Source organism: Pseudomonas sp. OTU750018 (genome assembly GCF_011636575.1).
Taxonomy (GTDB): Bacteria; Pseudomonadota; Gammaproteobacteria; order Pseudomonadales; family Pseudomonadaceae; genus Aquipseudomonas; species Aquipseudomonas peli.
In genome coordinates this window covers 673,318-728,614 of the sequence record NZ_JAAPAU010000001.1, presented here as the reverse complement: position 1 = coordinate 728,614, position 55,297 = coordinate 673,318, and the positions used below count along the sequence as shown (strand labels likewise).

Annotated in this window: 56 protein-coding genes and 1 pseudogene (1 of these 57 cut by a window edge); 47 read left to right on the top strand and 10 right to left on the bottom strand. The window is 59.8% G+C overall.

Going from position 1 to position 55,297, the window contains the following annotated elements; all coding sequences use genetic code 11:
- The 3 genes from purL to HCI85_RS03595 all read left to right on the top strand — a co-directional run.
- Window positions 1–788, top strand: partial view of a phosphoribosylformylglycinamidine synthase gene (gene purL / locus HCI85_RS03605; RefSeq protein WP_167142012.1) — the final stretch only. Its footprint begins 3,109 nt before the window's first position; only the last 788 of its 3,897 coding nucleotides appear in the window; its start codon lies off the left edge, out of view; it ends in the stop codon at window positions 786–788.
- Between the two features lie 18 nt (window positions 789–806).
- Window positions 807–1,076, top strand: a complete 270-nt coding sequence (locus HCI85_RS03600) for a CDGSH iron-sulfur domain-containing protein (protein ID WP_090248590.1) — start codon at window positions 807–809, stop codon at window positions 1,074–1,076.
- 158 nt (window positions 1,077–1,234) lie between these two features.
- Window positions 1,235–1,552 carry a Nif3-like dinuclear metal center hexameric protein gene (locus HCI85_RS03595; RefSeq protein WP_167142008.1) on the top strand — a complete coding sequence of 106 codons (318 nt, stop codon included), beginning with the start codon at window positions 1,235–1,237 and terminating at the stop codon, window positions 1,550–1,552.
- Window positions 1,553–1,597: 45 nt separating this feature from the next.
- Here the strand turns inward: HCI85_RS03595 and HCI85_RS03590 are convergent, their stop codons facing one another.
- Both HCI85_RS03590 and HCI85_RS03585 read right to left on the bottom strand, forming a co-directional pair.
- A complete protein-coding gene (locus HCI85_RS03590; RefSeq protein ID WP_090248586.1) occupies window positions 1,598–2,101 on the bottom strand; it encodes a L,D-transpeptidase family protein in 504 nt (167 codons plus the stop codon).
- A gap of 15 nt (window positions 2,102–2,116) precedes the next feature.
- Entirely contained in the window at window positions 2,117–2,674 is a 558-nt protein-coding gene (locus HCI85_RS03585; RefSeq protein ID WP_167142005.1) for an NUDIX hydrolase, read from the bottom strand.
- A 173-nt stretch (window positions 2,675–2,847) separates the two neighbouring features.
- Between HCI85_RS03585 and HCI85_RS03580 the strand changes: the two genes are divergently transcribed.
- The 5 genes from HCI85_RS03580 to HCI85_RS03560 all read left to right on the top strand — a co-directional run bounded on the left by HCI85_RS03580 (window position 2,848) and on the right by HCI85_RS03560 (window position 6,277).
- A complete protein-coding gene (locus HCI85_RS03580; protein ID WP_090248583.1) occupies window positions 2,848–3,453 on the top strand; it encodes a CoA pyrophosphatase in 606 nt (201 codons plus the stop codon).
- Between the two features lie 19 nt (window positions 3,454–3,472).
- A complete protein-coding gene (locus HCI85_RS03575) occupies window positions 3,473–3,997 on the top strand; it encodes a gamma carbonic anhydrase family protein (RefSeq protein ID WP_090248580.1) in 525 nt (174 codons plus the stop codon).
- A complete protein-coding gene (locus HCI85_RS03570; RefSeq protein WP_167142001.1) occupies window positions 3,997–4,188 on the top strand; it encodes a DUF1289 domain-containing protein in 192 nt (63 codons plus the stop codon). Before HCI85_RS03575 ends, HCI85_RS03570 begins: the two co-directional genes overlap by 1 nt.
- Window positions 4,189–4,358: 170 nt before the next feature.
- Window positions 4,359–5,540 (top strand): formate-dependent phosphoribosylglycinamide formyltransferase, encoded by a 1,182-nt coding sequence (gene purT, locus HCI85_RS03565; RefSeq protein ID WP_167141998.1) that lies wholly within the window; start codon window positions 4,359–4,361, stop codon window positions 5,538–5,540.
- Window positions 5,537–6,277, top strand: coding sequence for an SGNH/GDSL hydrolase family protein (locus tag HCI85_RS03560; protein WP_241693727.1), 741 nt, complete (start codon window positions 5,537–5,539; stop codon window positions 6,275–6,277). Before purT ends, HCI85_RS03560 begins: the two co-directional genes overlap by 4 nt.
- On the opposite strand, the gene HCI85_RS03555 is transcribed toward HCI85_RS03560, so the two are convergent.
- Window positions 6,243–7,532 carry an HlyC/CorC family transporter gene (locus tag HCI85_RS03555; protein WP_167141995.1) on the bottom strand — a complete coding sequence of 430 codons (1,290 nt, stop codon included), beginning with the start codon at window positions 7,530–7,532 and terminating at the stop codon, window positions 6,243–6,245. The two genes, HCI85_RS03560 and HCI85_RS03555, sit on opposite strands and share 35 nt — an antisense overlap.
- A 10-nt stretch (window positions 7,533–7,542) precedes the next feature.
- Window positions 7,543–8,343: a cytochrome C assembly family protein gene (locus tag HCI85_RS03550; protein WP_090248574.1), complete on the bottom strand. Its 801-nt coding sequence runs from the start codon at window positions 8,341–8,343 to the stop codon at window positions 7,543–7,545.
- Between the two features lie 156 nt (window positions 8,344–8,499).
- On the opposite strand from HCI85_RS03550, the gene ffh reads away from it, so the two are divergent.
- The 6 genes from ffh (at window position 8,500) to HCI85_RS03520 (ending at window position 12,646) form a co-directional block, all read left to right on the top strand.
- Window positions 8,500–9,873, top strand: coding sequence for a signal recognition particle protein (gene ffh, locus HCI85_RS03545; RefSeq protein WP_090248572.1), 1,374 nt, complete (start codon window positions 8,500–8,502; stop codon window positions 9,871–9,873).
- A gap of 253 nt (window positions 9,874–10,126) precedes the next feature.
- Entirely contained in the window at window positions 10,127–10,378 is a 252-nt protein-coding gene (gene rpsP, locus HCI85_RS03540; protein WP_090239277.1) for a 30S ribosomal protein S16, read from the top strand.
- Window positions 10,379–10,383: 5 nt separating this feature from the next.
- Complete coding sequence (gene rimM, locus HCI85_RS03535) at window positions 10,384–10,920, top strand: ribosome maturation factor RimM (protein ID WP_167141992.1); 537 nt, start codon at window positions 10,384–10,386, stop codon at window positions 10,918–10,920.
- Between the two features lie 5 nt (window positions 10,921–10,925).
- The gene (gene trmD, locus HCI85_RS03530) at window positions 10,926–11,678 is read left to right on the top strand and encodes a tRNA (guanosine(37)-N1)-methyltransferase TrmD (protein ID WP_090248569.1); all 753 of its coding nucleotides are present in this window, start codon (window positions 10,926–10,928) and stop codon (window positions 11,676–11,678) included.
- A 40-nt stretch (window positions 11,679–11,718) separates the two neighbouring features.
- On the top strand, window positions 11,719–12,069 hold the full coding sequence (gene rplS / locus HCI85_RS03525) for a 50S ribosomal protein L19 (RefSeq protein ID WP_090248568.1): 351 nt from the start codon (window positions 11,719–11,721) through the stop codon (window positions 12,067–12,069).
- A 172-nt stretch (window positions 12,070–12,241) separates the two neighbouring features.
- Window positions 12,242–12,646 carry an acyl-CoA thioesterase gene (locus HCI85_RS03520; RefSeq protein ID WP_167141988.1) on the top strand — a complete coding sequence of 135 codons (405 nt, stop codon included), beginning with the start codon at window positions 12,242–12,244 and terminating at the stop codon, window positions 12,644–12,646.
- A gap of 22 nt (window positions 12,647–12,668) precedes the next feature.
- Here the strand turns inward: HCI85_RS03520 and HCI85_RS03515 are convergent, their stop codons facing one another.
- Entirely contained in the window at window positions 12,669–13,346 is a 678-nt protein-coding gene (locus tag HCI85_RS03515; protein WP_167141986.1) for a hypothetical protein, read from the bottom strand.
- Between the two features lie 223 nt (window positions 13,347–13,569).
- Here HCI85_RS03515 and xerD point away from each other — a divergent pair, with 223 nt between their 5' ends.
- From xerD to HCI85_RS03485, 6 genes are all read left to right on the top strand, one after another.
- Window positions 13,570–14,466 carry a site-specific tyrosine recombinase XerD gene (xerD, locus tag HCI85_RS03510; RefSeq protein WP_167141982.1) on the top strand — a complete coding sequence of 299 codons (897 nt, stop codon included), beginning with the start codon at window positions 13,570–13,572 and terminating at the stop codon, window positions 14,464–14,466.
- Window positions 14,467–14,559: 93 nt separating this feature from the next.
- Entirely contained in the window at window positions 14,560–15,285 is a 726-nt protein-coding gene (dsbC, locus tag HCI85_RS03505) for a bifunctional protein-disulfide isomerase/oxidoreductase DsbC (protein ID WP_167141979.1), read from the top strand.
- A 112-nt stretch (window positions 15,286–15,397) separates the two neighbouring features.
- On the top strand, window positions 15,398–16,702 hold the full coding sequence (locus HCI85_RS03500) for a homoserine dehydrogenase (protein WP_090248560.1): 1,305 nt from the start codon (window positions 15,398–15,400) through the stop codon (window positions 16,700–16,702).
- 65 nt (window positions 16,703–16,767) lie between these two features.
- Entirely contained in the window at window positions 16,768–18,177 is a 1,410-nt protein-coding gene (gene thrC / locus HCI85_RS03495; RefSeq protein WP_167141976.1) for a threonine synthase, read from the top strand.
- 89 nt (window positions 18,178–18,266) lie between these two features.
- Window positions 18,267–18,527 (top strand): ribosomal protein L7/L12, encoded by a 261-nt coding sequence (locus HCI85_RS03490; RefSeq protein ID WP_241693726.1) that lies wholly within the window; start codon window positions 18,267–18,269, stop codon window positions 18,525–18,527.
- A 31-nt stretch (window positions 18,528–18,558) separates the two neighbouring features.
- A complete protein-coding gene (locus HCI85_RS03485; RefSeq protein WP_167141973.1) occupies window positions 18,559–19,293 on the top strand; it encodes a substrate-binding periplasmic protein in 735 nt (244 codons plus the stop codon).
- A gap of 23 nt (window positions 19,294–19,316) precedes the next feature.
- Here HCI85_RS03485 and HCI85_RS03480 read toward each other — a convergent pair.
- A pseudogene (locus tag HCI85_RS03480) lies at window positions 19,317–20,547 on the bottom strand (CaiB/BaiF CoA transferase family protein).
- A 303-nt stretch (window positions 20,548–20,850) separates the two neighbouring features.
- Here HCI85_RS03480 and bacA point away from each other — a divergent pair.
- The 10 genes from bacA (at window position 20,851) to recJ (ending at window position 34,325) form a co-directional block, all read left to right on the top strand.
- Window positions 20,851–21,480, top strand: a complete 630-nt coding sequence (gene bacA, locus HCI85_RS03475; RefSeq protein WP_167141965.1) for a biofilm formation regulator BacA — start codon at window positions 20,851–20,853, stop codon at window positions 21,478–21,480.
- Between the two features lie 4 nt (window positions 21,481–21,484).
- A complete protein-coding gene (locus HCI85_RS03470; protein WP_167141962.1) occupies window positions 21,485–22,186 on the top strand; it encodes a PspA/IM30 family protein in 702 nt (233 codons plus the stop codon).
- A gap of 56 nt (window positions 22,187–22,242) precedes the next feature.
- Complete coding sequence (locus HCI85_RS03465) at window positions 22,243–22,887, top strand: OB-fold-containig protein (RefSeq protein ID WP_167141959.1); 645 nt, start codon at window positions 22,243–22,245, stop codon at window positions 22,885–22,887.
- 27 nt (window positions 22,888–22,914) lie between these two features.
- Complete coding sequence (locus HCI85_RS03460) at window positions 22,915–24,960, top strand: flotillin family protein (protein WP_167141955.1); 2,046 nt, start codon at window positions 22,915–22,917, stop codon at window positions 24,958–24,960.
- Window positions 24,961–25,073: 113 nt separating this feature from the next.
- A complete protein-coding gene (locus HCI85_RS03455; protein WP_167141952.1) occupies window positions 25,074–25,313 on the top strand; it encodes a hypothetical protein in 240 nt (79 codons plus the stop codon).
- Window positions 25,314–25,413: 100 nt separating this feature from the next.
- Window positions 25,414–30,669: a DNA repair ATPase gene (locus HCI85_RS03450; protein WP_167141949.1), complete on the top strand. Its 5,256-nt coding sequence runs from the start codon at window positions 25,414–25,416 to the stop codon at window positions 30,667–30,669.
- Window positions 30,666–31,226, top strand: coding sequence for a rhomboid family intramembrane serine protease (locus tag HCI85_RS03445; protein ID WP_167141945.1), 561 nt, complete (start codon window positions 30,666–30,668; stop codon window positions 31,224–31,226). The genes HCI85_RS03450 and HCI85_RS03445 overlap by 4 nt, the downstream gene beginning before the upstream one ends.
- Window positions 31,227–31,916: a phospholipase D-like domain-containing protein gene (locus HCI85_RS03440; protein WP_167141942.1), complete on the top strand. Its 690-nt coding sequence runs from the start codon at window positions 31,227–31,229 to the stop codon at window positions 31,914–31,916. It abuts the gene before it with no gap.
- Window positions 31,917–31,990: 74 nt separating this feature from the next.
- Window positions 31,991–32,530 (top strand): YaeQ family protein, encoded by a 540-nt coding sequence (locus HCI85_RS03435; RefSeq protein ID WP_160085224.1) that lies wholly within the window; start codon window positions 31,991–31,993, stop codon window positions 32,528–32,530.
- An 82-nt stretch (window positions 32,531–32,612) separates the two neighbouring features.
- Complete coding sequence (recJ, locus tag HCI85_RS03430; RefSeq protein WP_167141939.1) at window positions 32,613–34,325, top strand: single-stranded-DNA-specific exonuclease RecJ; 1,713 nt, start codon at window positions 32,613–32,615, stop codon at window positions 34,323–34,325.
- Between the two features lie 4 nt (window positions 34,326–34,329).
- On the opposite strand, the gene HCI85_RS03425 is transcribed toward recJ, so the two are convergent.
- Entirely contained in the window at window positions 34,330–35,001 is a 672-nt protein-coding gene (locus HCI85_RS03425) for a transglutaminase-like cysteine peptidase (RefSeq protein ID WP_167141936.1), read from the bottom strand.
- Window positions 35,002–35,365: 364 nt separating this feature from the next.
- On the opposite strand from HCI85_RS03425, the gene HCI85_RS03420 reads away from it, so the two are divergent.
- Entirely contained in the window at window positions 35,366–36,112 is a 747-nt protein-coding gene (locus HCI85_RS03420; RefSeq protein ID WP_167141933.1) for a tellurite resistance TerB family protein, read from the top strand.
- Window positions 36,113–36,203: 91 nt separating this feature from the next.
- Window positions 36,204–36,998, top strand: a complete 795-nt coding sequence (locus tag HCI85_RS03415; RefSeq protein WP_167141930.1) for a hypothetical protein — start codon at window positions 36,204–36,206, stop codon at window positions 36,996–36,998.
- A gap of 3 nt (window positions 36,999–37,001) precedes the next feature.
- Here HCI85_RS03415 and HCI85_RS03410 read toward each other — a convergent pair whose 3' ends face one another.
- Entirely contained in the window at window positions 37,002–38,639 is a 1,638-nt protein-coding gene (locus HCI85_RS03410; RefSeq protein WP_167141927.1) for a diguanylate cyclase domain-containing protein, read from the bottom strand.
- Between the two features lie 170 nt (window positions 38,640–38,809).
- Here HCI85_RS03410 and prfB point away from each other — a divergent pair.
- From prfB to HCI85_RS03375, 7 genes are all read left to right on the top strand, one after another.
- A protein-coding gene (gene prfB, locus HCI85_RS03405) for a peptide chain release factor 2 (RefSeq protein WP_160085219.1) occupies window positions 38,810–39,905 on the top strand; the annotation gives its coding sequence in 2 pieces (ribosomal slippage) (window positions 38,810–38,881 and window positions 38,883–39,905; 1,095 coding nt in all).
- A 61-nt stretch (window positions 39,906–39,966) separates the two neighbouring features.
- Window positions 39,967–41,469, top strand: a complete 1,503-nt coding sequence (lysS, locus tag HCI85_RS03400; protein WP_090251173.1) for a lysine--tRNA ligase — start codon at window positions 39,967–39,969, stop codon at window positions 41,467–41,469.
- 127 nt (window positions 41,470–41,596) lie between these two features.
- Window positions 41,597–42,310: a TetR/AcrR family transcriptional regulator gene (locus HCI85_RS03395; RefSeq protein ID WP_167141924.1), complete on the top strand. Its 714-nt coding sequence runs from the start codon at window positions 41,597–41,599 to the stop codon at window positions 42,308–42,310.
- 30 nt (window positions 42,311–42,340) lie between these two features.
- Window positions 42,341–42,892 (top strand): hypothetical protein, encoded by a 552-nt coding sequence (locus HCI85_RS03390; RefSeq protein ID WP_090248542.1) that lies wholly within the window; start codon window positions 42,341–42,343, stop codon window positions 42,890–42,892.
- A gap of 20 nt (window positions 42,893–42,912) precedes the next feature.
- A complete protein-coding gene (locus HCI85_RS03385; protein WP_167141921.1) occupies window positions 42,913–44,208 on the top strand; it encodes a flavohemoglobin expression-modulating QEGLA motif protein in 1,296 nt (431 codons plus the stop codon).
- 117 nt (window positions 44,209–44,325) lie between these two features.
- Complete coding sequence (locus HCI85_RS03380; RefSeq protein ID WP_167141917.1) at window positions 44,326–45,072, top strand: TIGR00266 family protein; 747 nt, start codon at window positions 44,326–44,328, stop codon at window positions 45,070–45,072.
- Window positions 45,073–45,164: 92 nt separating this feature from the next.
- Entirely contained in the window at window positions 45,165–45,470 is a 306-nt protein-coding gene (locus HCI85_RS03375) for a hypothetical protein (protein WP_090248537.1), read from the top strand.
- Window positions 45,471–45,472: 2 nt separating this feature from the next.
- On the opposite strand, the gene HCI85_RS03370 is transcribed toward HCI85_RS03375, so the two are convergent.
- Window positions 45,473–45,814, bottom strand: coding sequence for a pilin assembly protein (locus HCI85_RS03370; protein ID WP_167141914.1), 342 nt, complete (start codon window positions 45,812–45,814; stop codon window positions 45,473–45,475).
- 160 nt (window positions 45,815–45,974) lie between these two features.
- On the opposite strand from HCI85_RS03370, the gene ppc reads away from it, so the two are divergent.
- The 7 genes from ppc to HCI85_RS03335 all read left to right on the top strand — a co-directional run bounded on the left by ppc (window position 45,975) and on the right by HCI85_RS03335 (window position 53,504).
- Window positions 45,975–48,611 (top strand): phosphoenolpyruvate carboxylase, encoded by a 2,637-nt coding sequence (ppc, locus tag HCI85_RS03365; protein ID WP_167141911.1) that lies wholly within the window; start codon window positions 45,975–45,977, stop codon window positions 48,609–48,611.
- Window positions 48,612–48,857: 246 nt separating this feature from the next.
- Window positions 48,858–49,505 carry an adenylate kinase gene (gene adk, locus HCI85_RS03360; RefSeq protein WP_167141908.1) on the top strand — a complete coding sequence of 216 codons (648 nt, stop codon included), beginning with the start codon at window positions 48,858–48,860 and terminating at the stop codon, window positions 49,503–49,505.
- 259 nt (window positions 49,506–49,764) lie between these two features.
- A complete protein-coding gene (locus tag HCI85_RS03355) occupies window positions 49,765–50,484 on the top strand; it encodes a 5'-nucleotidase, lipoprotein e(P4) family (RefSeq protein WP_241693725.1) in 720 nt (239 codons plus the stop codon).
- Between the two features lie 161 nt (window positions 50,485–50,645).
- On the top strand, window positions 50,646–51,326 hold the full coding sequence (gene tsaB / locus HCI85_RS03350; RefSeq protein WP_160085212.1) for a tRNA (adenosine(37)-N6)-threonylcarbamoyltransferase complex dimerization subunit type 1 TsaB: 681 nt from the start codon (window positions 50,646–50,648) through the stop codon (window positions 51,324–51,326).
- A 134-nt stretch (window positions 51,327–51,460) separates the two neighbouring features.
- The gene (locus HCI85_RS03345) at window positions 51,461–51,802 is read left to right on the top strand and encodes a hypothetical protein (protein WP_090248529.1); all 342 of its coding nucleotides are present in this window, start codon (window positions 51,461–51,463) and stop codon (window positions 51,800–51,802) included.
- 135 nt (window positions 51,803–51,937) lie between these two features.
- Window positions 51,938–52,798: a DUF72 domain-containing protein gene (locus tag HCI85_RS03340; protein ID WP_167144244.1), complete on the top strand. Its 861-nt coding sequence runs from the start codon at window positions 51,938–51,940 to the stop codon at window positions 52,796–52,798.
- A 13-nt stretch (window positions 52,799–52,811) separates the two neighbouring features.
- Entirely contained in the window at window positions 52,812–53,504 is a 693-nt protein-coding gene (locus HCI85_RS03335; RefSeq protein WP_167141902.1) for an extensin-like domain-containing protein, read from the top strand.
- A gap of 8 nt (window positions 53,505–53,512) precedes the next feature.
- Here HCI85_RS03335 and HCI85_RS03330 read toward each other — a convergent pair whose 3' ends face one another.
- Window positions 53,513–54,277 carry a hypothetical protein gene (locus tag HCI85_RS03330; protein ID WP_241693724.1) on the bottom strand — a complete coding sequence of 255 codons (765 nt, stop codon included), beginning with the start codon at window positions 54,275–54,277 and terminating at the stop codon, window positions 53,513–53,515.
- Window positions 54,278–54,383: 106 nt separating this feature from the next.
- Here HCI85_RS03330 and HCI85_RS03325 point away from each other — a divergent pair, with 106 nt between their 5' ends.
- Window positions 54,384–55,172, top strand: coding sequence for a class I SAM-dependent methyltransferase (locus HCI85_RS03325; protein ID WP_167141899.1), 789 nt, complete (start codon window positions 54,384–54,386; stop codon window positions 55,170–55,172).
- The last annotated feature ends 125 nt before the right edge of the window (window positions 55,173–55,297 follow it).

The following is a 55,297-nucleotide window of genomic DNA, read 5'->3' as shown; positions in this document are numbered from 1 at the left end:
TCCGTAAAGGTGTACGTCCGCAGATCGCCGTGCTGCGTGAGCAGGGCGTCAATGGTCAGGTGGAAATGGCTGCGGCCTTTGATCGCGCCGGTTTCAACGCGATCGACGTACATATGAGCGATATCCTCAGCGGCCGCGTCAGCCTGGACGAGTTCAAGGGCCTGGTCGCCTGCGGCGGCTTCTCCTACGGTGACGTGCTCGGTGCTGGCGAAGGCTGGGCCAAGTCTATCCTGTTCAACAGCCGCGCCCGTGATGGCTTCCAGGCGTTCTTCGAGCGCAAGGACAGCTTCAGCCTTGGCGTGTGTAACGGCTGCCAGATGATGAGCAACCTGCACGAGCTGATCCCTGGCACTGAGTTCTGGCCGCACTTCGTGCGCAACCGTTCCGAGCAGTTCGAGGCGCGCGTGGCGATGGTCCAGGTGCAGGAGTCGGCGTCGATCTTCCTACGAGGCATGGCCGGTTCGCGCATGCCAATCGCCATCGCGCACGGTGAGGGGCATGCCGAGTTCGAGAACGAGGAAGCTCTGCTCGAAGCCGATCTGTCCGGCTGCGTGGCCATGCGCTTTATCGACAATCACGGCAAGGTCACCGAAACCTACCCGGCCAATCCGAATGGTTCGCCGCGCGGGATCACCGGTCTGACCAGTCGCGACGGCCGCGTGACTATCATGATGCCGCACCCGGAGCGGGTGTTCCGCGCTGTGCAGAACTCCTGGAAACCGGATGACTGGCAGGAAGATGCCGGCTGGATGCGCATGTTCCGCAACGCCCGCGTGTGGGTGGATTGATCCGGTTGGCGCGGGCTTATGTCGAGTAAGCCTGCGCCGATTCTGCCTGAGGTGCGCCAGGTCAAACCTGGCGATACTTTATTGCTGTGCCGCTGCGGGCGTTCGTCCCAGCTTCCCGATTGTGTTTCTGCCTGCCCTGATGCGCTTGAACTGCAGCCTGAACGTGAGCAGTTTCTGCTGCTTTGCCGTTGCGCTCGCTCGCAACGTCTACCTTACTGTGATGGTAGCCATAACCAGCCGGTAAGCGGCTTCAAGGCCCGCTGGCGGCGATTCTGGCGTGGTTTGTAGCCTGGGCTTATTAAGCTAATACGTTGAACACACTACACATTATCCGGTCATAGGGTGCAAGTGTGATGGGCTGCGCGAATACCCGATAAGGCAAAATGCCATTATTGTGTGGCATCATTATCGAACTGTTTTTATCAGTCTTGCCGGCGGAGACTTCGATGTACAAGCTGTGTTTTTATGTGCCTGAAACTCATCTGGATGCCGTGAAAAGCGCGGTGTTCAGCGCCGGCGGCGGACGTATTGGTCATTATGATCAGTGTTGTTGGCAGACCCTGGGGCAGGGCCAGTTCCGCGCTCTGGAAGGCAGTCAGCCATTTCTCGGTCAGCCTGGCCAGGTCGAGCAGGTAGCAGAGTGGAAAGTCGAGATGGTCGTGGTCGATGAGCTGATCCATGATGCCGTTAAGGCCATGAAGAAGCAGCATCCCTATGAAACGCCAGCTTTTGAGGTGTGGCGGCTGTCAGATATCCAGTTCTAATTCATAAAAAAGGCGCCATGAAGGCGCCTTTTTTATGTCTATTGATCAGGGTCTGATTTCGATCAGGGTGCCGTCCTTGACCACTGCCCAGACCTCGCGCATATCAATGTTGCGCATGGCGATGCAGCCTTCGGTCCAGTCTAGGGTGTGGAACATCCACTCCGGGTATTCCTCATCCAGCGGCGTGCCGTGAATCATGATCATGCCGCCGGCCGGTACCCCCTTGGCGCGGGCTTGCGCCTGGTCGCGGGCGTTGGGGTAGGAGATGTGCATGGACAGGTTGTACTTGTCGCTGGTCTTGCGCCAGTCGATCCAATAGAAACCTTCCGGGGTGCGCAGGTCGCCTTCGCGCTGTTTGGCCCCTTTAGGCTTTTTGCCCAGAGAGATGCGATAGGATTTGAGGGTGTCGCCACGGCTGATCAGGTGCAATTTGCGTTCAGATTTGATCACCAACACCTTGTCGATGGTTTTGCCATTAAGGGTCGGTGTGGTGCTGGCGGGAGCAGCCAGGGTAACGGTCAGGCAGAGTAGGGCGAACAACCAGCGCATCGTATTTCCCGTGAATCAAAAGGCTTTCTTGTAATGTGCGCGCAAGGCTTCGAGCGGCTCGTTGCGGACCGGGTAGTGCTGCTCGCGGCGGTCCGCGAAGTAGCATTCTAAGGTACGCCCGATGGTCGGGAAAGCCAGCTCTGACCAGGGGATGTCCTGTTCGTGAAATAGCTGAACCTCCAGGCTTTCTTCACCGGGGGCAAAGTCCAGGTCGACCAGCTCGGCGCGAAACAGCATATACACCTGATTGATGTGCGGCAGATCGAACAGGGTATAGAGGCTCAGGCTGCGTACCCTCGCGCAGGCTTCTTCATGGGTTTCGCGGGCGGCGGCCTGTTCCAGGGTTTCGCCGTTCTCCATAAAACCGGCCGGCAGGGTCCAGTAACCGTGCCGTGGCTCGATGGCGCGGCGGCACAGCAGCACCTGTTCGCCCCACACCGGCAAGCAGCCAGCGATGATGCGCGGGTTCTGGTAATGCACGGTCTGGCACTGCGTGCAGACGTGGCGTAGGCGGTTGTCCCCCTGCGGGATGATGTGGCTGATCGCGCCGCCACAGTTGCTACAGAACTTCATGCCAGATCCTCGCTGCGTGTTGGCTATCTTGGCGCGCATATCAGCTGCTCGGCAAGCGGCCTGACAGGGCAAATTATCCAGCGCCTGAATGATTGCCGCTGCTGGCGCAGGGCTTGGGCCGTGCGCTGCTTTCGTGCCATGATCGAACGCAGAATAAAAGACTGAGAATCCTCATGCTGGACGAGTTGCTCCATCGCATGCGTGGCTATAGCCCGCACATTCTGCAGACTGACAAGCGCTACCCTGAGGCCGCAGTGCTGGTGCCCATCACCCGCAGCGATGAGCCGGAAGTGGTACTGACCTTGCGCGCCAGCGGTTTGTCTACCCATGGTGGTGAAGTGGCGTTTCCCGGTGGTCGGCGTGATCCGGAAGATGCCGATCTGGTCGAGACCGCTTTGCGCGAGGCTGAAGAGGAAATCGGCTTGCCGCCGGGTTTGGTCGAGGTGGTAGGTCCGCTCAGTACCCTGGTGTCGCGCCACGGTATTAAGGTCACCCCTTATGTCGGCCTGGTGCCGGACTTTGTCGAGTACAAGCCCAACGACGGTGAGATTGCCGCCGTATTTGCCGTGCCGCTGGCGTTCTTTCGCGACGACCCGCGGGAAACCACCCACCGTATCGATTACCTTGGGCGCAGCTGGTATGTGCCGAGTTACCGGTATGGCGAATATAAAATCTGGGGGCTGACGGCGATCATGCTGGTCGAGTTGGTCAACCTGGTGTTCGACGATGTGCATATCGATATGCATCAGCCGCCCGAGCACTTTATCAAGCTCACCTGAGCCTATTGAGGAAGCATCCATGAAATACCGCCTGGGTTCGTCCCACGTCGAGGCCCATGCCGACAGCTGGGTTGCACCGAATGCCACCCTGGTCGGCAAGGTCAAACTGGAGCCGGGTGCCAGCGTGTGGTTCAACGCCGTGCTGCGTGGTGACAACGAGCTGATTCATATCGGTGAGAACAGTAATGTGCAGGACGGTACCGTGATGCACACCGACATGGGCTTTCCACTGAATATCGGCACTGGGGTGACCATTGGCCACAACGCCATGCTGCACGGTTGCACGGTGGGCGATTACAGCCTGATCGGCATCAATGCGGTGATCCTCAATGGCGCCAAAATCGGTAAGTACTGCATCATCGGCGCCAACAGCCTGATCGGTGAGGGCAAGGAAATTCCCGACGGCTCGCTGGTTATGGGCTCGCCCGGCAAGGTGGTGCGCGAGCTGTCCGAACCGCAGAAGAAGATGCTCGAAGCCAGCGCTGCCCATTACGTGCATAACGCCCAGCGCTATGCCCGTGATCTGCAGGAGCAGGACGACTGATGCAATCGCAGGAACGTCCCGTTGCCTCGCCCTGCGTGCATGTATGCGCGCTGGACGATGAAGATATCTGTATCGGTTGCCAGCGCTCGGTCGCTGAAATCACCCGCTGGAGCCTGATGGATAACTCTGAGCGCCGTGAGGTGTTGGTTCAGTGTCATGAGCGGGCGAAGGCTAAAGGCATTCTGTTGTAAGAACCGGATCACGATCTGCTGCGCGTCGGCCCTGCTGCGTTAAAAATAGGCTCGGAATGCTCATTTACAGCTCGTAAACTCCGCTTCCTCGCCTGTTTTTGCCTTGCAGTGCTCTAGCTCGCGAGATCGTGAGCAGGTTCTAACTTTCTTGATCAGCTTGAGGATTCACCATGCCCCGTATCGGAACCCCTTTGTCGCCGAGCGCGACCCGTGTGCTGTTGTGTGGCTCTGGCGAGCTGGGCAAGGAAGTGGTGATCGAACTGCAGCGCCTTGGTGTCGAGGTGATTGCCGTTGACCGTTACGCGAACGCGCCGGCCATGCAGGTGGCGCATCGCAGCCACGTGATCAATATGCTCGATGGCGCAGCCCTGCGCGCGGTGATCGAGCTGGAGCAGCCGCACTATATCGTTCCGGAAATCGAGGCCATTGCCACCGCGACCCTGGTCGAGCTGGAGAATGAAGGTTTTACCGTTATCCCCAGTGCCCGCGCTGCGCAGCTGACCATGAACCGTGAAGGCATTCGCCGCCTGGCCGCCGAAGAGCTGGGCCTGCCGACCTCGCCCTATCAGTTTGCCGACTCCTTCGAGCAGTGCCGCGCCGCAGTCGAGAGCATCGGCTTTCCCTGCCTGATCAAACCGATCATGAGCTCTTCCGGCAAGGGCCAGTCGGTGCTGAAAAGCCTGGATGATCTGCAAGCTGCCTGGGATTACGCCCAGGCCGGTGGCCGTGCAGGTAAAGGGCGCGTCATCGTCGAAGGCTTTATCGATTTTGATTACGAAATCGCGCTGCTTACCGTGCGCCACAGCGGCGGTACCACCTTCTGCGCGCCGGTAGGGCATCGCCAGGTTAAGGGCGACTACCAGGAATCCTGGCAGCCACAGCCTATGAGCGCCAAGGCTCAGGCTGAAGCCGAGCGCATCGCTCTGGCGGTTACCGGTTCACTGGGTGGGCGCGGGCTGTTCGGCGTTGAGCTGTTCGTCAAAGGTGATCAGGTGTGGTTCTGCGAAATCTCGCCGCGCCCGCACGACACCGGTTTGGTCACCCTGATTTCCCAGGATCTGTCCGAGTTTGCCCTGCATGCGCGGGCGATTCTCGGTTTGCCGATTCCAGCGATTCGTCAGTTCGGCCCATCGGCTTCAGCGGTGATATTGGTCGAGGGCGAGTCACAGCAGGTCAGCTTCGGCAATCTGGCGGCAGCTCTAGCTGAACCGGATACCGCTTTGCGCCTGTTCGGCAAGCCGGAAGTTAGCGGCCAGCGTCGTATGGGTGTGGCGCTTGCGCGGGATGAATCATTGCAAGCGGCGCGGGCCAAGGCCACGCGTGCGGCGCAGGCGGTTAAGGTCGAGCTGTGAATGCGCTGCGCGCCTATGCCTGGTGGCTAGGCTTGGCGTTGCTGGCGCCGATTGCCTTGCCGCTGGCAGTACGCACGCGGCGCAACTCGCTGCGTTTACCTCCAGCCGCAGGGTTGTTGAGCGGCGTGGCAGGCGCGGATTTACCGGGCGAGCCATTGCGCCTTTTAGTGCTGGGCGAGTCGACCGTGGTTGGCGTCGGCGTGGATGAGCTGGACGCCGCGCTGGTCGGGCAGCTGGCTACTGCTCTGGCTGCGCGTTGCGGCCATCCGGTTGCCTGGCGGGCGTGCGGCGAAAACGGCATTACTGCCGCGCAGGCCCATGAGAGGTTGCTTCCGCAGGTGCTGGATCAACCCTTTGATCTGGCGTTATTGGTATTCGGCGTCAATGACACCACTCATCTGACTTCACTGCCGCGTTGGGAGGCTGCGCTGGGCGGTATGGCTGAGGCGTTGGCTGCTCGCGGCGCTCGCGTGGCCTTTAGCAGTGTGCCGCCGCTGCAGCATTTCAGCGCCTTGCCCTGGCTGCTGCGGCGTTTACTCGGGATGCGCGCAGGCTTGCTGGATGTGTGCTTGCGCCAGTTGGCAGATCGCTTGGGAGCGGGGCATCACGCGGTTGCGCTGGAGTTTTCCGCCGAGTACCTGGCGCGTGATGGTTATCACCCGTCAGACCTAGGCTATCGCGTGTGGGCGCAGGGGCTGGCCGTCAGCCTTGTGCCGGCGGCTCGGTGTGCGCCTTAGGCTTGGTTTGCCAGGCGCGCACGCTTTTTACCCGGTTATCTGACGACTGCAGAATCTCCAGGCGATAAGGGCCGATCTTCAGGCACACGGCACTGTCGGGGATGCTTTCCAGCGCCTCGGTAACCAGGCCGTTGAGGGTTTTTGGGCCATCGCAGGGTAGGTGCCAGTCCAGCGCTTTGTTGATTTCGCGGATATAAGCGGCGCCATCGATTACCTGGGTGCCGTCTTCCTGAGGGTGGATATCCGGGCTGCGCAGGGTGTCTTGGTTGCTGAAGTCGCCGACGATTTCTTCGAGGATATCTTCCAGGGTAACGATGCCGATCACATCGCCGTATTCATCGACGACGATACCGATCCGGCGTTTCTGTTTCTGAAAATTGATCAGCTGAGTCGACAGCGGCGTGCCTTCGGGTACGAAGTACGGCTCGTTGCAGGCCGCCAGTAGCGCCTCTTTACTCAGCTCGTTGTGCGTCAGCAGCCGGGCAATCTGGCGCATATGCACGATGCCTTCGATCTGATTGATGTCCGTGCGAAACACCGGCAGGCGCGTGTGGGTGGTGTTGGTCAGCAGGCTGATGATGCTTTCGAGGTCGTCATCGAGGTTGATGCCGGTGACTTCGTTGCGCGGAATCATGATGTCATCCACCGTCACCCGCTCAAGGTCAAGAATGCCAAGCAGCATGTTCTGGCGGTTCTTTGGCATACCGGCGCCGGACTCGCGCACCACGCTGCGCAGCTCTTCGGTGGACAGGCTGTCGCTGGCGCGTTGCGACGGGTCGATGCCGAGCAGGCGCAGCAGCACGTTGCTGATGGTGCTGGTGGTCCACACAACGGGGTAAAGCAGGCGTTGCAGCAACAGCAGCACGCGGCTGGCGGGAAAGGCCACCAGTTCCGGGCGCAGTGCGGCCAGGGTCTTTGGGGTTATTTCGCCGAAAATCAGCACAACGATGGTCAGGCCGGCGGTAGCAATCGCGATCCCGGCTTCGCCCCAGATATCCACGGCCAGCACGGTGGCGATCGAAGCGGCGAGGATATTGACTACGTTGTTGCCAACCAGAATGGTGCCGAGCAGGCGGTCTGGGCGGCTGAGTAGGGTGGTGACGCGTTTGGCGCCCTTATGCCCTTCCTTGGCCATGTGTTTGAGGCGATAGCGGTTGAGGCTGAGCATGCCGGTCTCCGAGCTGGAGAAGAATGCCGAGCACAGAATCAGAAAAATCAGCAGCCCAAGCAGGTAGCCGGAGTGAAGGTCGTCCACGGAAGGGGTCTCAGATATGCAGGATAAATTCGCGAACCAGCTTGCTGCCGAAGTAGGCCAGCATCAGCAGGCAGAAGCCCGCCAGGGTCCAGCGAATGGCTTTGTGGCCGCGCCAGCCGAGTTGGTGGCGGCCCCACAACAGCACGGCAAACACCACCCAGGCAAAGCACGAGAGGATGGTTTTATGCGCTAGGTGCTGGGCAAACAGGTCGCTGATAAACAGCGCGCCAGACAGCAGAGAGAGTGACAGCAATCCCCAGCCAGCCCAGAGAAAGCCGAACAGCAGGCTTTCCATGGTTTGTAGGGGTGGGAAGTTCTTGATCAGCCCGGACGGGTGCTTGTGCTTGAGCTGATGGTCCTGCAGCAACAGCAGCAGTGACTGGAACACGGCAATGGTCAGCATGCCGTAAGCGGTGATCGACAGCAGGATGTGCGCCAGGATGCCGGGTGCTTCATCAATGGCCTGGGTGGTGCCGCTGGGCATAAATTGCGCGAGCAGCACCGTGACAAAGCCCAGGGGGAATAGCAGCAATAGCAGGTTTTCCACCGGGATTCGCATGCAGGCCAGTAGCGTCAGCAGAATAACGGCGGCGGCAATCAGGCTGGCGGCCTTGAAGAAGTCCAGCGACAGACCACTGGCATCGAACATCTGCAGAAACAGGCTGCTGCCGTGCAGTAGCAACGCCAGTGTGCCGAGTGCAACCAGCAGGCGCTTGTTGGATGTGCTGCGCTGTTGCAGGCGCAGGCCTTGATAGAGTGCGGCTCCGGCATAGAGGCAGGCAGCGGCGAGGCTGGGTAGCAGAGGGTGCATAAATCCTTGTCAGGCAAACCCGAAAGGCGGCCAGTGTGGCATACAACCCGTGCGCCACGAAAGCGTCTGGCGGTGTCGGTGCATTGCAGTCTTCGCTATAATCCGCGACCTGTTGCAAGCCCACCCTCGGCTCGACTGAGCCTGAAAGGAACGCGCATGTTCGAAAATCTGACTGACCGCCTCTCGCAGACCCTGCGAAATGTCACCGGCAAAGCCAAGCTGAGCGAAGACAACATCAAGGACACCTTGCGTGAAGTGCGCATGGCGTTGCTCGAGGCTGACGTTGCCTTGCCGGTAGTCAAGGACTTCGTTAATAAGGTCAAAGATCGTGCGGTCGGCACCGAGGTGTCGAAGAGCCTGACGCCGGGCCAGGCGTTCGTGAAGATCGTTCGCGCCGAGCTTGAAGAACTGATGGGTGCGGCCAACGAAGACCTGGCGCTAAATGCCGTACCGCCAGCCGTGGTGCTGATGGCAGGTCTGCAGGGTGCGGGTAAGACCACCACTGTCGGTAAGCTGGCGCGCTTCCTTAAAGAGCGCAAGAAAAAGACCGTGATGGTGGTGTCTGCCGACGTTTACCGTCCGGCGGCGATAAAGCAGCTGGAAACCCTGGCCACTGATATTGGCGTGACTTTCTTCCCCTCCGATCTCAGCCAGAAGCCGGTGGATATCGCTGAAGCGGCGATTAAGGAAGCCAAACTCAAGTTTATTGATGTAGTGATCGTCGATACCGCCGGTCGTCTGGCCATTGATGCCGAGATGATGGCGGAGATCCAGGCGCTGCATGCGGCGATCAAGCCGGTCGAGACTCTGTTCGTGGTCGATGCCATGACCGGTCAGGACGCCGCCAACACCGCCAAAGCCTTTAATGATGCGCTGCCGCTGACCGGTGTGGTGCTGACCAAGGTCGACGGTGATGCGCGCGGCGGTGCGGCATTGTCGGTGCGTGCGATTACCGGCAAGCCGATCAAGTTTATCGGTATGGGTGAGAAGACCGAGGCGCTTGAGCCCTTCCATCCGGATCGGATTGCCTCGCGCATTCTTGGTATGGGCGACGTACTTAGCCTGATCGAGCAGGCCGAGCAGACCCTGGATCGCGAGAAGGCCGAGAAACTCACCAAGAAGCTGAAGAAGGGCAAGGGCTTCGACCTCGAAGACTTCCGCGATCAGCTGCAGCAAATGAAGAACATGGGTGGCCTTGGCGGTCTGATGGACAAGCTGCCACAGATGGGCGGCGTCAATCTGGCTCAGATGGGCAACGCCCAGGGCGCTGCCGAGAAGCAGTTCAAGCAGATGGAGGCGATCATCAACTCGATGACCCCTCAGGAGCGCCGCGATCCGGAAATCATCAGCGGTTCTCGCAAGCGCCGCATCGCCATGGGTTCTGGCACCCAGGTGCAGGATATTGGTCGTCTGATCAAACAGCACAAGCAGATGCAGAAGATGATGAAGAAATTCACTGCCAAGGGCGGTATGGCCAAGATGATGCGTGGTATGGGCGGGATGATGCCGGGCGGTCTGCCAAAAATGTAAGGAATCCGCGGCGGCAGCGATGTCGGCGCAAACCCCGCTGAGTTGGCGGGTGTTTACAGTAAACCCGCCTTTCGCGGGAGCTGATTGGCCGGTTTGGATAGCGGCCCTCTGGCAAATCTTGCTTGCACGGCCTCATGCGCCTGAAAAAGCCATTTGCAAAAATCCGGATATTCCTTAGAATATGCGGCCTTTCGGGCACCTATGCCCGCTGTGCATTTAGATTTGCAGCACCGACTACAGGAACTATGTTCACATGCTAACGATTCGTCTTGCCCTTGGCGGCTCCAAAAAGCGCCCGTTCTACAAAATCAACGTGACCGACAGCCGTAACCCACGCGACGGTTCGCACAAAGAAGAAATCGGGTTCTTCAATCCGATTGCTCGCGGTCAGGAAGTTCGTCTGTCCGTCAAACAAGATCGCCTGGCTCATTGGCTGAGCGTCGGCGCACAGCCGTCTGATCGTGTTGCTCAGCTGTTGAAGGATGCTGCTAAGGCTGCGGCCTAAGCAATATGAACGCGACGCCTGCTTCTACCGATGACTTGATCGTTATCGGCAAGATCTACTCCGTACATGGCGTTCGCGGTGAAGTGAAGGTGTATTCCTTTACTGATCCTGTTGCAAACCTGTTGGAGTACAAGACCTGGACGCTTAGGCGCGATGGCAGTGTCAAACAGGTAGAGCTGGTCAGTGGGCGCGGGAGTGATAAATTCCTGGTCGCGAAGCTTAAGGGTCTTGATGACCGTGATGAAGCACGTCTTCTCGCGGGTTATGAGATCTGTGTTCCGCGCAGCCTATTCCCTGATTTGGCCGACGGTGATTACTACTGGTACCAGCTGGAAGGTCTTAAGGTTATTGATCAAGCAGGGCAATTGCTCGGCAAGATTGATCATCTGTTTGAGACGGGTGCCAATGATGTGATGGTGGTCAAACCCTGCACCGACAGCCTGGATGGTCGTGAGCGCCTGTTGCCCTACATTGAGCAATGCGTGCTGTCGATTGACCTAAGTGCTGGCGAAATACGGGTCGACTGGGATGCGGACTTCTAAGCCTGATGCCAAATCTGCGCGTTGAAGTCATTACGCTGTTCCCGGAAATGTTTGCCGCAATCAGTGAATACGGCATTACCAGCCGAGCGGTGAAGCAGGGTTTGTTGCAATTGACCTGCTGGAATCCGCGTAGCTACACCACAGACCGTCACCACACCGTGGATGATCGGCCTTTTGGTGGTGGCCCAGGCATGGTGATGAAGATCAAGCCGCTTGAAGATGCTTTGCTTGAGGCGAAGCGCGCTGCAGGTGGTGCGGCCAAGGTGATTTACCTGTCGCCGCAAGGTCGCCAGCTGACGCAGTCAGCAGTACGCGAACTGGCAAATGAGGATGCATTGATCCTGATTGCCGGCCGCTACGAAGGCATTGATGAGCGCTTTATTGAGGCGCATGTCGATGAAGAATGGTCGATTGGGGACTACGTCCTGTCTGGCGGTGAGCTGCCGGCCATGGTGCTGATCGATGCGGTGACGCGCCTTTTGCCTGGTGCATTGGGTCATGCAAATTCGGCCGAAGAAGACTCCTTTACGGATGGCTTACTCGACTGCCCGCACTACACCCGCCCGGAGGTGTATGCGGATAAACGTGTTCCTGACGTGTTGCTTAGTGGCAACCACGAACACATCCGGCGCTGGCGTTTGCAGCAGTCCCTTGGTCGGACCTACGAACGACGCGCCGATCTTCTGGAAAGCCGCTCGCTTTCTGGAGAAGAGAAAAAGCTGCTGGAGGAATACGTCCGCCAGCGGGACGATAGTTAATGTATCGATGACCGGCCGAGGCCTGTCTTAGGAGCGCAGCATGACCAACAAGATTATTCAGCAACTTGAAGCTGAGCAGATGGGCAAAGAGATCCCAACTTTTGCACCAGGCGACACCATTGTTGTCCAGGTTAAAGTGAAAGAAGGTGACCGTCAGCGTCTGCAGGCGTTTGAAGGCGTTGTTATTGCCAAGCGTAACCGTGGTCTGAACAGTGCGTTCACTGTTCGTAAGATCTCCAACGGTGTTGGTGTAGAGCGTACTTTCCAGACTTACAGCCCGCTGGTTGATAGCCTGGCTGTTAAGCGTCGCGGTGACGTGCGCAAAGCCAAGCTTTACTACCTGCGTGACCTGTCGGGTAAAGCAGCACGCATCAAGGAAAAACTGGGCTAAGTCTCAGCTTCCTTGTAAAAAAGCAGCCTTCGGGCTGCTTTTTTCGTTTCTGGGCCGGTGACTGGTAAGTTTTACCCGCCTTAGCTCTGCCCATTTGGCAGCGTGAAAATAATCATAAGAACCTCCCGCAGCACAGTTGCAGCCACATCCGATTGATTCAGGTAGTAGTGGTATGACCCCGAGAGAGCAAGAAATCCTGCGGCGCATCGAGCTATCGGAAACCCGTGTGACAAAGGCGGTATTCCCGCCGACCACCAACCATCACAACACGCTTTTTGGCGGTACGGCGCTAGCCTGGATGGATGAAGTGTCGTTTATCGCCGCCACGCGCTTTTGTCGCTTGCCCTTGGTGACGGTGTCGTCTGATCGCATCGACTTCAAGCACGCGATTCCCGCCGGCTCGATCGTCGAGCTGATTGGGCGAGTGATCAAGGTCGGCAATACCAGCCTTAAAGTCGAGGTCGAGGTATTTGTCGAAAGCATGTGCAACGATGCCCGCGAGCGGGCAATCAGCGGCGTTTTTAGCTTTGTCGCGATTGACGAGCAGAAGAAGCCGGTGCCTGTGTTGCCAGTCTGAAAGCTGGTGTCGGCTGTCGGTTCTATTTGTGCAGGCTGATTCGCAGTGAGGCCTGCGACAGGTCGATATCGTGCAAGCTCAGGCTGCCGAAGCTTTGACCTGGTGAGGCGCCGGCAACGCGGATGTTGTCGAAACGCAGCTCACCAATCGAACTCGGCAGGCGCACATTGACTGAGCCATCGGCATTGATCGCAGAGGTCAGTTTGCTGGTGTCGTACTGCACATCCTTCATCGAGGTTTCCGCCTCAAGGCTGCTCAGTACCGGCATCACCAGTTTGCTTAACTGGCCAACGGTGCCCAAACCGTCACCGCTACCGGCTTGTAGAAACAGGCCTTGCAGCACGTCGTCTAGGCCCTGGGCGCTGACATTGCTCATTTCCATATCGCTCAGCGGGCGCAGGCCGCGCGGGGTTTCTTCCTGGCTGATGGCGCTGGGCAGGTTGCGTGGTGCATCCGCGCTGGCAATCTGGAAGGGGCTGAGCAGGGCGGCGACCAGAGTGGCGGCCAGGCGCAGGTTGTTCTGTTTGCTGAGGGCTTTTTTCAGCTGGCGTTCAGTTAGCCAGCCTTGCTCGATCAGCGTCTCACCAAGGCGTTTCTGGTTGGTGAGTTGCAGTTGAATGGCCGCATCCAGCTGGCCGCGGTTGATCAGTCCTTTGTTGATCAGAACCTGACCAAGGCGTGAGTTCTGTTGGCTGGACATGCGTGGGCACCATTGTGCTGTAGTGGCGTGATGCAATCATGGTCTGCAAATGGGCATCTGTCACCCTCCCAAAGATAGGGTGACGACGGCTTTTTCCATTGGTCTCGCCACCGCTGGTCGGTTCTCTATCGACCTTCCGGTGCGGTCTTGTGTGCGTGTGCTTAACGCTGGCCCATGGCGCTGCGCTCGTGGACACTAGGGAGATATCGTTTGAGGTTTTTTGATGCCTGCTATTGATCACCCGTTGATTGACCGTTTTCTTGAGTCGCTCTGGCTCGAAAAGGGCTTGTCTGTCCATACACGCGCCGCCTATCGCAGCGATTTGGCGCTGTTCAATGGCTGGTTGCAGGCGCGTGATGTGCAGCTGGCTGACGCGGGGCGTGAGCTGATTCTCGATCACCTGGCCTGGCGCCTGAATGAGGGCTACAAGGCGCGCTCTACCGCGCGCCTGCTCTCGGGGTTACGCGGTTTCTACCGGTTTCTCTTGCGTGAACAATCAATCAGCCGTGATCCGACCCTGCAGGTGGAGTTGCCGCAACTGGGGCGGCCCCTGCCGAAGTCGTTGTCCGAGGCCGATGTCGAGGCTCTATTGGCCGCTCCTGAGTTGGATGATCCGATTGGTTTGCGCGACCGCGCGATGCTTGAGGTGCTCTATGCCTGTGGCTTGCGCGTGAGCGAGTTGATTGGCTTGACGTTGGAACAGGTCAATCTGCGTCAGGGCGTGTTGCGGGTGTTTGGTAAGGGCAGCAAGGAGCGCCTGGTGCCGTTGGGTGAGGAGGCGATTGCCTGGATCGAGCGTTACAGCAAAGAGGCGCGACCGTTTCTGCTGGATGGCAAACCCAGCGATGTGCTGTTTCCCAGTCTGCGCGGCGAGCAGATGACCCGCCAGACCTTCTGGTACCGCATCAAGCACCAGGCCAAAGTGGCAGGGATCAGTAAAAGCCTGTCGCCCCATACGCTGCGTCATGCCTTTGCCACGCACCTGCTCAATCACGGCGCCGATTTGCGCGTGGTGCAGATGTTGCTGGGGCACAGCGATCTGTCGACCACGCAGATCTACACCCATGTTGCCCGCGCGCGGCTGCAGGAGTTGCATGCGCAGCACCATCCGCGAGGCTGAGAACGCCGTCCGGCCTGCGATGGTCGGCCTCTGTGGGCTTCTATGGTAGGCTGCGTGCATCCATTGTTAGGTCGTCTTCTGCCGGGAGTTTGTATGCGTTTTAACCGCATTGTTGTTGCATTTGCCTTGGGTCTGGCCAGCAGCGTGGGCGTTGCCGCCGATGCCGATCAGGCCATTCGCAACAGCCTCAAAGCTATCGATCCGGCTCTGCCGATTGAGGCAATTGCCGAAAGTCCGATGCCCGGCGTTTATCAGGTCGAGCTGGCCGGTGGCCGGCAGCTGTACACCAGCGCCGACGGCCAGTTTCTGCTGCAGGGTTACCTGTTTCAGGTTAAGGACGGTAAGCCGGTCAACTTGACCGAAGCCGCTGAGAGCAAGGGCGTGGTCAAGCTGCTGGATTCCATCCCTGCTTCGGAAATGGTGGTGTTTGCGCCTAAACAACCGAAAACCCATATCACCGTATTTACCGACACCGATTGCGGCTATTGCCAAAAGCTGCACAGTGAAGTGCCTGAGCTCAATCGTTTGGGCGTTGAAGTTCGCTACCTGGCCTTCCCGCGCCAAGGCTTGGAAAGTGAAGCGGCAAAAGAATTGTCCAATGTCTGGTGCGCTAAGGACCAGCAAGAGGCTATGAACCGTGCGAAGAGCCGTCAGGGCGTTGCGGATGCTCAGTGCGACAGCCCGGTTGCCAAGCAGTATGCCCTTGGGCAAATGATCGGGGTCAGCGGTACACCCGCCATCGTTCTGGCCAATGGCAAGATCATTCCGGGCTATCAACCAGCTCCGCAGCTGGCGAAAATTGCCCTGGAATCCAAATGATCTGAGGCATGCGCCTGATTGACTAATAAACAGCCGCTTCGTATGGTGCGGCTCTTTTCTACGGCCGGGGCTTGCTCCGGCCGTTTTACGCAGTGCAGATGGGGAGTTCAGTGTGAAACCGGTGAAAGTAGGCATCTGTGGGCTGGGTACCGTCGGTGGCGGTACGTTGAATGTACTCAAGCGAAATGCCGAGGAAATTACCCGGCGCGCAGGGCGCGGTATTGAAGTTGCCCAAATTGCCATTCGCTCGCCCAAGCCGCAGTACGACACGACCGGTATTAGCATCACCAACGATGTGTTTGAGCTGGTGAACAACCCTGAGATCGATATCGTTATCGAGCTGATCGGCGGTTATACCTTGGCCAAGGATCTGGTGCTCAAAGCCATCGAAAATGGCAAGCATGTGGTTACCGCCAACAAGGCGCTGATCGCTGTGCACGGCAATGAAATCTTTGCCAAAGCGCGTGAAAAGGGCGTGATTGTCGCGTTCGAAGCGGCCGTTGCCGGTGGTATCCCGGTGATCAAGGCTATTCGCGAAGGCCTGGCAGCCAACCGTATCAACTGGCTGGCCGGCATCATCAACGGTACTGGCAACTTTATCCTCAGCGAAATGCGCGAGAAGGGTCGCACCTTTGACGACGTGCTGGCTGAGGCGCAAGCGCTGGGTTATGCCGAAGCTGATCCGACCTTCGACGTTGAAGGCATCGATGCTGCACACAAGCTGACCATCCTGGCTTCCATCGCCTTTGGTATCCCGCTGCAGTTCGACAAGGCCTACACCGAAGGCATCACCAAGCTGACCACCGCTGACGTGAACTACGCCGAAGCGCTGGGCTATCGCATCAAGCACCTCGGCGTTGCCCGTCGTACCGACGCTGGTATCGAGTTGCGCGTACACCCGACATTGATCCCGGCGGATCGTCTGATCGCCAACGTCAACGGCGTGATGAACGCCGTAATGGTCAATGGTGATGCCGCCGGCAGCACACTGTTCTACGGCGCGGGTGCTGGTATGGAACCGACTGCGTCTTCGGTGATCGCTGATCTGGTTGACGTAGTCCGTGCGCTGACCGCCGATCCAACCAACCGCGTGCCGCACTTGGCCTTCCAGCCCGACTCGCTGTCCGATCACCCGATACTGCCGATTGAGGCTTGCGAGAGCGCTTATTACCTGCGCATTCAGGCCAAGGATCATCCGGGTGTGCTGGCCCAAGTGGCGAGCATCCTGTCGGCACGCGGGATCAATATCGAGTCGATCATGCAGAAGGAAGTCGAGGAGCAGGACGGTCTGGTGCCGATGATCCTGGTCACCCATCGCGTGCTCGAGGCACAAATCAATGAGGCGATCAGCGCCCTTGAAGCCTTGACTGATGTGGTCGGCAGCGTTGTGCGTATCCGCGTCGAGCAGCTGAACTAATCCGCTTTTGGCCGCCGCAGCCGGGCTGCGGTGGCTCTCGAAGATTTAACCGAAGGTTTGCCCCTATGCGCTATATCAGTACCCGTGGCCAGGCACCGGCCCTGAATTTCGAAGATGTGCTGCTCGCCGGCCTGGCCAGCGATGGCGGCCTGTACGTACCGGAAAATCTGCCGCGTTTCACCCAGGAAGAAATTGCCTCCTGGGCCGGCCTGCCTTACCACGAGCTGGCTTTCCGGGTGATGCGCCCGTTCGTCACTGGCAGCATTCCGGATGCCGACTTTAAAAAGATCCTCGAAGAAACCTACGGCGTGTTTGCCCATGGCGCTGTCGCGCCGCTGCGTCAGCTGAACGGTAACGAGTGGGTGCTTGAACTGTTCCACGGTCCGACCCTGGCCTTCAAGGATTTTGCCCTGCAGTTGCTCGGCCGTTTGCTTGATTACGTGCTGGCCAAGCGCAATGAGCGCGTAGTGATCATGGGCGCCACTTCCGGTGATACCGGCTCGGCGGCCATCGAAGGCTGCAAGGCCTGCGATAACGTCGACATCTTCATCATGCACCCGTACAACCGTGTATCCGAGGTGCAGCGCCGGCAGATGACCACCATCCTCGGCGACAACATCCATAACATCGCTATCGAAGGCAACTTCGATGACTGCCAGGAAATGGTCAAGGACAGCTTCGCTGATCAGGGTTTCCTCAAAGGCACCCGTCTGGTCGCGGTGAACTCGATCAACTGGGCGCGGATCATGGCCCAGATCGTTTACTACTTCCACGCAGCCCTGCAGCTCGGTGGTCCGGCGCGTTCCATCGCGTTCTCGGTACCGACTGGTAACTTCGGTGACATCTTCGCCGGCTACCTGGCGCGCAACATGGGCCTGCCGATCAGCCAGCTGATCGTCGCGACCAACCGTAACGACATCCTGCACCGCTTTATGAGCGGCAATCAGTATGTGAAAGACACCTTGCATCCGACCCTGTCGCCGTCCATGGATATCATGGTGTCGTCGAACTTCGAGCGTCTGTTGTTTGACCTGCACGGCCGTAACGGTGCGGCAATCGCCGAGTTGATGGCCAACTTCAAACAGGGCGGCGGTTTCAGTGTTGATCAGGATCGCTGGACCGAAGCACGCAAGCTGTTCGACTCCCTCGCGGTGGATGATGCGCAGACCTGCGAAACCATCACCGAGGTGTTTAACGAGTGTGGCGAGCTGCTTGATCCGCACACGGCCATTGGCGTGCGTGCTGCACGTGAGTGCCGTCGCAGCCTGGCGACGCCGATGGTCATCCTCGGTACCGCGCACCCGGTGAAATTCCCGGAAGCCGTTGAGAAGGCTGGTGTCGGTCAGGCGCCTGCCTTGCCGGCGCACCTGGCGGATCTGTTCGAGCGTGAAGAGCGTTGCACGGTTCTGGCCAATGACCTGAAAACCGTACAGGGCTTTGTGGCCCAGCACGGTAATCGCGGCAAGCCGCTGTAAGCCCGGCGCTGGTCAATAAAGCCGGTACCCGTAAGGGGCCGGCTTTTTTTGTGGCTATGCTCTGGCTACTTACCGGAGAGGGGTGTGCGATGGCTGAGTCTGATCAGGATTTACCCGCGCAGGTGCTGGCCGCGCTTGAGCGTGGGCAGAAGATCGAGGCGATCAAACTGCTGCGCGAACTCAGGGGGCTGGGCTTGAAAGAGGCCAAGGATTTAGTCGAGGGCTGCGGAACGGATCGACAGATGGCAGGTGTATCAGTGGTGCAGTTGGGCGGGCATGCCGGTATCTTCTGGCTGTTGGGTTTGCTCTTACTGGCTGCTGCAGTGGCCTGGTGGTTTGGTTTGTTTTAGCCGCAGTGTGCAGTACAGCAGAGGTAGTCGGGTGAAGGGGTTGATCAAGGCGGTTGTGCTGCTGTGCGGTTTCTCTCTTCTGGCTGGTGTCCATGCCGCCAGTTTTGATGTTGGTTTTTATAACTACCCGCCGATGATGATCGAGCAGGATAAGACCGGCATCTATCAGGATATTTTCGATGAGTTGGGCAAGCTGACGGGCGATACCTTCAACGTGCAGTACTACCCCTATCCGCGCCTTGGCCTGTTGTTTAATGGCGGGCAACTGGATATTGAGCCGGGTGTTTATCCGGGGTGGGTGCAGGGGCAGTCGACGCCTGGGGTATTTTCGGTACCGTTTGGCAAAGTGGTCGATGTCATAGTATTTGCCCCAGGCAAGGCCTTCCCGGTGGCGCGGCCTGAGGATTTGCGCGGTAAGTCAGTTGGGTTAGTGCGTGGCTATGCCTACCCAGACCTGCGAACGTTGATTGATGAGGGGCTGCTGGATCGGCGCAATGCACTGAATGAAGCGCAATTGCTGGAGATGCTAGCCAAATCGCGCTTCGATCAAATTGTGGTCAATAAGGCGATTGCGCAATACAGCCTGGCAAACATCCCTGAGTACCGGGATCTCGAGATTGGCGATGTGATGAGTTCTTTTGATATCAGCATGCGTGTTCAGCCGCGTCATGAAGACTGGCTGGATAAGCTTGATGCGGCCATTCTGACGCTCAAGCGGCGCGGTGTAATTGACGCGATCTATGCCAGGTATGGCATTCATCTCTAACTGCGTGCTCATGAAATGGCTGATTAGATGACACCGTCGCGGCGTAAACCCGCAATCTGCTCCCCGCTGTAACCTAACCGACTCAGCACCTGTTCATTGTGCTCGCCCAGTTCCGGGCCGACCCAGTTCACCTCGCCTGGTGTGTCGCTCAGTTTGGGTACGATGCCGGGCATTTTGAAGGCTTTGCCGTCTGGCAGCTTGGCTGACAGGAGCATTTCTCGGGCGAGAAACTGCGGGTCGTGGAACATGTCCTCAGCGCTGAAAATGCGGCTGGCCGGCACTTCGGCTTGGTTCAGCGTGGTCAGCACCTGCTCAAGCGGCAGCGAGCCGACCCAGCGGTCGATCACGCCATAAATCTCGTCGCGTCGCGCATCGCGGCCGTCATTGCTGGCCAGCGTTACGTCGTCTGCCAGGTCCTGGCGGCCGATGGCCTGCATAAAGCGCTTGAAGATCGCATCGCCGTTGGCGCCTATCTGAATATGTTTGCCGTCGCTGCTGGTATGGATGGAGGAGGGCGTGATGCCGGGCATGATGTTGCCGGTGCGCTCGCGGATAAAACCGAACACATCGAACTCCGGCACCATGGACTCCATCATGGCGAAGATCGCCTCATACAGCGCCACGTCCACCACCTGGCCGCTGCCACCGTTCACTTCGCGGTGTCGCAGCGCCATCAATGCGCCGATCACGCCCCACAGCGCAGCAATTGAGTCACCAATGCTGATGCCAGTGCGCACTGGCGGGCGGTCCTTGAAGCCGGTGATGTAGCGCAGCCCGCCCATGGACTCACCCACTGCGCCGAAACCCGGTTGATCTTTCATGGGCCCGGTTTGACCGAAGCCGGACAAGCGCACCATCACCAGCTTCGGGTTCAGTGCATGCAGCACGTCCCAGCCCAGGCCCAGTTTCTCCAGCACGCCGGGGCGAAAGTTCTCAATCAGAATATCCGCTTCAGCAAGCAGCTTCTTAAGTACCTCACGTCCGGCCTCGTGTTTGAGGTTGAGGGTGATTGACTGCTTGTTGCGCGCCTGCACAAACCACCACAGCGACGTGCCCTCGTACAGCTTGCGCCACTTGCGCAGCGGGTCACCGCCATCGGGTGATTCCACCTTGGTCACCTCGGCACCAAACTCGGCGCAAATGCGCGAAGCAAAAGGGCCGGCGATCAGGGTGCCGAGCTCAATCACTTTCAGGTTGGCGAGGGGGCTGTTGGCTGTGCTCATAAGAGGTTCCGTTGGGTGGTGGGCCGGCCAAGGCTATTCGATTGTGAGTGCTGCGTCATATTTCAATGTCCGCTGTCAGGCGTTGCGGCTGCGATGGGGTTGGCAGATTTAGCTGTTTAGTTGGCGGGGATATGGCGTTAAATTGCCGTCACGAATGGATGCTCGGCATTGCTAACCTTGGATGGTTTACCTCCTGCGACTTTCCCTTGTGTTTTTTATGCGGCGCTGCTTTTGAGTGGCTCGTCTTTGCACGCCTGAAAATCAATAAACATGCGCTTTAAAATATTACATGTGATGTGTTGATTCATTACATGTGTGAGGCTAGTCTGCGTTCATGGAAAGCAAATCATCAGCCCACTATCAGCGTCTTTTTCGTCAGCGCCTGCGCGAGCAGGGGTTGGTAAAAAAAGAGGTCTGGATACTGCCAGAGCATGCCCCGCTGCTTATGGCATTCGAGCGGAAACTTCGCCAGCCGCACTCATTAAAGCTGGCTTCAATGGAAAAGGAGGAGGGTATGAGCATGCCGCAGGTTTGGACTGCACAGGCTTTATACGATGCGCTATCGGCCGCTGAGCTATTCAAGGGCGGGCAGGCGAGCATCGAGCTGATTCAAAGCTCGGATGCCAGCTTGCACGTGACCATGCACGACTATGGCGACCTGCCTTTGTTTATCGCCGTATTTGGTGAGCAAATCGTGGTCGAGGGCCTGCTTTGGCCTGCCGCCGATGTGCGCGACAGTGCGGCGTTCAATGAGCAGGTGCTGCGCACGCACAAGCTGTTTCCGCTGTCTTCTATCGGCCTGGAAACCCTGCCGGACGGTCAGCCTTGCTACACCATGTTTGGTGCGCTGAGCTCAGCGTCGACATTGACCGACGTGGTATTCGAGATTGAATTGCTGGCCGACAACGTGATCAAGGCGACCGAAGCCTATGAAGGCTTCCTCAAGGCTGACGCTAAGGAGTGATGCTATGAACGTCTGGAGCAAATTGCTGACGGCGCTGCGTGGTGGCGCCAATGAAGTGGGTGAGGCCGTGGTTGACGGTCAGGCGCTGCGTATTCTCGATCAGGAGATACGCGATGCCGATCTAGAACTGCGCAAGTCCAAGGAAGCCTTGGCCGAAATCATGGCCAAACAGAAACTGGCCAGTGATCGACTGGGCAAAAGTACGGCGAAGATCGCCGAGTACGAGCAGTACGCGCTCAAGGCTCTGGATGCCGGTAATGAAACCCTGGCCAAGGAAGTCGCCGAGAAGATCGCCAATCTGGAAGCCGAACAGGCCAGCGACCGTGAGCAGGCCGATGGTTTTGCGGCCAGCGTGGCGCAGTTGCGCAAAGCCGTGACCCAGGCAGAAGGGCATATCAAACGCCTGAAGCAGCAGGTCGATACGGTCAAGGCCACGGAAAGCGTGCAGAAAGCGCAGATGGCAGTGGCGCAGCGCTATGGTGGCTCGCAGGCCAAGTTGCATACCGCCGTCGAATCGCTGGAGCGCATCAAGCTCAAGCAGGCCGAGCGTGCAGCCATGATGGAAGCCAGTGCGGAATTGGCCGCAACCAGCGCGCCGGATGACGCCTTGGAGGTCAAACTGCGTGCTGCCGGCATCGTGCCGGACAACGCCAGTGCTGACAGCGTGCTGGCACGTCTGAAGAGTAAGGCCAAACCAGAAGCCTAAACGGCCAATGCGGGGGCTGCGGCTCCCGCTTCTTCGACTAGCAGGATGTAAAAAAGATGGAGCTATTCATACAGACCGCGCTGTCGTTCCCCGTGGTGGTGCTCAGTTTTGCACTCTGCGTGGCGATTCTGTATTGGTTGGTCGCCGCCATGGGGATTCTCGATGTCGATCTGCTGGATATCGAAGTCGATTCAGCACTGGAAAACCATTCGTTGCAACCTGAAGGCTTGGCCGGCCTGCTACTCAAGCTGGGCCTGAACGGCGTGCCGGTGACGCTGGTTCTCACCTTATTGTTCTTTTTCGCCTGGTTCCTCTGCTATTTCGCCGAGCTGTTTTTGTTGCGCTTTCTGCCTTTGGGCATTTTGCGTTACCCCCTGGGTTTGCTGGTGATCGCGGCTGCGTTGATCGCCGTGGTGCCCGTGGTGAGCCTGTTGGTGCGGCCGTTGCGTCCGCTGTTTCTCAAGCTGGAAACCACCACCAGCAAGTCCGTGCTCGGGCAGGTAGCCATCGTGCGCAGTGGGCGAGTAACTGCCGCTCAGGGTGAGGCGACGCTTGAGGATGGTGGCGCTGGGCTGATTCTGCGTGTACGTGCCGATGAGGCACATGGATTCAAACGTGGCGACCGCGTGGTTTTGCTGGAGTACCTGGAGGCCGAACACGCCTATCGGGTGATTACCGAAGACGAGTTCAAGGGCATCTAGCCCGTTTATCAAAGGAGATTGATTGTAATGAGCCTCGAGCTGCTAATGCCTTTTCTGACCGGTTTAGGTCTGTTCTTTCTGGTTATTTTTGGCTTTTTCGTCCTGTTCAAAGCCTTCTATATCAAGGTGCCGCAGGGTACCGCGTTGATCGTCAACGACATGTCTTCGACGCCCAAGGTGCATTTCACCGGTGCTCTGGTGTACCCGGTGATCAACCTCAAGGAGTTCATGAAGATCTCCCTGATCACCCTAGAAGTGGACCGTCGCGCCAAGGACGGGTTGATCTGCAAGGACAACATGCGTGCCGACATCACCGTGGCCTTCTATTTGCGCGTCAATGAAACCCAGCAGGACGTGCTCAAGGTGGCCAAGGCCATCGGGGTGGAGCGCGCTTCTGACCGCAGTGCGGTCAACGAGTTGTTCAACGCTAAGTTCTCCGAAGCGCTGAAAACCGTCGGCAAGCAGTTCGACTTCGTTCAGCTGTTCGAGAACCGCCAGGAATTTCGCGATCGTATCGTTGAGGTGATCGGCAACGATCTCAACGGCTATGTGCTGGAAGACGTGGCCATCGACTACCTGGAGCAGACCTCCAAGGCATCGCTCGACCCGAGCAATATTCTCGATGCCGAGGGTATCCGCAAGATCACTCAGCTGACTGCTGCGCAGAACGTCATTACCAATGACCTGGAGCGCAACGAAGAGCTGGCGATCAAGAAGAAGAACGTGGAAACCCGCGAGGCGACTCTGGCTCTCGAGCGTCAGCAAGCCGATGCCGAGGCGCGGCAGAAGCGCGAGATCGAAACCATCCGTGCCCGCGAAGAAGCCGAGACCCTCAAGGTCAAGGAAGAAGAGCGCTTGAAGGCCGAACAGGCGCGCATCACTACCCAGCAAGAGCTGGATATCCGCGCTGAGAACCATCAGCGCGAGGTTGAGGTGGCGCAGCAGAACCGCCAGCGTGCGGTGGTTATCGAGGTTGAAAAAGTCACCCGCGCCAAGGACCTGGAAATCGTCTCCCGCGAACGCGAAGTCGAGCTGCAGCGCATCGAGAAAGAAAAAGCCCTGGAAGTCGAGCGCAAGAATATCGCCGGGGTGATCCGCGAGCGCGTCGCGGTCGAGAAGACCGTGGCCCAGGAAGAAGAGCGCATCAAGGAAGTGCGTGAAGTGTCCGAAGCGGATCGGAACAAGCAGGTCATGGTGCTCAACGCCCAGGCCGAAGCCGAGCAGGAGCTGGTGCGCCAGGTCAAGCAGGCCGAAGCCGACGAAACCCGTTCCCAGCACAAAGCCGTAGAAATCAACAACATCGCTCAGGCCGAGTTGGAAGCCGCGGCCAAGCAGGCCGAAGCCAAGAAGAAAATGGCCGAAGGTATCGAGGCCGAGCGCGCTGCGCCTGGTCTGGCCGATGCGCGGGTGCGTGAAGTCACCGCCGCCGCCAAGGAGAAGGAAGGCCTGGCCGAAGCTCGTGTGCATGCTGAGCAACTGATCGCCGAAGCCAAGGGTGACCAGGAGAAAGGCCTGGCCGAGGCGCGGGTGACCGAAGCCAAGGCTGCCGCCAAGGAAAAAGACGGCCTGGCCGACGCCAAGGTGCTGGAAGAGAAACTCGGCGCTCAAGCGCGCGGCGAAGAACAGCTCGGCGCAGCCAAGGCCAAAGCCACCCAGGATCTGGGTATGGCCGAAGCCCATGTGTTGCTGGAGCGTCTGAATGCCGAGGCCGAAGGCCTGGGCAAGAAGTTCGGTGCTCTCGATGCACTCAGCGACAACGCGCGTCAGCACGAGGAGTTCCGCATGCAGTTGGAGGCGAACTTCGACGAAGCCATGGCTGCCATCGCCGCCAACAAGGAAATCGCCAAAGATCAGGCCGAAGTGCTCTCTGCGGCGCTGTCCAAGGCGAAGATCGAGATCGTCGGCGGCGAAGGCGACTTCTTCAACTCCTTCGCCAAGTCGCTGTCGGTGGGCAAAGCCATCGAAGGTGTGGTCGGCAAGAGCCCGGTGGTGCAGGACGTGTTGGCCCGTCTGCTGAATGGTCGTGTCAGCGAAAGTAAAACGCCGGCGGCAGTGGATAGCCGCGAGAGCTAAGTACTTGCCGGTAACGGCTGAAACTAGCGTCTTACCCATAAGTTGGACGTTCTCTTGGGGTTGGCGAAAGCCAACTCCTTGAATGACCCGTTTATCTCTAATTAGGAAGCCTTATGTCAGAACCACGGGATTATCTGGAAATGTCGTTTCGCTCGATTCAGTGCTTTGCCAATGACGGCCGCCTGGACGTGCAGGAGCTGGGTGCTCTGTTGGGTGTTGCCGAGCGCGACGGAGTGATTGATGACAATGAAGTTCGCGTGCTGAAGAAGATCATCGCTCATATCAAACCCGAAGAACTCGATCAGGCGATGCGCGACAAACTTGCCGAAATAGCCCAAAAGATTGGTGCATAAAAAAGGTACAGCCATGTGCTTCGCCTTTGGGGCTGGCTGAAGCCGGCCTCTAGTCTCATCCCACCTTGCTAGCAGACAGCGCAGATTCAGGAAGACCACGATGTCGGATGCTCCAGCCGTAGCCCAACCACAGGATGTATTGGACAAGGCCGTCGCCGAAGGCGGTGCCTACGAGGTGCTGCACAAGCGCCTGCAGGAGCAAGGCCTGCGCCTGCGCCAGAGCGCCGAGGCGCTGAACGCTCAGCGTTTGCAGGAGTTTGGCAGCAGCCAGATGGAAGTGGTCGGGCGGGTACGCATCCGCACCGAGAACAACTGCACGGCCCGCGATATTGTCCAGGTCGGCGAGAATCTGCTTTTCGGCTACAACGTGTTCCTCGGCCTGAAAAAGGAAACACGCGTCGAGGACGTGTTTTCCCTGTATCGCCTGAGCGAGCAGGACGAAGGCTATGAAGCCGAGAGCGTAGCGCTGGCCGACAGCTTTCTCGGCCAGAGCAGCTTCGTTAACGACTTCAACGAGCTCTACACCTATTACAAGAACACCCGCCTGCTGCAGCTGCTGGTGCGCGACGGCAAGCTGCTGGCCAGCTTCCAGATCGGCGAGCGGATCAGCGATATCCGGGTGTTCCGCTGGTCGATCGCCGACGGCGGCAAAGAAGTTCGCTATATCGACAACCGTGGCGAGCGCGACATAGCGCTGCCGGCGCCGTTCGATTTTGAGTGGCAGAAAACCTCCCGCGAGATGGTGGTCAATGGCCGCCACCCGCATATGAATATCCTCGACACCCTCTTTGTTGAAACCATCGGCGGCGACCTCACGGTCAAGGTCGAGAACAATACCGAAGACGGCCTGGGCATCTACCGCGAAGCTGTGCTGGACAAGACTCAGTCGCTGGACGACGCGCAGATCGAGTACGCCAAACTCGGCAGCCTGATCCTGTTGAAAGTCCTGCCGTACCGCGAAGAGCAGTGGCGCTACCTGGTGTTCAACAGCCTGACGCGCAAGGTCGAGCGCATCGACGCCATCGGCCAGGCCTGCGTGCAGCTACCGGAAGACCACGGCATCATCTTTCCCGGTGGCTACTACCTGCAGAATGGCGAGTCCAAGGCCTTCGAGCAGCCCATGGCCGGCATGCGCTTCAAGCGCGCGGTGCGTTCGCCCAATGGCGAGGACGTGCAGTACATCTTCTACCACCCGGAAGAAGGCCGTTCGGCGCTGTTCACCTACAACATGATCAACCGCCAGCTGCACAACCCGATCTTCGGCCATGGATTCGCGCGCCTGGAAGACGGGCGCATGGTGATCTTCGCCGCCGAAGGCACAGAACCGACCCGTATCCACCCGATGCAGATCTGGCAGACGCCGTTCTGCAGCGATGATTTCGCCGCTCGCCAACCGGTTCGCAGCGGCTTCTTCGGGCGCATCGGCAATGCTGAGCTGGTGCGCGGTGTCTCCGACCTGCTGGGCCTTAGCCGCGAGATCGAGACGCCGGAAGTCTCGGTGCAGCGTTATACCCAGCTGTGCCAGAACACCCGCCGCTTGTTTGACGTCTACCACTGGTTGGGTGATGCCCAGTGCCAAGGCATGGCGCCGCTGCTGCGCGAGATCGCCGCCACCGGCGAACTGGTGCTCGACGAATTCGAGAAAGTCGAGAGCATTCGTCAGCAATCGGCTCGCGCGATGGCTGAGGCCGAAACCCGGCAGCAGGCGCTGCTCTCCGGTCTGCTGATCGATAGCTGGGACGAGGTGCAGCACTTCGTCGATGCGCTCAACGGCATCAATGCCCAGCGTGGCCAGCTACTGACTATTCGCGATTACCGCTATATCGATGTGGCGCGTATCGACGCCATGGAAACCGAACTGCTGACGGCCCAGGAGCAGGTCGCGGCCGCCACCTCGGGGTTTTTGGCCAGCAAGGCCGCGCTGGAACCCTATGTGCTGCAGCTGGCCCAGCTCGACGCCCAGGCGCAGAAGGCCGAGAGCGTCAGCCAACTCAACGAACCGCTGGTGGCGTTGCAGGCCATGGCCGGCAACCTGGATATGTTGTCCAGCCTGATGGCCTCGCTGCCGATCGACGATGCTACCCAGCGCACCGCGATCGTCGAGTCGATTTCCGAAGTCTATGCCCGTCTCAACCAAACCAAGGCCCGCGCCGAACAGCGGCGCAAGGGCCTGGGCTCGGCGGAAACCGTGGCGCAGTTCGGCGCCCAGTTCAAACTGTTCAGTCAGGGCATCACCAATGCCCTGGCCATGGCTCAGGACCCGGAGCGCTGCGACGAACAGCTGTCGCGCCTGCTGGTACAGCTGGAAGAGCTGGAGAGTCAGTTCGGCGACCAGGAGCAGTTCCTCGGCGATATTCTGGCCAAGCGCGAGGAGCTGCTGGAAACCTTCGAGGCGCACAAACAGGCACTGCTCGATGAGCGTCAACGCAAGGCCCAGGGCCTGCTCGACGCCGCCCGGCGGATTCTGGAAAGCCTTGGCCGGCGCACCGCACGTCTGACTCAAGCCGATGAGCTGAATGCCTTCTTTGCTTCTGATCCGTTGATTCTCAAGCTGCGCGAGCTGGCCGAACGCCTGCGCGAGCTGAAGGACAGCGTCAAGGCCGAGGACGTCGAGTCGCGCCTCAAGGCCGCCCGCGATCAGGCGGTGCGCAGCCTGCGCGACAAGAGCGAGTTGTTCGAGGAAGGCGGCAACGTCATCAAGCTCGGCCCGCGTCATCGCTTCAGCGTCAACACCCAGGAGCTGGACCTGACCCTGATGCCGCGTGGCGATCAGCTCTACCTGCACCTGACCGGTACCGAATTCCTCGAACCGCTGCAAAATGCCGAGCTGGAAGCGCTGCGCGACTATTGGCAGGTGTCTCTGGAGTCTGAATCCGCCACGCTGTACCGCGCCGAATACCTGGCCGGCGAAGTGCTGGCAGCCGCCGACGCCGGGCGCGATGGCCTTAGTCTGGATCTGCTCAAGCAACAGCTGGCGCAGCCGGACGCGCTGATCAAGAGCATTCGCGACTTCGCCGCGCCGCGTTACAAGGAAGGCTACGAGAAGGGCATCCACGACCATGATGCGGCGTTGATCCTCACCCAGCTGTTGCCGTTGCGCGACAGTGCCGGGTTGCTGAGTTACGGCGCCTTGCCGCGCGGCTTCGCCAGCTTTTTCTGGGGCCAGACGCTGCGTCGTGACGATGCCAAGCAATGGCCGCAGCGCGCGCGTAGTGCCCGGCATATCCAGCAGTTGTTCGGTCAACGCGACAGCCTGTTGCAACTGCAGGCGGAAATTGCCGAAGCCATGCTCGGCTATAGCGCCCAACAGGGCATAAGCCTGACTCCGGCGACGCTGGCAGAGGCGGCGGAATACCTGGTGCAGGAACTGGCCGCTGAGCGTATCGAGTTCGTGTTCAGCAAATATGCCCGCGAGTTGCTGGCCGGTTTGCAGGCGCGTCTGCAGACGGCGCATATGTGGGATGTGTATCAGCAGACCTTGGCACAACTGCAGGATCGCCCGGCGGCGCAATGGGCGCTGGTGGAGAACTGGCTGCGCGGCCTGTGCGCGGCAGAAGAATTCGCCGCGCTCAGCGCCTATGTGCCCGAGGCCGTGGCCTTGAGCCTGCTCGCCGAGGGCGTGCCCAAACGTATCACCGAGGTGGACCTGCGTTTTACCGTCAAGGAGCTGATGGGTGAGCACCCGCGTATCAGCGAACGGCAACTGGTGCTGGCGGTGGACGATTTCTTCGCTCGCCTGCGCGTGCACCGCGAGCAGTTCCTGCCTGGCTTGCAGCGCTACCAGGCGCTTCGCCAGGAGGTGGTGGCGCGCGAGCGTGAGGCGCTGCGCCTAAATGAATTCAAGCCCAAGCCGCTCAGTTCCTTCGTGCGTAACAAGCTGATCAACGATGTCTACCTGGGCGTGATCGGCGACAACCTGGCCAAACAGATGGGCACCGCCGGGGAGAACCGCCGTTCGGACCTGTCCGGTTTGCTGATGCTGATTTCGCCGCCGGGTTACGGCAAAACCACGCTGATGGAGTATGTCGCTCACCGCCTCGGCCTGATCTTTATGAAGATCAACGGCCCGGCGCTGGGGCACGAAGTGCGCTCGCTGGACCCGGCCCAGGCGCCGGACGCCACTTCCCGCCAGGAGCTGGAAAAGCTCAACCTGGCGCTGGAGATGGGCAACAACGTGATGCTCTATCTCGACGATATCCAGCACACTCACCCGGAATTTCTGCAGAAATTTATCTCGCTGTGTGACGGCACGCGACGTATCGAAGGCGTGTGGAAGGGGCGCACCCGCACCTACGACATGCGTGGGCGCAAGTTCTGCGTGATCATGTCGGGCAACCCCTATACCGAGTCCGGTGACGTATTCAAAATCCCGGATATGCTGGCCAACCGCGCCGACATCTATAACCTCGGCGACACCCTGGGCGGCATGCAGGAAGCCTTTGCGCTGTCCTATATCGAGAACGGCCTGACCTCCAACCCGGTGCTGGCGCCGCTGGCCACTCGCGATATGGCCGATGTCTATCGCTTCGTCGCCAAGGCCGAGGGCAAGCCGTTTTCCAGCAATGAGTTGAGCCACAGCTACAGCGCCGCCGAGGTCAACGAGATTGTCACCACCTTGCAGCGCCTGATGCAGGTGCGCGATGTGGTTGGCCGGGTCAATCAGCAGTACATCGCCAGTGCCGCCCAGGCCGATCAGTACCGCACCGAACCGCCGTTCAAGTTGCAGGGCAGCTACCGCAACATGAACAAGATGGCAGAGAAAATCAGCGCGGTGATGAACGACACCGAGGTGCTACAGCTGATCGCCGATCACTACCAGGGCGAATCCCAGTTGCTCACCACAGGCGCCGAGGAAAACCTGCTCAAGCTCGCCGAGTTGCGCGGCAATATGACCGACGTACAGGCCGAGCGCTGGGCGCAGATCAAACGCGACTTTATGCGTAACAAGGCCATGGGCGGCAGCGATACGGATGTCGGTGGCCGGGTGGTGGCCCAGCTCAATGATCTGGTCGAGGGGGTGCGTGGCCTGGCCAAGCTGGCACCGGGCGAGCAAGCCGCCGCACAGACGATTCCCTGGGCCGAGCTGCTCGCCGGGTTGGATAATCTGGGCAAGCTGCGTCCGCAGGTGGAAGTGATTACGCCGCCGCAGCCAGCCGTGCAGAAAGTCCTAGAAAGCCTGGCCGACAGTCTGCAGAACAGCTTTCTGCCTTTGATCCACGCGATGGACAAGAAGATCGATATCGACCTGCGTACCCACAATCGCATGCTGGAAATATCCACCCAACTGCGTGATCTCGGTGAGCAACTGGGCCATGAATCGCGCCTGAGTGGCGACAGCGAAAGCGAAACGCCATGAAGGCCGGGCTGTTGCCACGCGTGCAGTTGTTGTTGGGCATCGCCGTACTGATGCTGGTGCTGCAGCTGGGCAACAGCCTGAGTGCTTACAGCCTGAATATCTGGGGGGTAATACCGCGGCGGCTTGAGTCATTGCCGGGCGTGCTGTTTGCGCCTTGGCTGCATGGCGGCTGGATGCACCTGCTGAGCAACCTCAGCGGTCTGCTGGTGCTGGGGCTGCTGGCCTTGCTCGAGTCGCGTCGCGACTTTATCCAGGCCAGCCTGTTTATCATCCTCGGCAGTGGGTTGTTGGTCTGGCTATTCGGCCGCGAGGGTATCCATGTCGGTGCCAGCGGCTGGTTGTTCGGGCTGTGGGCGCTGCTGCTGGCGCGGGCCTGGTTTCGCCGTAGCTGGCTCGACCTGCTGCTGGCGGTGCTGGTGTTCTTTCTGCATGGCGGCTGGGTCTTCGGTTTGCTGCCGCAGCAAGGCGTTTCATTTGAATATCATCTGGCCGGCGCGCTCTGCGGTGGGCTCTATGCGGCCTGGCGCTATACGCCGCGCGCACGACAAGGAGGTTAAATGGATTTCAATCGTCTCGATCAGCAGCTGCGCGACAGCCTAGCCGATCTGCGCCTGAGCAATGAAGAGCGTGATGAGCTGCGCCAGCTGGGCAGCGACCTGGGCCAGGATCAGGTGCGCTACCTGCGTAACCGCGCCTTTGCCCTGGTGCGTGAGTTGGTGCAGGCCGATTTGAACAATAGCGAGCCAGCGCTGAAATGGCTGGAGCAGGTGGTCAAGACCCTCGATGCTAGCAGTGCCCCACCGCGTCCGGCTCTCGCCAGCGCGCACTTCAGCCCCGGCGATGATTGCCTGCGCAAGATTCGCGAACTTTGTCGGCAGGTGCGTACATCGCTGGATATCTGCGTGTACACCATCTCCGATGACCGCCTTAGCGAAGAAATTATCGCCTGCCATCGCCGCGGCATTGCCGTGCGGGTGGTCAGCGACAATGAAAAGCAGTTCGACGAGGGTAGTGATATCCAACATCTGATCGCCCAGGGCGTGCCGCTGCGCATCGACGACAGCCCGTATCACATGCACCACAAGTTCGCGTTATTCGACGGTAACCTGTTGCTCAACGGCAGCTTCAACTGGACCCGCAGTGCCACCACCAGTAACGAGGAAAATCTGCTGGTGACCGATCATGCGCTGCTGGTCGCCAGTTACCGCAGCGAGTTCGACAAGCTCTGGACTCGCTACGCCCGCTGAGCGTTCCGGTTCGTGATGGCGCAGCCTTTGCGGTAGACTTGCCGGCTTATTCGACCAGTCAAGAAGCCCCGTCCATGGCCCTGCCGTCTACCACTTACAAAATTGAGCTGAACCTCACTGACATGGACCGCAGCGTCTATGAAAACCTGCGTTTCACCGTTGCCAAGCACCCTTCGGAAACCGAAGAACGCCTGGCAGCGCGGCTCGTGGCCTATTGCCTGTTCTATCACGAGCAGCTGGCGTTCGGTCGCGGCCTGTCGGATGTGGATGAGCCGGCGTTGTGGGAAAAGAGCCTGGATGACCGTGTGCTGCACTGGATCGAAGTCGGCCAGCCAGACAGCGACCGCATCACCTGGTGCTCGCGGCGTACCGAAAAATTCAGCCTGGTGGCCTACGGCAACCTGCGCGTTTGGCAGACCAAGGCGCTCGATCCGGTGCGCAGCCTGAAAAATATCAACGTCGTCGCCCTCGACCAGGAAGCCTTGGCCAAGCTGGCGCTGGATATGCCGCGCTCGCTGAACTGGAGCGTGATGATCAGCGACGGTGAGCTGTTCGTCACCGATGAGCGTGGCCAGCATGAGCTGCCCATTGAGTGGTTGGCTGGCGAGCGCTAGAGCGTTTCCGTCTTCTGAATGAAGGTGGGCGTGGACTTGGTCGCGCCTGCCAATGTTTCGCACCGTTTGTATCGGAAATCTGATGCGTATCGAGTCCCGCCCGCTGCCCGCAACCCTGCCTGATCTGGGCGCTCTACCGCCGTTGTTGACCCGCCTCTATGCCGCTCGCGGCGTTCAGTCTGTCGCCGAACTGGATAAAGGCCTGGCGCGGTTGATTCCCTACCAGCAGCTTAAAGGCATGGACACGGCAGTCGATTTGCTGGTGCTAGGGCTGCAGCAAGGCCAGCGCATGCTGATCGTCGGCGACTTCGATGCCGATGGTGCCACTGCCAGCACCGTCGGTGTGCTGGGGCTGCGCATGCTCGGCGCAGCGCATGTCGATTACCTGGTGCCCAATCGCTTTGAGTACGGCTACGGACTTACGCCGGAAATCGTCGCGGTCGCACTCGAACGCGAGCCGCAATTGCTGATTACCGTGGATAACGGTATTTCCAGCGTCGAAGGCGTGGCCGCAGCTAAGGCCGCGGGGCTGACCGTGCTCGTTACCGATCACCACCTGCCCGGTGCCGAGTTGCCGGCGGCGGATGCCATCGTCAATCCCAACCAGCCGGGCTGTGCGTTCCCCAGCAAGGCACTGGCCGGCGTTGGCGTGATGTTCTATGTGCTGCTAGCGCTGCGTGCGCAGCTGCGAGAAACAGGTTGGTTCACTGCTCAGCGTCCAGAGCCGAACCTGGGCGAGCTGCTTGATCTGGTGGCTCTGGGTAGCGTCGCCGACGTGGTGCCGCTGGATGCCAATAATCGCATTCTGGTGCATCAGGGCCTCGCACGGATTCGTGCCGGCCGTGCGCGGCCGGGCTTGCGTGCGATTCTCGAAGTGGCGGGGCGTGATCATCGGCGCATCACCTCCACGGACCTGGGTTTTATCCTTGGCCCACGGCTGAATGCGGCCGGGCGGTTGGATGATATGGCGCTGGGCATCGAATGCCTGCTCTGTGAAGACGAAGCACTGGCCCGCGATATGGCCGTGCAGCTCGATCAGCTCAATCAGGACCGCAAGGCCATTGAGCAGGGCATGCAGCGCGAGGCTTTGGCCCAGCTCAAGGACTTGCCGTTGGAAGACATGCCCTTTGGTTTGTGCCTGTTCGAGGCGGATTGGCATCAGGGGGTAATCGGCATCCTCGCCTCGCGGATGAAAGAGCGATATCACCGCCCGACCATCGCTTTTGCCGATGCGGGTGACGGCGTGCTTAAAGGCTCGGCGCGTTCGGTGCCGGGCTTTCATATCCGTGATGCGCTGGATGCCGTGGCCGCCAAACACCCTGAGCTGATCAGCAAGTTTGGCGGGCACGCCATGGCGGCCGGGTTGTCACTGCCGCATGAGAATTTCGCCGCTTTCGCTGCCGCCTTCGATGCTGAAGTGCGCCGCCAGCTGTGTGAAGACGATCTGACCGGGCGTTTGCTGTCCGATGGCGCCTTGTCCATTGAAGAGTTCCACCTACCGCTGGCCAAGGAGCTGCGCAATGCCGGGCCCTGGGGCCAGCATTTCCCTGAGCCGCTGTTTCATGGCGTATTTCAGCTGGTGCAGCAGCGCGTGGTGGGTGAGCGGCACCTCAAAGTGGTGCTGAAAAGCGAATGCGGCAGCGTGCAGCTCGATGGCATCGCCTTTGGTGTGGATCGCGAAATCTGGCCGAACCCGACCGTGCGCTGGGTCGAGTTGGCCTACAAGCTGGACGTCAATGAGTACCGTGGGCAAGAAAGTGTGCAGTTGCTGATCGCCCATATCAGCCCGCGCTGATTGGCTAGCTCTGCGGTGAGGGCGCGGCTGAGCCATCGGCCAGCGCGCGTTCGCTCAGCTCATTCCAGCGGGCGAGAAACTCCGGAGGCTGGCTGACGCGCTGCGGCGACTTGGCCAGAAACACCCCGTGGTTATTGAAGGAATACACCGGCAACAGATCGCCACGCTCACTGGCCGGGCGGATGCGTGGGTCGAGGTTGTCGAGAATCAGCGGTTGTTCGCTGGCGCTGGGGTAATAGGCCAGCACCATATGCGCCTGGTTCTGCTTGAGCGCCTTGACGAAAGTCAGGCGCAGTTTCTCGCTCCGTACACCCATGCGCACCAGGCTGAAGTATTTGGCGATGGCGAAATCTTCGCAGTCACCTTGGCCCAGGCGGAGTGTTTGCGCCGGCGTGGCCCAGTAATCGTCGGCTCCCCAGGCCTGTTGGTCGCTGACAAAACTCACTGAACGGTTGATGAAGTGGTTGACCCGCTCCAGTTGGGCGCGCTCGTCGTCGCCGGTTGAGTTGTCGAGCAGGTTGAGCCAGCTGGCCAGACGCGTATCGCTGAGTACCATAGCCAGGGCGCTGTGCTGGGTAGTCGGCGCATCGGCCACCAGCACCGGGCTGAATAGCCAGCAACTGGCAAGCAAGCTGCGCAGCAAGCGGTGGGCGGGGCGATTGGCGCGTGGGTGCATGGCGCGAAGTCTCCGGCGTAGGCTCTTGATAGCCTTTTGCCGTTGCGAGGTTTGTGTGCCCGCCATCCTTGGCGGGCACCCTACGGGCCGTCGCTGTGCGACGTCAAAAATTGCTCTCGGCAATTTTTTGTAGCGCCATCCTATCGGCGTCAAATATAGATCGACCATCGGCAGAATGTGATGGTGACCACTATTTGACATATTTGCAGTCCTGTAACCGGCAGAAAGCCGACGAATAGCCGTTTTTCATGGCTTTCACGTCCGTTGGCAATCTTTCGAAGCACTCTGGCGTTAGGTGGCGAGAAACCTCCGTCTCTAGAATCGGTCTGTGTGCTTGCACAACCATTTTTAGGGAGAGCGCTTGATGATTACCCGTGGCTTGCTTGATCAGTTGTTGAAATCCGGCCAGGACCTGATGCAACAGAAATCCGCCGGCAGCAAAGGCGGTTCAGCGGGTGGCCTGGGCGGCGCTTTGGGCGGTTTGCTCGGCGGCGCCGGTAAAAGTGGCCAGGGCGGTGATCTCGGCACTCTGCTCAAAGGCGCGGGCGGTGGCGCGTTGGCCGCTGGCGCGCTTGGCATGCTGCTGGGCAACAAGAGTGCGCGCAAAATGGGCGGCAAGGCGCTGACCTATGGTGGTCTGGCCGCGCTTGGTGTGGTTGCCTACAAGGCCTACAGCAACTGGCAGGCGCAGCAAGCCAGTGCGCCACAGGCTGAGCCGCAAACCCTGGACCGCTTGCCGGCACCACAGGCCGAGATTCACAGCCAGGCCATTCTCAAGGCGCTGGTGGGCGCTGCCAAAGCCGATGGTCATGTCGACGCCCGCGAGCGGGAGTTGATCGAAGGCGAGCTGGTCAAACTCACCGGCGACGCCGAGCTGCAGCATTGGCTGCAGGCCGAATTGAACAAACCACTGGACCCCGCCGAAATCGCCCGTGCGGCCAGCACGCCGGAAATGGCCGCTGAAATGTATATCGCCAGTGTGCTTATGGTCGATGAAGAGCACTTTATGGAGCGTGCCTACCTGGAAGAGCTGGCCCGTCAGCTCAAGCTGGATCCGGCGCTAAAGGCCGAACTTGAGGCTCAGGTGCGTCAGGAGCTGGTGGCGGGCTAATAGCGCGTAGCGGCCATCTGCCCAGGGTTCTGGCTGCTAGCCGGCGGCCTGCCTATAATCGGCGCCTTTCCTTGCTATGGATGGACGCCCGATGCGCCGCACCTACACGAATTGCCTGCTGAGTCTGGCGCTGGTTCTTTTCAGCGCAATCGTGCATTCCGCGCCTGATGTGGCGCTGACTCAAGTGCAGCTGGCGCAGGTACAGGTGTTTCGCGCCAGTACTGATCTGTTTATCCATCGTGGTGAAGGCGGACATGCCGAGCTGGCGGCCAAGGTGCAGGCTGACCTGGGCAAGTTGCGTGAAAGCCTGGCGACCGTGCAGGCGCAGCCGCTGACCGATTCGGCTCGCTTGGCGATGGAGCAATTGCAGCCGCCATTAGCCGCGTTTGTGGCGCTGGTCGAGCAAACGTTGGCCTATAACCCCAGTGAGCCGGACTTGCCTTGGGAGTTCAATTTTCAGTACAGCAAGGCTCAGCGTGAGCTGGTGGCGGCCTTGGAGGCGCTTGAGCAGCAGCTGTTAAAAGGCCTGGCGCAACCCTTGACGTCGGCAGACCTGCGTTTGCAAAGCCTGCCGGCCAAGGTGCAATACCTGGCGGCGCGCTACACCGCACGGGCTTATGTCGGTGATATCGAAACCCTACCCGAGCAACAGCAGCATTACCTGAATCAGGATATCGATGTGCTGGCCAAGCAGGTTGATGCCGAACTCGCCACCCTAGCCACTGAGTTGACCGGCGAGCAGCAACAGCGTTTGCAACGGGCGCAGACGCGCTGGAAGTTTATCTACTCGCGTCTGGTCGGCTACAACGACAACCTGGTGCCGCTGGTGGTCGAGCGGCACGCGGCCGAGATGGCGGACCAGCTGCTGCGTCTGCGCGCTAAATAAGTCTCAGCGTTTGTAGGTTGCGTGGAATACCGCGCAGTTCTTGCCAGCATGTTTAGCCCGGTACAACGCCTGGTCGGCCAGCTCCAGGGCTTCGGCCAGGTTGCTGCTGTCCAATGGCCAAAGCGCGCCACCGATGCTGCAGCCAACCTTGACTTGGTTATTGCCCAGGTCAACGGGGGCGCTGAGTGCCGCCAGCGTGCGTTCGGCTATCAGCTGTGCCTGTGGCAGCGCTTCGCTGTTGGGCACTGAAAGCACCATCAGGAACTCATCGCCGCCCAGACGTGCTACCAAGTCGCCCTCGCGCAGGCAGCTGCGCAGCCGCACCGCCACTTCACGCAGCAGTTGGTCGCCCGCCGCATGGCCGAACTGATCGTTGATCGGTTTGAAACCATCCAGGTCCAGGTAGAACAACGCCAGGCAATTGCTGCCGGCTTGGCTGCGTTGCTGGGCGCGTGGCAGGTAGCTTTCCAGGGCGACGCGGTTGGGCAGGCCGGTGAGTGCGTCGTGGTGGGCGAGATTTTCCATGACGCCGAGGGCGTTTTGCTGGTGAGTCAGGCTCTCCACCAAATGGCGGATCGAGTTGCTGAGTGCTTCGATCTCCCGGGTGCTTTTCAGCTCCGGTATCGCACTGATTTCTCCGGCGCTGAGGCGGTCCGCTGCCTCGGCGATCTGCCGCAAAGGGCGTGTGAAGTAGCCGGTGATTAGCCAACCCAATAGCGCAAACAGCAGCGCCAGGACGCTGCCCCAAAGCAGAATGTAGAGCGTGGTTTCGCGCGCTGGGGCGTAGGCTTCGTCCAGCGGTTGGCGGGCAATTACTGTCCAGCCCAGCCCCTTGTAATCCATGTGGCCTTGGCTCAGCGCCAGGCCGGTGAGGTACTGCTTGCCGTCCGGCCATTCCTGCACGGCCCACAAGTCATCGCGTTGTGTCACTTCGTTAAGGGCGGGCAGGTGCAGGCGTTGACCGATCATGTCTTTGGGCGCCAGGAGGATCGTGCGGTCCTTGCCGATCACAAAGAACTCGACATTACGGCGTTTCTGGATCGGTTCGAGAATGGCCCGACGCACTTCGTCAGCCCACGACCAGGACAGGTGCGAGGCCAACACGCCCACCAGGCTGCCGTCTGTGGCAAACACCGGCAGGCTTATATCAACGAATTTCATGGCCTCACCGGTTGGGTTGGGCAGCAGTTTGGCCAGCAGCACGGCTTCATGCACATCGCCGATAAATACGTTTTTCTGTGCTTCGAGAAATACGGGGCGCTGGCCGATGCTGGCGCCCTCAAGCACGCCATCGCTCGAGGCCAGCACCGTGCCCTGGGTATCGGTAAAACCGATCCAGGCGATGCTCGGGAACTCGGTTTGCAGGCGATCAAGCAACACGCGCACTTCAACAATATCGTCTGGCTGGCGCAGGGCGCGCAGTTTGCCGATCACCTGCAGCATGGCGGCGCGGCTCTGCATGTCGCGGTCTAGGCGATCAACCATCATAAAGGAGACTTCGGCGAGGTCGCGGCCCACTTCCTCACGGATGCGCTGGCTGGCGTCATGGCCAATCAGGGTGCCGAGCAACCAGCTCAGGCTGGCGACCAGCAGGGCGATCAGAATGGCGAAGCGGCTACGCAGGCTGTGCGATGAGGTCATGGCACGACGGCTCCTGAGGGCGGGTAGGCAGTGTACAGATGAGTTTGAGTATAGTGCGCCGTTGGTCTGCATGGCTGTGCGCCAGCGCCAATTGCGGGCTGCAAGGGCGGATTCGAGTGGGGTATACTCGCCGGCTTTTCCGAAAGTTTGACCTACGAGTGCTGCCAGCCATGGAAATCAACCCGATCCTTAATAGCATCAAGGACCTGTCCGAGCGCACCCAGACTATTCGGGGGTATCTTTGACTACGATCACAAGCATGATCGTCTGGTCGAAGTAAACCGCGAACTCGAAGACGCTAACGTCTGGAACAACCCCGAATACGCACAGAACCTGGGCCGTGAACGCGCCATGCTGGCGCAGATCGTCGAGACCATCGACGATCTTACTGGCAGTCTGGCCGACTCGCGCGACCTGCTCGATATGGCCGTCGAAGAGAACGACGAAGGTGCGGTGAGCGATATCGTCAGCGAAATCGAGCGCCTGCGCGGCATTCTCGAGAAGCTGGAATTCCGCCGTATGTTCAGCGGCGACATGGACATGAACAACGCCTACCTCGACATTCAGGCCGGCTCCGGCGGCACCGAGGCGCAGGACTGGGCCAACATCCTATTGCGCATGTACCTGCGCTGGGCTGACAAACGTGGTTTCAGTGCCGAGATCGTCGAACTGTCTGCCGGCGAAGTCGCTGGCATCAAGGGCGCGACCGTGCACATCAAGGGCGAGTATGCCTTTGGCTGGCTGCGTACCGAGATCGGCGTGCACCGCTTGGTGCGTAAGAGTCCGTTCGACTCTGGCAACCGTCGCCACACCTCGTTCTCGGCGGTGTTCGTCTCGCCGGAAATCGATGACAACATCGAGATCGAGATCAACCCGGCTGACCTGCGCATCGACACCTACCGCTCCTCCGGTGCCGGTGGTCAGCACGTAAACACCACCGACTCGGCGGTACGTATCACCCACGTACCAACCAACACCGTGGTGGCGTGCCAGAACGAACGCTCACAGCATGCCAACAAAGACACCGCAATGAAGATGTTGCGTGCGCGCTTGTACGAGCAGGAAGTGCAGAAGCGCAACGCTGCCTCCCAGGCGCTGGAAGAGACCAAGTCGGATATTGGCTGGGGCCACCAGATCCGCTCCTACGTGCTCGATGCATCGCGGATCAAGGATCTGCGGACCAACATCGAACGCAGCGATTGCGACAAGGTGCTCGACGGCGATATCGACGAATACCTCGAAGCCAGCCTGAAACAGGGCCTGTAAGACCTTTCAGTTCCTCCCCCTGTGCGGGGAGGTGACGAACCCGTGACGGAAACCGATGACCATGAGCGACCAACAACTCGACCAGCACGACCTGCAACAGGAAGAAAACAAGCTGGTTGCCCAGCGCAAGGAAAAGCTTGCTGCTATCCGTGAACAGGGCAATGCCTTCCCGAATGATTTCCGCCGTGACAACTACTGCGCAGACCTGCAGAAACGGTACGCCGAATCGAGCAAGGAAGAGCTGGCCGAGGCGGCCATTCCGGTCAAAGTGGCTGGGCGCATCATGCTCAACCGTGGCTCGTTCATGGTGATTCAAGACATGACCGGGCGCATCCAGGTCTACGTCAACCGCAAGACTCTGTCGGAAGAAACCCTGGCCGCGGTGAAAACCTGGGACATGGGCGACATCATCTCCGCCGTTGGCACCCTGGCCCGTTCCGGCAAGGGCGACCTGTACGTGGAAATGACCGACGTGCGCCTGCTGACCAAGTCGCTGCGCCCGCTGCCGGACAAGCACCATGGCCTGAGCGATACCGAGCAGCGCTACCGTCAGCGCTACGTTGACCTGATCGTCAACGAAGACGTGCGCCAGACGTTCCGCGTTCGCTCGCAGGTTATCGCGCATATCCGCAGCTTTCTGATGAAGCGCGACTTCCTCGAAGTGGAAACGCCGATGCTGCAGACCATCCCAGGTGGCGCAGCGGCCAAGCCGTTCGAGACTCACCACAACGCCCTGGATATGCAGATGTTCCTGCGTATCGCGCCGGAGCTTTACCTCAAGCGTCTGGTGGTTGGTGGCTTCGAGAAGGTGTTCGAGATCAACCGCAACTTCCGTAACGAAGGTGTCTCGACTCGGCATAACCCGGAATTCACCATGTTGGAGTTTTACCAGGCTTACGCCGACTACGAAGACAACATGGACCTGACCGAGGAGCTGTTCCGCGAACTGGCTCAGCTGGTACTCGGCACCACCGACGTGCCTTATGGCGACAAAGTGTTCCACTTCGGCGAGCCGTTCGTGCGTCTGTCGGTGTTCGACTCGATACTCAAGTACAACCCTGAGCTGACTGCTGCCGACCTGACCGACATCGACAAGGCCCGTGCCATCGCTAAGAAGGCCGGCGCCAAGGTGCTGGGTTTTGAAGGTCTGGGCAAATTGCAGGTGATGATTTTCGAAGAGCTGGTCGAGCACAAGCTGGAGCAGCCTCACTTCATTACGCGCTACCCGTTTGAAGTGTCGCCGCTGGCCCGTCGCAGTGATGATGATCCGAGCGTTACCGACCGCTTCGAGCTGTTTATCGGTGGCCGCGAGATCGCCAACGCCTACTCCGAGCTCAACGACGCCGAAGATCAGGCTGCGCGCTTTATGCAGCAAGTGGCCGACAAGGACGCTGGTGACGACGAAGCCATGCACTACGACGCAGACTTCGTCCGCGCCCTGGAGTACGGCATGCCGCCGACCGCTGGCGAGGGTATTGGTATCGACCGTCTGGTGATGCTGCTGACCAATTCACCATCGATTCGCGACGTGATCCTGTTCCCGCACATGCGCCCGCAGGCCTGATGTTGCTAAGCCGCCTCCGGGCGGCTTTTTATTGCCTGGCTTTTTATTGTCTGCAGATGGATTATTTTTGAGATTTACTGACTAAGTCATTAGTAATCTTGAATAAACGACAGAGGATCGTCTTGCTGTGACAGCCAAGCCTGCCCAAGAAAGCGCCACCCTGGTGGCCAACGCCGTCGCCGAGAGCGTGCAATACCAAGGCCGCAAAGCCAGCCGACAGGGCAGTGAGCAGCGCCGCCAGGCCATTCTCGATGCCGCCATGCGCATTATCGTGCGTGAAGGCGTGCGTGCAGTCCGCCACCGTGCTGTGGCCGCCGAGGCCGAAGTGCCTCTGTCGGCGACTACCTATTACTTCAAAGACATCAACGACCTGATCACTGATACCTTCGCTCAGTTTGTCGAGCGCAGCGCGGCGCATATGGGCCAGTTCTGGAGCAGTACCGAAGGGTTGTTGCGTGAGCAGGTCAACCGTCTGGATGGCAGTGCCGAGGCGCGCCGGCGTCTGGCCAATGAAATCGCCCGGTTGGCGGTGGAGTACGTGCGTCAGCAATTGCTGACCCGTCGTGAGCACCTGCTGGCCGAGCAGGCCTTTCAGCAGGAGGCCTTGCTTAACCCACGCCTGCATGAACTGTTGCGGGCCCATCGGCAGATTCTGCTGCAGGGCGTGACGCACTTCTTTGAAGTACTGGGCTCACAACAAGCAGAGCAGGATGCCAAGCTCTTGACGGCGATTATTGTGCGCATGGAGTATCAGGGCCTGCTTGATGGCGTTGATCATCTAGACAGTGAAGAGATGTTGGCCATGCTTAAACGCTATATGCATCTGGTACTCGGGCTGTAGCCCGTTAAATCCGTTCACAAGGAGAGCTGAATGAAAGCCTGGCGCGCGCTGCTTGCCGTGTCCTTCCTGTTGCTTGGTGGCTGTCTGGTGACCTTCAAGGACCCGATCCCCGCCAATGAAGCAGCCCCGATTCCCTTGCTTGGCGAGTGGTCGCGCAAGAATGAGTGGGGCGAGCAGCTGTATCTGCAAATTACCCGCTCCGGCTCTAATGTTTACAAGGCTCGGGCCTATGTCGACAGCCTGGACAACCTCGACAGCGTCGAGGAGTACGGTTTTACCGTGGCCCATCATGGCCGCCGTTGGTACCTGTCGGCGGGGTTGCCGAAAAGCCTGGGGGCGAACTTCGCCATCGCCGGTTTTGAGCTGACCACCAGCAATGAGCTGGTGATCTACAACCTGGATGTCGACCGCATCCTTCAAGAGTTGGAGCAGGGCGCCTTACAGGGCGAGGTAATTGATGGTGCAGAAGGCGATGGCGTACTGATCAGCAGCCCGCTGGAGCAGGTGTTCAGCTATCTCGACGATCAGGCCAATTCGGATGTGTTTATCGAAGTCGCGCGTTATCAGCGGGCGGGTGACTAGCAGGTTGTGGTGAGGAAAGCATGAACAGTCATACCGGGTTGGACGATTATCAGTTGATCGTGCGCGCGCTGTCCGACCGCCTGGTCGACGCGCAGACGCCGATTCGCGTGCTGGATGCGGTGAAGTGGGACGACTCGATCCGCAGCGAGTTTCTCAAGCACAAAGGCAAGAAACTGCCCGCCGTTGACCGCGCCTACTACGCCAACCGGTCGCTGCCCTTTGATGCGGCGGCGAAGAAGCTGGAATTCCAGAATATCGAGCGCGACATCACTCGCCAGCTTGGCCAGTTCAACCCGGTGGGCAAGATCATGCGGCGCATGTGCCGCGAGTACCGCATGGTCATTCGCATGCTCGAAGCGCGCGGTACCGAGGACTTTGGTCTAATCAGCCAGGAACTCTATGGCGCGGCTTCCGACGCCTTCCATGCCGGCGATCCAACCCTGGCCGACCTGGGCCTGATGTTTTCCGACTTCCTGAATAACATCGACAAGCGCGGTGACCTCAAAGACGAAGCCAAGACCCTGACAGCCAAAGAGGCCGTCAACCTGCTGCAACAGCGCCTGAACAAGGTGTTTGGTGAGGAGGAGGGCACCATTCGGGTGTTTGAGTCTGACGGTATTCTCGCCGATGCCGCCGCCGGTGCCGACTACATCAAGATCCGCGCCGATGCGATGTTCAATGAGCGCGATGTAAAAGCCCTGGAAGTGCACGAGGGCCTGGTGCACGTGGCGACCACCCTGAATGGTCTGAGCCAGCCGGTTTGCACCTTTCTGGCCAAGGGCCCTCCCTCGTCCACGGTGACCCAGGAAGGCCTGGCAATCCTGATGGAGGTGATCACCTTTGCCTCCTACCCAACCCGTTTACGCAAGCTGACCAACCGCACCCGCGCCATTCACATGGCCGAAGAGGGCGCCGATTTCCTGCAAGTGTTCGACTTCTACCGCGAGCAGGGTTTTAGCCAGGAGCAGAGTTACAGCAACGCCAACCGGGTGTTCCGTGGTTCCACCCCAAACGGCCTGCCTTTCACCAAGGACCTGTCCTACTTGAAAGGCTTCATCATGATTTACAACTACATCCAGTTGGCTGTGCGCAAAGGCAAGCTGGAGCAGATTCCGCTGCTGTTCTGCGGCAAAACCACCCTGGAAGACATGCGCTCCTTGCGTCAGCTGGTGGATGAAGGGTTGGTTGTCGCGCCCAAGTACCTGCCACCGCAGTTCAGTGACCTGAATTCGCTGTCGGCCTGGATGTGTTTCTCCAACTTCCTCAATCACCTGAGTCTCGATCGGATCGAAGCCGACTACGCCAACATCCTGTGACCATTTTGTTGAGCACCGCCGCAACTCACTGACCTCTAATGGATCGTAGGTTGAGGCGTTAGTACGCCGCTAGACCCCGCCGCGTCGACGGCCACTGCCATCAGCTCAGGAGCCACTATGCCCAGCCATCAACTCGACTACGAAATCCTTGGCGCCTCCGCGCAGAGCGTGGAGGTCATTCTTGATCCCGGCGAAACGGTGATCGCCGAAGCTGGGGTGATGAACTACATGACCGACGGCATCCGCTTTGAAACACGCATGGGCGATGGTGCCGCCAGCGGTGTGCTGGGCACATTGTGGGGCATGGGCAAGCGCATGCTGACCGGTGAATCGCTGTTTATGACGCACTTCTCCAATGCCGGTAAAACCCAAGCGCGGGTGGCGTTTGCGGCGCCTTATCCCGGCACCGTGGTGCCGATCCAGTTGGCGGAGCATGGCGGTACGCTGATTTGCCAGAAAGACGCCTTTCTTTGCGCAGCCTATGGCACGGCAGTCGGCATCAGCTTTAACAAGCGTCTGGGCGCCGGTTTCTTCGGTGGTGAAGGGTTTATTCTGCAGAAGCTCGAAGGTGGCGGCTTGGCCTTTGTGCATGCCGGTGGCACGGTCATTCGCAAGGAGCTGGATAACGAAATCCTGCGCCTGGACACTGGTTGCCTGGTGGCTTTTACCAGTGGCATTGATTACGACATCGCCCTGGCTGGCGGCCTGAAAAGCATGCTGTTCGGCGGCGAGGGGATCCTCCTCGCTACGCTCAAGGGCACTGGTACGGTGTGGGTGCAGAGCCTGCCGTTCTCGCGCCTGGCCGAGCGCATCTATGAAGCGACTTTCAAAGCACGCGAGGAAGTACGCGCTGGCGGCAAATGATGCGGCAATCTGGGCCTTTGCAGGCGTGAATGTTTGCTGCAAGCTGCGCCGCCTGTGCTTAGCCCGCTAACTGAAAAATCCGAGAGCCTGTTATGAGTGAAGTTAACCCCATCCCGCTGATCCTCACCGGTATTGGCAGCATCTGCGCCACGGTGGCTGTGCTCAGCTATTACGGCTACCTGCACATCGCCAAGCCAGAGGATGCGTTGCTGCTGTCCGAGTTCACCATGCTCAAAACGGTGCCGGGCGAGGACTATAAAGTCTCCCTCAAACCTGCCAGCCAAGTCGCCCAGTGCATTGATGGCGTACTGGTGATGTTTGATCTGGAGCAGAAGGGTCTGAGCGGCGTGCTCGTCGACCGCCGCAAGCAGGCTGTGCGTTGCAGCGAAGGCCAATAACCTCAGCCCGTCTGCTTTTGCTGTTCGCTGAGGCGCTGCAAATGTCGGCGTGACAGGGCGAGGAAGCGCGGTGTGAGGCCGATGTCTTCATACAGCGGATCGCCCTGTTCATCGCTGGCCACCACCTTGCTGCCCTGAACGTAGGGCAGGCTGGCCTCCAGCTCATCGAGCGCGGCACCGAGCAATTCCCCGAGCAGCTCTTCAATGTGGTGCTTGGGGTACATTTCCTGCAAGGCCGCCAGACGCGCTTCGGCTTCCAGGTCGAGTCGTATCTGATAAGGCGTTACGCTCAGCCGCCCTTGGGCATTCTCCTGCCAGTGCTGAACAAGCTCGCGAATCTTCATGATGACCTCGTGTCTGTTCTGTGCCCGCCCTGTGAGTCTGGGCTGGGCTTGCTTAACTCAGACTAGTGCCTGGCCCGATAAGTGCGGCCGCAGCGTCGCGCACTTGTAAGAAGTTGGCGCGCTGGGCACTCTGGAAGCAGGATTAGCGGAGGCAACACTCATGGCAGAAATCGACGCGCGTCTGCGCGAGGACGTCCACCAGCTCGGCGAACTACTGGGTAACACCATCAGCGTGCAGCATGGCGCTGCCTTTCTCGACAAGATTGAGCGCATTCGCAAGGGCGCTAAGGCCTCGCGCCGCGGTTCGCAGGAGGGAGCAGAGCAACTCAGTGCAACCCTCAATCAACTGGATGATGACGAGCTGCTGCCGGTGGCTCGGGCGTTCAACCAGTTTCTCAATCTGGCCAATATCGCCGAGCAGTACCACCGCGTACGCCGCCGCGCGCCGGGTGAAGCGCAGCCGTTTGAAGACAATATGCTTGCCGATCTGCTGCAGCGGTTATCCAGCAACGGCCACAAAGGCGAGGCGCTGGCCCGCCAGTTCGGTCGCCTGGATATCGAGCTGGTGTTGACCGCACACCCCACCGAAGTGGCGCGGCGCACCCTGATTCAGAAATACGATGCGATGGCCGAACAGCTGGCGGCTGGCGACCATAGCGACCTCTCGGCGGCCGAGCGTGAGCAGGTCAAACAGTGCCTGCAACGGCTGATTGCCGAAGCCTGGCACACCGAGGAAATCCGCCGCAGCCGGCCCAGCCCGGTGGATGAAGCCAAATGGGGCTTTGCGGTGATCGAGCATTCGCTCTGGCATGCCATTCCCAATGTTTTGCGCAAGGCCGATCAGGTGCTGCATGGCGCCACCGGGTTGCACCTGCCGCTGGACGCCGCACCGATTCGCTTCGCCTCGTGGATGGGTGGCGACCGTGACGGCAACCCGAATGTCACCGCAAGCATTACCCGCGAAGTGCTGCTGCTGGCGCGCTGGATGGCGGCGGATCTGTACTTGCGCGATGTCGATAACCTGGCTGCCGATCTGTCCATGCAGCAGGCCAGCCCGGCTCTGCTGGCGCGGATAGGCGAGAGCGCCGAGCCCTATCGCAGCCTGCTCAAGCAGCTGCGTGAGCGTCTGCGCGCCACCCGCAGCTGGGCTCAGGCCGCGCTGCATGAGCACGTGCCGGCGTCTGCAGCCGTGCTGCAGGATAATCGCGAGCTGCTGGAGCCGTTGACCCTTTGCTACCAGTCGCTGCATGAATGCGGCATGGGCGTGATCGCCGATGGCCCGTTGCTCGATTGTCTGCGCCGCGCGGCGACCTTCGGGCTGTTTCTGGTGCGTCTGGATGTGCGTCAGGACTCCAGCCGCCACGCCGCCGCCATGAGCGAAATCACCGATTACCTGGGCCTGGGCCGTTACGCCGAGTGGGATGAAGAGGCGCGCCTGGCGTTTCTACTGAAAGAGCTGGAAAACCGCCGGCCGCTGCTGCCGGGGCATTTCAAACCCAGCGGCGAAACCGCGGAGGTGCTGGCCACCTGCCGTGAAGTCGCCAATGCGCCTGCCGCATCCCTGGGTTCCTACGTGATCTCCATGGCCGGTGCGGCTTCCGATGTGCTGGCAGTGCAACTGCTACTCAAGGAAGCCGGGTTGCAACGGCCGATGCGCGTGGTACCGCTGTTTGAAACCCTTGCCGATTTGGACAACGCCGGTCCGGTGATCAGCCGGCTGCTGGCGCTGCATGGCTACCGCGCGCGCTTGCACGGGCCGCAGGAAGTGATGATCGGTTACTCCGACTCGGCCAAGGATGCCGGCACCACCGCGGCGGCCTGGGCGCAGTACCGTGCCCAGGAAACTTTGGTGCAGGTGTGCCGTGAACAGGATGTCGAGCTGCTGCTGTTCCACGGTCGCGGCGGCACGGTGGGGCGTGGCGGTGGCCCGGCACATGCGGCGATTCTGTCGCAGCCGCCCGGTTCGGTGACGGGGCGTTTCCGCACCACCGAGCAGGGTGAAATGATTCGTTTCAAATTCGGCCTGCCAGATATCGCCGAACAAAACCTAAATCTCTACCTGGCAGCAGTGCTGGAAGCCACCTTGTTGCCGCCGCCTAGCCCGGAGCCGGCCTGGCGCGAGTTGATGGACAAACTGGCCAGCGATGGCGTCAGCGCCTACCGCGCGGTGGTGCGTGAACACCCACAATTCGTCGACTATTTTCGCCAAGCCACACCGGAACAGGAGTTGGGCCGCTTGCCTCTGGGCAGTCGCCCAGCCAAGCGCCGCGAGGGTGGCGTCGAGAGTCTGCGCGCGATTCCGTGGATTTTCGCCTGGACGCAAACGCGCCTGATGCTGCCGGCCTGGCTGGGCTGGGAAGCGGCGCTGGACAATGCCTTGCAGCGTGGCGAAGGCGAGCTGCTCGGGCAGATGCGCGAGCACTGGCCGTTCTTTCGCACGCGTATCGACATGCTGGAGATGGTGCTGGCCAAGGCCGACGAGTCCATCGCCCAGTTGTATGACGAGCGTTTGGTCGAGCCGGCCCTGCGTCCGCTGGGTGAGCATCTACGCGGCCTATTGTCGCAGGCGGTGGTCGCAGTGCTGGGTTTGACCGGGCAGTCGCAGCTCTTGGCGCACAGCCCGGAAACCCTGGAGTCGATCAGTGTGCGCAACACCTACCTGGACCCGCTACACCTACTTCAGGCCGAGCTGCTGGCGCGCTCACGGCTGCGCGACAATCAGGCCGACAGCCCTCTGGAACAGGCCTTGCTGGTCAGTGTGGCGGGTATTGCGGCGGGGTTGCGTAACACCGGCTAGGCGTATTGCAGAGGGAGTATTGGGCTTTCGCTGGCACATATGTAGTGCGCTGGCGAAAGCACTACCTTGCAGAGGTGGTCGCAGGTGTATCCGACTTTCGGTGGCTTGTGCGCTATGGGTGCGCTGTGTATCTTGAGCGGCCTTTCGGCACTCTGGCCCAGTTTGGCAGCGCTGCTTGAACAATTCTGAGATTGGCCCCACGAGGCGAGTCCGACGATTTTTACTTAAATCTTGAGGAGCACATCGATGCGCGTGATTTTGCTGGGGGCGCCCGGTGCCGGTAAAGGTACCCAAGCTGGTTTCATCACCAAGAAGTTTGGTATTCCGCAAATCTCCACCGGTGACATGCTGCGTGCTGCGGTCAAGGCTGGCACTGAATTGGGCCTGGTTGCCAAAAGCGTGATGGACAGCGGTGGTTTGGTCTCCGATGACCTGATCATCAATCTGGTCAAAGAGCGCATCGCCCAAGCCGATTGCGCCAATGGTTTCCTCTTTGATGGCTTCCCGCGCACCATTCCTCAGGCTGAAGCCCTGAAGGAAGCCGGCGTGGTCATCGACAACGTGGTCGAAATTGCCGTTGATGACGAAGAAATCGTCGGCCGTATCGCGGGCCGTCGCGTGCATCCTGCATCGGGCCGCGTCTACCACACCGAGCACAATCCGCCGAAAGTCGCCGGTATTGACGATGAAACCGGTGAAGCGCTGATCCAGCGTGACGACGATAAAGAAGAAACCGTACGTCATCGCCTGTCGGTCTACCACTCGCAGACCAAGCCACTGGTGGACTTCTATCAGAAGCTCGCTGCCGCTGACGGTACGCCGAAGTACAGCGCCATCGCCGGCGTTGGCTCGGTCGACGAGATCACTGACAAGGTGCTTGCTGCGCTCAGCTAAGCCTTGCTGCAGTCAGCCAACGGCCCGCTTTTGCGGGCCGTTGTCGTTTCTGCGGTTGGCGCGCTGGACTCGCTGAGCGTCGTTCATGGAACAGTAACCTTGCTCGCCTAAGTTAGCATCGGTTTGGTCTATACCAGGGTGGCTGGTAGTAGGCATTAAGCCTTTACTTATACGAAGGAAGAGAGCGCATTCAATGACCGAGAAAACAGCAAAGAGTGCCATCTGGTTGGGCCTTGCGTTAGCGCTGGTGGGGAGTCCTATGACCTTCGCCGAGACTCCGGCGAAGCCCAAAACCGACTGCAGCGTTGCCGAGTTCACCATGGGGCTGCGCTTCCAGCAGCAATCGGCGGAAGTTCAGGCCCTGCAGCTGCAGGCGTACAACATCGCGACGCTGAAGCTGGATGCGGCAGTGGCCGCAGCGAAAGATCCGTCCAAGCTGGCCATCGTTACCGACCTGGATGAAACCGTTATTGATAACAGCGCCCTGCTTGCGCGCGATCTGGCCAACTGTCACGCCTATGACGCCTGGGACACCTGGCTGCCTTGGGAGCGTGACGGTACCCCTGCGCTGATTCCAGGTGCGAAGCAATTTCTTGAGCACGCCGACAAGCTCGGGGTGACCATTCGCTACATCTCCGATCGCGCCGATGAGCAGAAGAAGTACACCCTGGCCACGCTGAGCAAGCTCGGGCTGCCGCAAATCTCTGAAGAAAGCGTGCTGTTGCTGGGGCCGCCTAAGGTGGAGCGTCGCGCCATCGTCAGTGCAGATCATCAGATCGTGTTGCTGCTGGGTGACACCCTGCATGACTTCGATGCGCGTTTCCGCAAGACGCCGCTCGCCGATCAACGCGCTACCGTGGCCGCCGAAGCAGGCAAATGGGGCACCGAATGGATCGTCTTCCCCAACGCGAGTTACGGCACTTGGTCCAAAGCACCGTTGCAAGGTTGGGATGCCAAGACCGTTATACAGCCCTGGTAAGCACGCTTTAGTCAGGCAGCAGCGGGCCTGTTCTGGCTCGCTGCAAGCTTGTGATGCTGTGAGTTCGCTCGCGTGACAGGCGCGGGCGACTGTGATTGCGCTGGAAAAAAAAGCCTCAAGCCGGTCTAATGCCCGTCCATTTCGTCACCTGTCCGACTGCAATGACCACTCTCCTGGCCCTGGATACTGCCACCGAAGCCTGCTCCGTTGCCCTGCTGCATAACGGCCAGGTACTCAGCCACTACGAAGTGATTCCGCGCCTGCACGCCCAGCGTCTGCTGCCCATGATCAAGCAGCTGCTAGCCGATGCCGAGGTGCCGTTGTCGGCGCTCGACGCAATTGCCTTTGGCCGTGGCCCGGGTGCTTTTACCGGCGTGCGGATTGCCATCGGCGTGGTGCAGGGGTTGGCGTTTGCCCTGGAGCGTCCGGTGCTGCCGGTGTCCAATCTGGCCGTGCTGGCGCAGCGCAGCTTGCGCGAGCATGGCGCGCAGCAGGTGGCCGCGGCCATCGATGCACGTATGGATGAAGTCTATTGGGGTTGCTACCGCGCTGAGCAGGGCGAAATGCGTCTGGCCGGCGTCGAGGCTGTATTGCCTCCGGAACGCGCCTGTCTGCCGGGTGATGCCAGCGGTGACTGGTTTGCCGCCGGTACTGGTTGGGGCACCTTTGCCGCACGTATTCCGGTTGCGGTCAGCGGACAGGATGCCGCCATGCTGCCGCACGCCGAAGACCTGCTCAGCCTGGCGCGCTTTGCCTGGGCGCGTGGTGAGGCGCTGGACGCTGACCTGGCGCAGCCGGTTTACCTGCGGGATCAGGTGGCCACGCCCAAAGCCTCGGTTTAAACCGCTGGGTTTCGGCGCTCCTTCTGTCGCGCATATTGCCGCGTTGTACCGCGCTTGATTGCCAAGCCGGTCTACGGGGGCTAAATTGCCATTAATTGTGTCCATCGTTGGCTAAGCAAGCCGAGCAGTAACTGATGCGTATCGACGGTTTTACCTCCTCTTATTCGCCAGACCGCAGTGCCCGCTCGGGCTCTGCGGTTACGCCATTTCGCGAAGCACAGCGCGAGATTGAGGAACGTCGCGAGCAGCCTGCATCACCTGCCAGCACCCAGGGCTTTGAACCAGTAGCCCAAACGCGCAAAGTCGAAGCCAGTAATGCCAGCAGCGACAGCCTGCCTTCGCGCCTGCAAGACCAGCTGTATCAACCGCCACTGAACAACCGCGCCGCCCAGGCGTTGGCCAGCTACAGCTCAACCGCCAGTTTCGCCAGCGAGGCGGATGCCCAGCAGGTTATGGGCCTCGACCTCTACGCCTAGAACAACCTTTGCGAAACTACTGCGCTCGGCCATGGCGCGTTGATATCAGCCTCGTCGTACTCATATACAACTCGTACACTGCTCCCTCAGCTGATTTCGTCTTTGCTCGCACCTTTCTCAACGGTCTTCTAATTGATCTTGCCTTACTACCTCGGTTGCCCGTCATGGAGCGAGCCAGCCTGGCGCGGTTCTTTGTATCCAGAAGGCAGTCGCAGCGCCGACTTTCTGCCGTTGTATGCCCAGGTGTTCAATGCCGTTGAGGGCAATACCACCTTCTACGCAAAGCCTTCGGTCGATACTGTGGCCCGTTGGGCCGAGCGCATGCCGGCGCATCTGCGCTTTTGCGCCAAGCTACCGCGTGAGATCAGTCATAACGGCGACCTGCGTGACCAGCTGAGCGCCAGCGACGATTTTCGCCGCCTATTGGCGCCGTTGGGTAAGCGGGTCGCGCCGTTCTGGCTGCAACTGCCAGCAAGCTTCGGCCCGCAGCGCCTGGCGGAGCTGAGCGCTTTTATCGAGCCTTGGCAGGCCGAGACGCTGGCCGTCGAGGTGCGTCATCCGGCGTTCTTTGCCAAGGGCGAGGAAGAACGCAGCCTTAATCGTCTACTGCATGGCCGTGGTATTGAGCGCATCTGTCTGGATTCGCGGGCGTTGTTCAGCTGTGTATCCAGCGCGCCAGCCGTATTGCATGCGCAGGCCAAGAAACCGCGTCTGCCGCTGCGGCCCACGGCCTTTAGCCAGGCCCCGCAGCTGCGCTTTATCGGTCATCCCGAGTTGCTGGCCAATGATCCCTTTATAGCGCCTTGGCTAGGCAAGGTGGCGGGCTGGATCGAAGACGGGCGCACGCCTTACGTCTTTCTACATACCTCGGATAATCGCCTGGCTCCGCAGCTAGCGCAGCGCTTCCATCAGCAATTGATGCAGCGTCTGCCAGGGTTGCCAGCCTTACCTCAGGTGCAGGTCGAGGACGAGGTCGAGCAGTTGGGCCTGCTCTGATAGGCTGCGCTCCATGACTTTATTCCGTGCTTTTCTGCTTCTCTGTGTAATGCTCGCCGGCCTGTTGCTGGTGATCTGGCGTGGCTGGCTGGATGTGCCGCCGCGCTGGAACCCCTGGGCAGTGCTGGATATTCGCGAGACGCCGAACCTGCTGACCAGCTTTAAGCTCTGGCGGTTGCAGGATGATCCCGCGCTGTGCCAGCAGGCGTTGAACACCTCTTCACTGCGCTTTACCCCGCAAGCCGACAGCAGCCCAGAGGTGGCGTGCCCGCTGAACAATACCCTGCGCGTACACAGCTCCGGAGTTGCTTTCAGCAGCAGCTTTATCGCCAGCTGCCCGCTTGCGGCGGCCTTTGCTCTGTTCGAGCAGCATGATCTTCAGCCAGCGGCCCAGGCAGTGTTTGGTCAGCGGGTGGCGCGGGTCGAGCATGTCGGCAGCTTCGCCTGCCGCACCATTGCCGGCAGTCAACGGCGCAGCCAGCATGCCTCGGCCAATGCGCTGGATATCGTCGGGTTTCGCCTGGCTGATGGGCGGCGCATCAGCGTGCTGCAGGATTGGCCCAAAGAGGGCAAAAACGCCGAGTTTCTGCGCCAGGTGCAGCAGGGGGCTTGTCGGCGCTTTAACACCACCCTGGGGCCGGAATACAACGCGGCCCATCGTGACCACTTTCATGTGGATATGGGGTTATGGCGCATGTGCCGTTAAGTAGCGGCTTAACGCTGCGCCAACAATAGGTCGGCAGCCTGGCCGCTGCGGCCGTCGGCGAATTCGAAGCGGCCGAGTTGGGCGATTTCGTCGTAGGCGCCCAGGGCAATCTTCACGTCACGCGCTTGCAGGTCGATGGCGCTAACGCCGGCCTCACTCAGCGACTGGCTCGACTGCCGACCCTGCGCGTCGAAACGAAGTAGGCTCAGGCGCTCGAAGATCGTGTCCTGGTTATCGATGCGGCCATCGCCGTTGTCATCGTATTTGCGCAGTTCGGCAAAGCCGTTGGCTGCGCCATTCTGGTCGCCAAACAGCTCACGACCATCATCAATGCGGCCGTTAGCGTTGCGGTCATAAGCGAGCAGCGCATCGTCGCCGGTGGGCACGCTGATCTGGTCGAGCTTGCCGTCGGCATCCAGATCGAAGCGTACCGAGCGGGCCAGGCCGCTGGTGCTGAAGCCGTTACCGGCCAGATCGAGCACCAGTGGATCGGTTTTCTGCGGTTCGGCGTTGATGTTGACGTTCAGCTCCAGCTCGCGCTGGGCTGCCATTTCCTGAAAATCACTGGCCAGGGCGGTGACGGCGGGTGGCTCGCTGGGCGTTTCCGGCGCCTTGGCAGGCGCTTCGGCTTCCACCTCATCGGGCATCAGGGTGCGCCGCAGAATCTGGTAATCCAGGGATGCGCGTTTGCCTTCATCCAGCGTCTCGCTGATGGAGCTGGTGTTGGCGGCCGACGGGGCGACGCTGCGTGGGGCGGAAATTACATCGAACATGGCGAACTCGGTGCGGCTGGAAGCTGCCGGGTCTGGCAAAATGCCGCTCAAGCAGGTTATCGGCTGCTTTTGCAGTCAATTGAGTGATTTTTGAGCACATTTTCTGATGAGTGATGAGCGGCTAATAGCCAGAATTCGTATGCAAGCCTTGGCTCCCCATCTGCAGGCGACGGCTGAAGCCTGGGCCGCGCGCCTGGGTTTACCGCTGGACGGCGACAGCGAGTTTGCCCTGCAGCTGGGCGAAGGTGGCTTGCAGCTGGTTGAGCTGGGCCCGCAGGCTCCGGGGCCGGTGAAAGTGGATTTTGTCGAAGGCGCTGTGGCGCATCGCCGGCTATTCGGCGGCGGCAGCGGGCAGATGATCGCCAAGGCGGTTGGGGTGCAGGCTGGGGTGCGCCCGACTGTGCTGGACGCCACGGCCGGCCTGGGTCGTGATGCCTTTGTACTGGCCAGTCTGGGTTGCCGCATGACCTTGATCGAGCGCCAGTCGCTGATTGCCGCGTTGCTGGAAGATGGTCTCGCGCGTGCGGCGCTGGATCGCGATGTGGCGCCGATTGCTGCGCAGATGCAGCTGCTCAACGGTAATGCCATCGAGCTGATGCGTGCCTGGCAGGGCGAGCCGCCGCAGGTGATCTACCTCGACCCGATGTTCCCACACCGCGACAAGAGCGCGCTGGTGAAGAAAGAGATGCGCCTGTTCCGGCCCTTTGTTGGCGATGATCTGGATGCGCCCGCATTGCTTGAAGCGGCGCTGAACCTGGCTAGCCATCGGGTGGTGGTCAAGCGTCCACGCAAGGCCCCGCTGATTGAAGGCGCCAAGCCGGGTTATGCCCTGGAAGGTAAATCCAGCCGCTACGACATTTACCCGAAGAAGAAGCTGCAGCCAGCCAGCGAATAACGCTGGCGACACCTTGCGCTAGCAGGCCGTTGAAAAACTACCTACGTTGCCATCGCGGCGTTAAAAACAGGCTCAAAATGCTCATTTACAACTTGTAAACTCCGCTTTTTCGCCTGTTTTTGCCT

What these genes read in the sequence shown, in the direction of transcription:
- ppc (WP_167141911.1), top strand. Translation starts at nt 45,975, where the DNA reads ATGGCAGAAATCGACGCGCGTCTGCGCGAGGACGTCCACCAGCTCGGC.
- recJ (WP_167141939.1), top strand. Translation starts at nt 32,613, where the DNA reads ATGCGTATCGAGTCCCGCCCGCTGCCCGCAACCCTGCCTGATCTGGGC.
- dsbC (WP_167141979.1), top strand. Translation starts at nt 14,560, where the DNA reads ATGCGTTTTAACCGCATTGTTGTTGCATTTGCCTTGGGTCTGGCCAGC.
- HCI85_RS03420 (WP_167141933.1), top strand. Translation starts at nt 35,366, where the DNA reads ATGATTACCCGTGGCTTGCTTGATCAGTTGTTGAAATCCGGCCAGGAC.
- HCI85_RS03450 (WP_167141949.1), top strand. Translation starts at nt 25,414, where the DNA reads ATGTCGGATGCTCCAGCCGTAGCCCAACCACAGGATGTATTGGACAAG.
- HCI85_RS03435 (WP_160085224.1), top strand. Translation starts at nt 31,991, where the DNA reads ATGGCCCTGCCGTCTACCACTTACAAAATTGAGCTGAACCTCACTGAC.
- HCI85_RS03370 (WP_167141914.1), bottom strand. Translation starts at nt 45,814, where the DNA reads ATGAAGATTCGCGAGCTTGTTCAGCACTGGCAGGAGAATGCCCAAGGG.
- HCI85_RS03330 (WP_241693724.1), bottom strand. Translation starts at nt 54,277, where the DNA reads ATGTTCGATGTAATTTCCGCCCCACGCAGCGTCGCCCCGTCGGCCGCC.
- HCI85_RS03520 (WP_167141988.1), top strand. Translation starts at nt 12,242, where the DNA reads ATGACCCCGAGAGAGCAAGAAATCCTGCGGCGCATCGAGCTATCGGAA.
- bacA (WP_167141965.1), top strand. Translation starts at nt 20,851, where the DNA reads ATGGAAAGCAAATCATCAGCCCACTATCAGCGTCTTTTTCGTCAGCGC.
- HCI85_RS03325 (WP_167141899.1), top strand. Translation starts at nt 54,384, where the DNA reads ATGAGTGATGAGCGGCTAATAGCCAGAATTCGTATGCAAGCCTTGGCT.
- rimM (WP_167141992.1), top strand. Translation starts at nt 10,384, where the DNA reads ATGAACGCGACGCCTGCTTCTACCGATGACTTGATCGTTATCGGCAAG.
- HCI85_RS03410 (WP_167141927.1), bottom strand. Translation starts at nt 38,639, where the DNA reads ATGACCTCATCGCACAGCCTGCGTAGCCGCTTCGCCATTCTGATCGCC.
- HCI85_RS03465 (WP_167141959.1), top strand. Translation starts at nt 22,243, where the DNA reads ATGGAGCTATTCATACAGACCGCGCTGTCGTTCCCCGTGGTGGTGCTC.
- HCI85_RS03390 (WP_090248542.1), top strand. Translation starts at nt 42,341, where the DNA reads ATGAAAGCCTGGCGCGCGCTGCTTGCCGTGTCCTTCCTGTTGCTTGGT.
- HCI85_RS03425 (WP_167141936.1), bottom strand. Translation starts at nt 35,001, where the DNA reads ATGCACCCACGCGCCAATCGCCCCGCCCACCGCTTGCTGCGCAGCTTG.
- HCI85_RS03460 (WP_167141955.1), top strand. Translation starts at nt 22,915, where the DNA reads ATGAGCCTCGAGCTGCTAATGCCTTTTCTGACCGGTTTAGGTCTGTTC.
- HCI85_RS03595 (WP_167142008.1), top strand. Translation starts at nt 1,235, where the DNA reads ATGTACAAGCTGTGTTTTTATGTGCCTGAAACTCATCTGGATGCCGTG.
- HCI85_RS03600 (WP_090248590.1), top strand. Translation starts at nt 807, where the DNA reads ATGTCGAGTAAGCCTGCGCCGATTCTGCCTGAGGTGCGCCAGGTCAAA.
- HCI85_RS03490 (WP_241693726.1), top strand. Translation starts at nt 18,267, where the DNA reads ATGGCTGAGTCTGATCAGGATTTACCCGCGCAGGTGCTGGCCGCGCTT.
- rpsP (WP_090239277.1), top strand. Translation starts at nt 10,127, where the DNA reads ATGCTAACGATTCGTCTTGCCCTTGGCGGCTCCAAAAAGCGCCCGTTC.
- purT (WP_167141998.1), top strand. Translation starts at nt 4,359, where the DNA reads ATGCCCCGTATCGGAACCCCTTTGTCGCCGAGCGCGACCCGTGTGCTG.
- adk (WP_167141908.1), top strand. Translation starts at nt 48,858, where the DNA reads ATGCGCGTGATTTTGCTGGGGGCGCCCGGTGCCGGTAAAGGTACCCAA.
- HCI85_RS03575 (WP_090248580.1), top strand. Translation starts at nt 3,473, where the DNA reads ATGAAATACCGCCTGGGTTCGTCCCACGTCGAGGCCCATGCCGACAGC.
- lysS (WP_090251173.1), top strand. Translation starts at nt 39,967, where the DNA reads ATGAGCGACCAACAACTCGACCAGCACGACCTGCAACAGGAAGAAAAC.
- HCI85_RS03355 (WP_241693725.1), top strand. Translation starts at nt 49,765, where the DNA reads ATGACCTTCGCCGAGACTCCGGCGAAGCCCAAAACCGACTGCAGCGTT.
- HCI85_RS03380 (WP_167141917.1), top strand. Translation starts at nt 44,326, where the DNA reads ATGCCCAGCCATCAACTCGACTACGAAATCCTTGGCGCCTCCGCGCAG.
- HCI85_RS03570 (WP_167142001.1), top strand. Translation starts at nt 3,997, where the DNA reads ATGCAATCGCAGGAACGTCCCGTTGCCTCGCCCTGCGTGCATGTATGC.
- HCI85_RS03415 (WP_167141930.1), top strand. Translation starts at nt 36,204, where the DNA reads ATGCGCCGCACCTACACGAATTGCCTGCTGAGTCTGGCGCTGGTTCTT.
- HCI85_RS03335 (WP_167141902.1), top strand. Translation starts at nt 52,812, where the DNA reads ATGACTTTATTCCGTGCTTTTCTGCTTCTCTGTGTAATGCTCGCCGGC.
- rplS (WP_090248568.1), top strand. Translation starts at nt 11,719, where the DNA reads ATGACCAACAAGATTATTCAGCAACTTGAAGCTGAGCAGATGGGCAAA.
- thrC (WP_167141976.1), top strand. Translation starts at nt 16,768, where the DNA reads ATGCGCTATATCAGTACCCGTGGCCAGGCACCGGCCCTGAATTTCGAA.
- HCI85_RS03515 (WP_167141986.1), bottom strand. Translation starts at nt 13,346, where the DNA reads ATGTCCAGCCAACAGAACTCACGCCTTGGTCAGGTTCTGATCAACAAA.
- HCI85_RS03385 (WP_167141921.1), top strand. Translation starts at nt 42,913, where the DNA reads ATGAACAGTCATACCGGGTTGGACGATTATCAGTTGATCGTGCGCGCG.
- HCI85_RS03455 (WP_167141952.1), top strand. Translation starts at nt 25,074, where the DNA reads ATGTCAGAACCACGGGATTATCTGGAAATGTCGTTTCGCTCGATTCAG.
- xerD (WP_167141982.1), top strand. Translation starts at nt 13,570, where the DNA reads ATGCCTGCTATTGATCACCCGTTGATTGACCGTTTTCTTGAGTCGCTC.
- HCI85_RS03550 (WP_090248574.1), bottom strand. Translation starts at nt 8,343, where the DNA reads ATGCACCCTCTGCTACCCAGCCTCGCCGCTGCCTGCCTCTATGCCGGA.
- HCI85_RS03345 (WP_090248529.1), top strand. Translation starts at nt 51,461, where the DNA reads ATGCGTATCGACGGTTTTACCTCCTCTTATTCGCCAGACCGCAGTGCC.
- HCI85_RS03440 (WP_167141942.1), top strand. Translation starts at nt 31,227, where the DNA reads ATGGATTTCAATCGTCTCGATCAGCAGCTGCGCGACAGCCTAGCCGAT.
- HCI85_RS03590 (WP_090248586.1), bottom strand. Translation starts at nt 2,101, where the DNA reads ATGCGCTGGTTGTTCGCCCTACTCTGCCTGACCGTTACCCTGGCTGCT.
- HCI85_RS03375 (WP_090248537.1), top strand. Translation starts at nt 45,165, where the DNA reads ATGAGTGAAGTTAACCCCATCCCGCTGATCCTCACCGGTATTGGCAGC.
- HCI85_RS03585 (WP_167142005.1), bottom strand. Translation starts at nt 2,674, where the DNA reads ATGAAGTTCTGTAGCAACTGTGGCGGCGCGATCAGCCACATCATCCCG.
- tsaB (WP_160085212.1), top strand. Translation starts at nt 50,646, where the DNA reads ATGACCACTCTCCTGGCCCTGGATACTGCCACCGAAGCCTGCTCCGTT.
- HCI85_RS03580 (WP_090248583.1), top strand. Translation starts at nt 2,848, where the DNA reads ATGCTGGACGAGTTGCTCCATCGCATGCGTGGCTATAGCCCGCACATT.
- trmD (WP_090248569.1), top strand. Translation starts at nt 10,926, where the DNA reads ATGCCAAATCTGCGCGTTGAAGTCATTACGCTGTTCCCGGAAATGTTT.
- ffh (WP_090248572.1), top strand. Translation starts at nt 8,500, where the DNA reads ATGTTCGAAAATCTGACTGACCGCCTCTCGCAGACCCTGCGAAATGTC.
- HCI85_RS03470 (WP_167141962.1), top strand. Translation starts at nt 21,485, where the DNA reads ATGAACGTCTGGAGCAAATTGCTGACGGCGCTGCGTGGTGGCGCCAAT.
- HCI85_RS03445 (WP_167141945.1), top strand. Translation starts at nt 30,666, where the DNA reads ATGAAGGCCGGGCTGTTGCCACGCGTGCAGTTGTTGTTGGGCATCGCC.